Source organism: Klebsiella sp. FDAARGOS_511 (assembly GCF_003812845.1).
In the GTDB taxonomy this organism is placed as follows: Bacteria; Pseudomonadota; Gammaproteobacteria; order Enterobacterales; family Enterobacteriaceae; genus Klebsiella; species Klebsiella grimontii.
Genome location: NZ_CP033824.1, coordinates 906711 through 964381 on the forward strand (window position 1 = coordinate 906711; position 57671 = coordinate 964381).

Annotated in this window: 53 protein-coding genes (1 of these 53 only partly in view); 26 read left to right on the forward strand and 27 right to left on the reverse strand. The window is 56.5% G+C overall.

Features of this window, described 5'->3' with window-relative positions:
* From lolA to lrp, 3 genes are all read right to left on the reverse strand, one after another.
* Positions 1 to 178 carry the 5' end (the start) of an outer membrane lipoprotein chaperone LolA gene (lolA, locus tag EGY08_RS05520; protein ID WP_123828305.1) on the reverse strand. Its footprint begins 434 nt before the window's first position, so only the first 178 of its 612 coding nucleotides appear in the window; it begins with the start codon at positions 176 to 178; its stop codon lies off the left edge, out of view.
* Between the two features lie 121 nt (positions 179 to 299).
* A complete protein-coding gene (gene ftsK / locus EGY08_RS05525) occupies positions 300 to 4427 on the reverse strand; it encodes a DNA translocase FtsK (protein WP_123828306.1) in 4128 nt (1375 codons plus the stop codon).
* A 135-nt stretch (positions 4428 to 4562) separates the two neighbouring features.
* Positions 4563 to 5057, reverse strand: coding sequence for a leucine-responsive transcriptional regulator Lrp (lrp, locus tag EGY08_RS05530; protein ID WP_002439523.1), 495 nt, complete (start codon positions 5055 to 5057; stop codon positions 4563 to 4565).
* Positions 5058 to 5588: 531 nt separating this feature from the next.
* On the opposite strand from lrp, the gene trxB reads away from it, so the two are divergent.
* The 5 genes from trxB to infA all read left to right on the forward strand — a co-directional run bounded on the left by trxB (position 5589) and on the right by infA (position 11401).
* Positions 5589 to 6557: a thioredoxin-disulfide reductase gene (gene trxB / locus EGY08_RS05535; RefSeq protein ID WP_004130907.1), complete on the forward strand. Its 969-nt coding sequence runs from the start codon at positions 5589 to 5591 to the stop codon at positions 6555 to 6557.
* A gap of 114 nt (positions 6558 to 6671) precedes the next feature.
* Positions 6672 to 8438 (forward strand): heme ABC transporter permease/ATP-binding protein CydD, encoded by a 1767-nt coding sequence (cydD, locus tag EGY08_RS05540; protein WP_087830077.1) that lies wholly within the window; start codon positions 6672 to 6674, stop codon positions 8436 to 8438.
* A complete protein-coding gene (gene cydC / locus EGY08_RS05545; protein WP_049112131.1) occupies positions 8439 to 10160 on the forward strand; it encodes a heme ABC transporter ATP-binding protein/permease CydC in 1722 nt (573 codons plus the stop codon).
* A 38-nt stretch (positions 10161 to 10198) separates the two neighbouring features.
* Positions 10199 to 10903, forward strand: coding sequence for a leucyl/phenylalanyl-tRNA--protein transferase (gene aat / locus EGY08_RS05550; protein ID WP_049112133.1), 705 nt, complete (start codon positions 10199 to 10201; stop codon positions 10901 to 10903).
* 279 nt (positions 10904 to 11182) lie between these two features.
* Positions 11183 to 11401 carry a translation initiation factor IF-1 gene (infA, locus tag EGY08_RS05560; RefSeq protein ID WP_002211347.1) on the forward strand — a complete coding sequence of 73 codons (219 nt, stop codon included), beginning with the start codon at positions 11183 to 11185 and terminating at the stop codon, positions 11399 to 11401.
* 138 nt (positions 11402 to 11539) lie between these two features.
* On the opposite strand, the gene clpA is transcribed toward infA, so the two are convergent.
* Both clpA and clpS read right to left on the reverse strand, forming a co-directional pair.
* The gene (clpA, locus tag EGY08_RS05565) at positions 11540 to 13822 is read right to left on the reverse strand and encodes an ATP-dependent Clp protease ATP-binding subunit ClpA (protein ID WP_004130900.1); all 2283 of its coding nucleotides are present in this window, start codon (positions 13820 to 13822) and stop codon (positions 11540 to 11542) included.
* A 30-nt stretch (positions 13823 to 13852) separates the two neighbouring features.
* A complete protein-coding gene (gene clpS / locus EGY08_RS05570; protein ID WP_004130898.1) occupies positions 13853 to 14170 on the reverse strand; it encodes an ATP-dependent Clp protease adapter ClpS in 318 nt (105 codons plus the stop codon).
* Positions 14171 to 14494: 324 nt separating this feature from the next.
* Here clpS and cspD point away from each other — a divergent pair, with 324 nt between their 5' ends.
* Entirely contained in the window at positions 14495 to 14725 is a 231-nt protein-coding gene (gene cspD, locus EGY08_RS05575; RefSeq protein ID WP_004100627.1) for a cold shock-like protein CspD, read from the forward strand.
* Between the two features lie 68 nt (positions 14726 to 14793).
* On the opposite strand, the gene macB is transcribed toward cspD, so the two are convergent.
* The 3 genes from macB to EGY08_RS05590 form a co-directional block, all read right to left on the reverse strand.
* Positions 14794 to 16740 carry a macrolide ABC transporter ATP-binding protein/permease MacB gene (gene macB / locus EGY08_RS05580; protein WP_004130896.1) on the reverse strand — a complete coding sequence of 649 codons (1947 nt, stop codon included), beginning with the start codon at positions 16738 to 16740 and terminating at the stop codon, positions 14794 to 14796.
* Positions 16737 to 17852, reverse strand: a complete 1116-nt coding sequence (gene macA, locus EGY08_RS05585; protein ID WP_004130894.1) for a macrolide transporter subunit MacA — start codon at positions 17850 to 17852, stop codon at positions 16737 to 16739. The genes macB and macA overlap by 4 nt, the downstream gene beginning before the upstream one ends.
* A gap of 174 nt (positions 17853 to 18026) precedes the next feature.
* Positions 18027 to 19685 carry an ATP-dependent endonuclease gene (locus EGY08_RS05590; RefSeq protein WP_004130893.1) on the reverse strand — a complete coding sequence of 553 codons (1659 nt, stop codon included), beginning with the start codon at positions 19683 to 19685 and terminating at the stop codon, positions 18027 to 18029.
* 384 nt (positions 19686 to 20069) lie between these two features.
* Between EGY08_RS05590 and aqpZ the strand changes: the two genes are divergently transcribed.
* From aqpZ to hcr, 4 genes are all read left to right on the forward strand, one after another.
* Positions 20070 to 20765, forward strand: coding sequence for an aquaporin Z (aqpZ, locus tag EGY08_RS05595; RefSeq protein WP_004130892.1), 696 nt, complete (start codon positions 20070 to 20072; stop codon positions 20763 to 20765).
* A 124-nt stretch (positions 20766 to 20889) separates the two neighbouring features.
* A complete protein-coding gene (locus EGY08_RS05600; RefSeq protein ID WP_004130891.1) occupies positions 20890 to 21789 on the forward strand; it encodes a lysine exporter LysO family protein in 900 nt (299 codons plus the stop codon).
* Between the two features lie 145 nt (positions 21790 to 21934).
* Positions 21935 to 23587 (forward strand): hydroxylamine reductase, encoded by a 1653-nt coding sequence (gene hcp / locus EGY08_RS05605; protein WP_087830133.1) that lies wholly within the window; start codon positions 21935 to 21937, stop codon positions 23585 to 23587.
* Between the two features lie 11 nt (positions 23588 to 23598).
* Positions 23599 to 24567: an NADH oxidoreductase gene (hcr, locus tag EGY08_RS05610; protein WP_123828307.1), complete on the forward strand. Its 969-nt coding sequence runs from the start codon at positions 23599 to 23601 to the stop codon at positions 24565 to 24567.
* Positions 24568 to 24606: 39 nt separating this feature from the next.
* Here hcr and EGY08_RS05615 read toward each other — a convergent pair whose 3' ends face one another.
* Positions 24607 to 25041: a DoxX family protein gene (locus EGY08_RS05615; protein ID WP_004130883.1), complete on the reverse strand. Its 435-nt coding sequence runs from the start codon at positions 25039 to 25041 to the stop codon at positions 24607 to 24609.
* 152 nt (positions 25042 to 25193) lie between these two features.
* On the opposite strand from EGY08_RS05615, the gene poxB reads away from it, so the two are divergent.
* The 4 genes from poxB (at position 25194) to EGY08_RS05635 (ending at position 30622) form a co-directional block, all read left to right on the forward strand.
* A complete protein-coding gene (gene poxB / locus EGY08_RS05620; protein WP_004130882.1) occupies positions 25194 to 26912 on the forward strand; it encodes a ubiquinone-dependent pyruvate dehydrogenase in 1719 nt (572 codons plus the stop codon).
* A 154-nt stretch (positions 26913 to 27066) separates the two neighbouring features.
* Complete coding sequence (ltaE, locus tag EGY08_RS05625) at positions 27067 to 28068, forward strand: low-specificity L-threonine aldolase (RefSeq protein WP_049112137.1); 1002 nt, start codon at positions 27067 to 27069, stop codon at positions 28066 to 28068.
* Positions 28069 to 28078: 10 nt separating this feature from the next.
* Entirely contained in the window at positions 28079 to 29512 is a 1434-nt protein-coding gene (locus EGY08_RS05630) for a DUF2867 domain-containing protein (protein ID WP_004130878.1), read from the forward strand.
* A gap of 96 nt (positions 29513 to 29608) precedes the next feature.
* The gene (locus EGY08_RS05635) at positions 29609 to 30622 is read left to right on the forward strand and encodes an NAD-dependent epimerase/dehydratase family protein (protein WP_004130877.1); all 1014 of its coding nucleotides are present in this window, start codon (positions 29609 to 29611) and stop codon (positions 30620 to 30622) included.
* On the opposite strand, the gene EGY08_RS05640 is transcribed toward EGY08_RS05635, so the two are convergent.
* A complete protein-coding gene (locus EGY08_RS05640; protein ID WP_087830070.1) occupies positions 30619 to 31449 on the reverse strand; it encodes an N-acetylmuramoyl-L-alanine amidase in 831 nt (276 codons plus the stop codon). The two genes, EGY08_RS05635 and EGY08_RS05640, sit on opposite strands and share 4 nt — an antisense overlap.
* On the reverse strand, positions 31446 to 31769 hold the full coding sequence (locus tag EGY08_RS05645) for a heavy metal-binding domain-containing protein (RefSeq protein WP_004100606.1): 324 nt from the start codon (positions 31767 to 31769) through the stop codon (positions 31446 to 31448). Before EGY08_RS05645 ends, EGY08_RS05640 begins: the two co-directional genes overlap by 4 nt.
* A gap of 117 nt (positions 31770 to 31886) precedes the next feature.
* On the opposite strand from EGY08_RS05645, the gene EGY08_RS05650 reads away from it, so the two are divergent.
* From EGY08_RS05650 to artJ, 6 genes are all read left to right on the forward strand, one after another.
* Positions 31887 to 32402 (forward strand): lipoprotein, encoded by a 516-nt coding sequence (locus tag EGY08_RS05650; protein WP_004130873.1) that lies wholly within the window; start codon positions 31887 to 31889, stop codon positions 32400 to 32402.
* 227 nt (positions 32403 to 32629) lie between these two features.
* On the forward strand, positions 32630 to 33358 hold the full coding sequence (gene artP, locus EGY08_RS05655) for an arginine ABC transporter ATP-binding protein ArtP (protein ID WP_032742293.1): 729 nt from the start codon (positions 32630 to 32632) through the stop codon (positions 33356 to 33358).
* Positions 33359 to 33377: 19 nt separating this feature from the next.
* A complete protein-coding gene (gene artI / locus EGY08_RS05660) occupies positions 33378 to 34109 on the forward strand; it encodes an arginine ABC transporter substrate-binding protein ArtI (RefSeq protein ID WP_004130868.1) in 732 nt (243 codons plus the stop codon).
* Between the two features lie 6 nt (positions 34110 to 34115).
* Entirely contained in the window at positions 34116 to 34832 is a 717-nt protein-coding gene (artQ, locus tag EGY08_RS05665) for an arginine ABC transporter permease ArtQ (RefSeq protein ID WP_049087317.1), read from the forward strand.
* On the forward strand, positions 34832 to 35500 hold the full coding sequence (gene artM, locus EGY08_RS05670) for an arginine ABC transporter permease ArtM (protein ID WP_004130864.1): 669 nt from the start codon (positions 34832 to 34834) through the stop codon (positions 35498 to 35500). Before artQ ends, artM begins: the two co-directional genes overlap by 1 nt.
* Positions 35501 to 35673: 173 nt before the next feature.
* Positions 35674 to 36405: an arginine ABC transporter substrate-binding protein ArtJ gene (artJ, locus tag EGY08_RS05675; protein WP_004130862.1), complete on the forward strand. Its 732-nt coding sequence runs from the start codon at positions 35674 to 35676 to the stop codon at positions 36403 to 36405.
* A gap of 216 nt (positions 36406 to 36621) precedes the next feature.
* Here artJ and EGY08_RS05680 read toward each other — a convergent pair whose 3' ends face one another.
* The 12 genes from EGY08_RS05680 to EGY08_RS05735 all read right to left on the reverse strand — a co-directional run bounded on the left by EGY08_RS05680 (position 36622) and on the right by EGY08_RS05735 (position 47679).
* On the reverse strand, positions 36622 to 38094 hold the full coding sequence (locus EGY08_RS05680) for a sensor histidine kinase (RefSeq protein ID WP_112165353.1): 1473 nt from the start codon (positions 38092 to 38094) through the stop codon (positions 36622 to 36624).
* Entirely contained in the window at positions 38091 to 38807 is a 717-nt protein-coding gene (locus EGY08_RS05685; protein ID WP_004130858.1) for a response regulator transcription factor, read from the reverse strand. Before EGY08_RS05685 ends, EGY08_RS05680 begins: the two co-directional genes overlap by 4 nt.
* A 78-nt stretch (positions 38808 to 38885) precedes the next feature.
* A complete protein-coding gene (gene rlmC, locus EGY08_RS05690; RefSeq protein WP_112165355.1) occupies positions 38886 to 40016 on the reverse strand; it encodes a 23S rRNA (uracil(747)-C(5))-methyltransferase RlmC in 1131 nt (376 codons plus the stop codon).
* Positions 40017 to 40058: 42 nt separating this feature from the next.
* The gene (locus EGY08_RS05695; protein ID WP_004100588.1) at positions 40059 to 40547 is read right to left on the reverse strand and encodes a YbjO family protein; all 489 of its coding nucleotides are present in this window, start codon (positions 40545 to 40547) and stop codon (positions 40059 to 40061) included.
* A 57-nt stretch (positions 40548 to 40604) separates the two neighbouring features.
* On the reverse strand, positions 40605 to 41450 hold the full coding sequence (potI, locus tag EGY08_RS05700) for a putrescine ABC transporter permease PotI (protein ID WP_004130847.1): 846 nt from the start codon (positions 41448 to 41450) through the stop codon (positions 40605 to 40607).
* On the reverse strand, positions 41447 to 42400 hold the full coding sequence (gene potH / locus EGY08_RS05705) for a putrescine ABC transporter permease PotH (protein ID WP_004130845.1): 954 nt from the start codon (positions 42398 to 42400) through the stop codon (positions 41447 to 41449). Before potH ends, potI begins: the two co-directional genes overlap by 4 nt.
* Positions 42401 to 42410: 10 nt before the next feature.
* Positions 42411 to 43544, reverse strand: coding sequence for a putrescine ABC transporter ATP-binding subunit PotG (gene potG / locus EGY08_RS05710; RefSeq protein WP_004134592.1), 1134 nt, complete (start codon positions 43542 to 43544; stop codon positions 42411 to 42413).
* Between the two features lie 102 nt (positions 43545 to 43646).
* Positions 43647 to 44759, reverse strand: a complete 1113-nt coding sequence (gene potF, locus EGY08_RS05715) for a spermidine/putrescine ABC transporter substrate-binding protein PotF (RefSeq protein WP_004130840.1) — start codon at positions 44757 to 44759, stop codon at positions 43647 to 43649.
* A 348-nt stretch (positions 44760 to 45107) separates the two neighbouring features.
* Positions 45108 to 45587 carry a YbjN domain-containing protein gene (locus EGY08_RS05720; RefSeq protein ID WP_004130838.1) on the reverse strand — a complete coding sequence of 160 codons (480 nt, stop codon included), beginning with the start codon at positions 45585 to 45587 and terminating at the stop codon, positions 45108 to 45110.
* Between the two features lie 89 nt (positions 45588 to 45676).
* Positions 45677 to 46579 carry a 30S ribosomal protein S6--L-glutamate ligase gene (gene rimK, locus EGY08_RS05725; protein ID WP_004130837.1) on the reverse strand — a complete coding sequence of 301 codons (903 nt, stop codon included), beginning with the start codon at positions 46577 to 46579 and terminating at the stop codon, positions 45677 to 45679.
* A 103-nt stretch (positions 46580 to 46682) separates the two neighbouring features.
* Complete coding sequence (gene nfsA, locus EGY08_RS05730; RefSeq protein ID WP_004130836.1) at positions 46683 to 47405, reverse strand: nitroreductase NfsA; 723 nt, start codon at positions 47403 to 47405, stop codon at positions 46683 to 46685.
* Positions 47389 to 47679, reverse strand: coding sequence for a YbjC family protein (locus tag EGY08_RS05735; protein WP_004130834.1), 291 nt, complete (start codon positions 47677 to 47679; stop codon positions 47389 to 47391). Before EGY08_RS05735 ends, nfsA begins: the two co-directional genes overlap by 17 nt.
* 204 nt (positions 47680 to 47883) lie before the next feature.
* Between EGY08_RS05735 and EGY08_RS05740 the strand changes: the two genes are divergently transcribed.
* Positions 47884 to 48147 (forward strand): GrxA family glutaredoxin, encoded by a 264-nt coding sequence (locus EGY08_RS05740; RefSeq protein ID WP_004100567.1) that lies wholly within the window; start codon positions 47884 to 47886, stop codon positions 48145 to 48147.
* Positions 48148 to 48153: 6 nt separating this feature from the next.
* Here EGY08_RS05740 and ybjM read toward each other — a convergent pair whose 3' ends face one another.
* Positions 48154 to 48537 (reverse strand): inner membrane protein YbjM, encoded by a 384-nt coding sequence (ybjM, locus tag EGY08_RS05745; RefSeq protein WP_004130832.1) that lies wholly within the window; start codon positions 48535 to 48537, stop codon positions 48154 to 48156.
* A gap of 267 nt (positions 48538 to 48804) precedes the next feature.
* Here ybjM and EGY08_RS05750 point away from each other — a divergent pair, with 267 nt between their 5' ends.
* On the forward strand, positions 48805 to 50490 hold the full coding sequence (locus tag EGY08_RS05750; RefSeq protein WP_004134610.1) for an aspartate:alanine antiporter: 1686 nt from the start codon (positions 48805 to 48807) through the stop codon (positions 50488 to 50490).
* A 157-nt stretch (positions 50491 to 50647) separates the two neighbouring features.
* Here EGY08_RS05750 and EGY08_RS05755 read toward each other — a convergent pair whose 3' ends face one another.
* Positions 50648 to 51190, reverse strand: coding sequence for a TetR/AcrR family transcriptional regulator (locus tag EGY08_RS05755; RefSeq protein ID WP_004130826.1), 543 nt, complete (start codon positions 51188 to 51190; stop codon positions 50648 to 50650).
* 148 nt (positions 51191 to 51338) lie between these two features.
* Here EGY08_RS05755 and EGY08_RS05760 point away from each other — a divergent pair, with 148 nt between their 5' ends.
* Entirely contained in the window at positions 51339 to 52541 is a 1203-nt protein-coding gene (locus EGY08_RS05760; RefSeq protein WP_032721352.1) for an MFS transporter, read from the forward strand.
* Positions 52541 to 53356 carry a Cof-type HAD-IIB family hydrolase gene (locus EGY08_RS05765; RefSeq protein ID WP_123828308.1) on the forward strand — a complete coding sequence of 272 codons (816 nt, stop codon included), beginning with the start codon at positions 52541 to 52543 and terminating at the stop codon, positions 53354 to 53356. The genes EGY08_RS05760 and EGY08_RS05765 overlap by 1 nt, the downstream gene beginning before the upstream one ends.
* Positions 53357 to 53403: 47 nt before the next feature.
* Here EGY08_RS05765 and EGY08_RS05770 read toward each other — a convergent pair whose 3' ends face one another.
* Positions 53404 to 54639, reverse strand: a complete 1236-nt coding sequence (locus EGY08_RS05770; RefSeq protein ID WP_123828309.1) for an MFS transporter — start codon at positions 54637 to 54639, stop codon at positions 53404 to 53406.
* Positions 54640 to 54957: 318 nt separating this feature from the next.
* On the opposite strand from EGY08_RS05770, the gene ybjG reads away from it, so the two are divergent.
* Both ybjG and deoR read left to right on the forward strand, forming a co-directional pair.
* Positions 54958 to 55551: an undecaprenyl-diphosphate phosphatase gene (ybjG, locus tag EGY08_RS05775; protein WP_004130818.1), complete on the forward strand. Its 594-nt coding sequence runs from the start codon at positions 54958 to 54960 to the stop codon at positions 55549 to 55551.
* 125 nt (positions 55552 to 55676) lie between these two features.
* Entirely contained in the window at positions 55677 to 56435 is a 759-nt protein-coding gene (gene deoR, locus EGY08_RS05780; protein WP_123828310.1) for a DNA-binding transcriptional repressor DeoR, read from the forward strand.
* A 28-nt stretch (positions 56436 to 56463) separates the two neighbouring features.
* Here the strand turns inward: deoR and dacC are convergent, their stop codons facing one another.
* On the reverse strand, positions 56464 to 57666 hold the full coding sequence (gene dacC / locus EGY08_RS05785; RefSeq protein WP_029669928.1) for a serine-type D-Ala-D-Ala carboxypeptidase: 1203 nt from the start codon (positions 57664 to 57666) through the stop codon (positions 56464 to 56466).
* Positions 57667 to 57671: the final 5 nt, after the last annotated feature.

Below are 57671 nucleotides of genomic sequence, written 5' to 3' on the forward strand. Positions count from 1 at the left end.
GGTCTCCCTGCCCGTCCTGCACGGCGTTGCCTCTGCCGTCCGTCACTTTCTGCGTAAAGCTGGAGTGGAAGCTGCTCACTTTATCAAGGCGGCTTTTTAAATCGCTGGCGGCGTCCGCCCATACCTGGCTGACGACAAAACTGGACAGTAATGCACAGGTGATTGCGAGTTTTTTCATTGTTATTCCTTAATGTGCGTCACTCCCGACGCGGGAGCCTGATCTGCTGCTAATGTAGAACGGCCAACGGCGGTAAAACAGCAGAACAGGCTGATTTTCACTTATTTACCCAACTTTGCGGTTACTCAAAAGGCGGCGGAGCCAGCACTTCACGGTTACCGTTATGACCCTGCTCGCTCACGATACCCTGAGCTTCCATTTGCTCAATAATACGCGCGGCGCGGTTATAACCAATACGGAACTGACGCTGCACCCCGGATATGGAGGCCTTGCGTTTCTCCGTCACAAAGTTGACGGCCTGATCGAACAGCGGATCGAGCTCTTCACCACCTTCATAGCCACCACCGCCGCCTTCGCTTTCGCTATCGGAGGTGATGCCATCAACATACTGCGGACGCCCGCGCGCCTTCCAGTCCTGGACGACAGCGTGAACTTCCTCGTCACGTACAAAAGCGCCGTGCACGCGCACCGGGATCGTCGAGTTAGGCGCGGAGTAGAGCATATCGCCCATCCCCAGCAGAGACTCCGCACCGCCCTGGTCAAGGATGGTCCGCGAGTCAATTTTACTCGATACGGTAAAGGCGATACGCGTCGGGATGTTGGCTTTAATCAGGCCGGTGATAACGTCAACCGACGGTCGCTGGGTCGCCAGCACCAGGTGGATACCTGCAGCGCGCGCTTTCTGCGCCAGACGCGCAATCAGCTCTTCCACTTTCTTGCCGACGGTCATCATCAGGTCGGCAAATTCGTCGACCAGCACCACGATATAAGGCTCTTTTTTCAGTACCGGATGCGTCGCATCCATACTGTCGCCGGGCTTCCAGTAAGGATCCGGAATGGGTCGTCCCATCCGCGCGGCTTCGGCAATCTTCTCGTTATAACCTGCGAGATTACGTACGCCTAGCGCGGACATGAGTTTATATCGGCGCTCCATCTCGTTAACGCTCCAGCGCAAAGCGTTGGCCGCATCTTTCATATCCGTCACAACTTCCGTCAACAGATGCGGTATTCCCTCATAGACCGACAGCTCGAGCATTTTCGGGTCAATCATGATGAACTTCACATCTTCCGGCTGCGCTTTGTAAAGCATGCTCAGGATCATGGCGTTGACCCCAACAGACTTACCGGAACCGGTAGTACCCGCCACCAGCAGGTGCGGCATCTTCGCCAGATCGGCGGTGACAGGTTCGCCCGCGATGTCTTTACCGAGGACCACCGTGAGCGGTGAAGGATTATCGCGGAATTTGGCATTATCCAGCACTTCGCGCAGGTAAACGGTCTGGCGCTTTTTGTTAGGCAACTCCAGGCCAACGTAAGGTTTACCCGGAATAACTTCCACCACACGGACCGCCGCCGTGGACAGTGAGCGCGCCAGATCGCGCGACAGGTTGGAAATCCGCGCCGCTTTTACCCCTGGAGCCAGGTTTAGCTCAAAGCGGGTGATGACCGGGCCTGGTGAGTAGTTTACCACGTCGGCTTTAATGCGGAAATCGGCCAGACGAGCTTCAACCAAACGCGCCATTTGCTCAAGGGCGAAGGTATCGATCGGCTCAACTTCAGCCGGTGGCGGCGTGAGCAGGTCAAGCGAGGGCAGCAGCGTCGTCGGCTTCTGTAACGGGCGACTGTCGCCATTGCGCATCAGTAGCGGGTGAATGAGACTTTCCTGCGGCTGCGGGATCGGCTGCTGCGGAGCCTGCTGCTGCGGATAGCTGCCAGGAGCCTGCTGCGGCATCGGCTGATGGTGAACAGGCTGCTGCTGTACGGATTGATAAGCCTGCTGCTGCGTATATTGCGGCGGCTGAGGCATCTGCGGGTGCGGCATCGGCTGCTGTACGGGCTGCGAATGCTGGGCAGGCTGCTGATACTGCGGGGCAGGCTGCTGTACTTCCGGCAACGGCGTGAAGACAGGCTCGCTCGGCGTATCATCAACTAACGTTTTCATTGGTGAGAATTCATAATCCGCCGCAGAGAACGGATGCGATCCCGGCGGCTGCTCGCTGGCGTAGCGCTGCTGCTGGGAAGCGGCAAACTGACGAGCAAGTTCGGCTTCAGCGGCAGAATCCTCGTCTACATCATCCTCTTCCGCAGCGTAGCTATCGCCATAGCGCTGATTTTGCGCAGCCGCGAACTGACGCGCCAGCTCACCCTGCTCAAGCTCTGCTACTTCCTCGTCCGTCAGCGCATCGTCATCATAGTGCTGATGCTCTGCCTGACGCGCACGTTCTTCAGCCAACCGTTGCGAAGGCAGCTTAATGCCATAGGAAGCCAGCTCACGGCGCGTGGGCACACGAACGCGGTTTGGACGCGGCAATTTCGGGCCTATGCCCTCTTTTACCTGCGCTCGCGGACCGCCCGACGCCGGGCTAAACAGCGGTGCGGCGCTGGATGCGGCAGATGCCGCGGCGGCGCTAGCAGAGGCCGCCCCGGTGGCCTGATGGACGCCAGACGCCAGCGCGCTCACCGCGGCAACATCAGCCGCCGGAGCAGGCGGAGCAGGCGGAGCAGGCGGAGGCGAGATCGGTTTTGTCGCAACCGGACTGACCGGCTCCGGAATCGGCTGATACCATGCGGCAAGCTGCTCGCGTTCACGCGCGCGTTTCTCTTCCACTTCTTCGAAGTAGTACATCGGCGGACGCTGAGGCTTCACCTCCTCTTGCGGAGGCTCAGGCTCAATGGAGGCGGCGTAAGGCTCAGGCTGCTGTACCGGGGCCTGTTCCGGCTGGTACGCGTGCTGCGGCGGGTAAGCCGGTTCAGGCTGATAAGCAGGCTGCTCAACAGGAGCCTGCTCCGGCTGATAGGCATGCTGCGGCGGGTAAGCCGGTTCAGGCTGATAAGCGGGCTGCTGAACAGGAACCTGCTCCGGCTGATAGGCATGCTGCGGCGGGTAAGCAGGTTCGGGCTGATAAGCAGGCTGCTGAACAGGAGCCTGCGCCGGCTGATAGGCATGCTGCGGCGGGTAAGCCGGTTCGGGCTGATAAGCGGGCTGCTGAGCAGGCGCCTGCTCCGGCTGATAGGCATGCTGTGGGTGGTAAACCGGTTCAGGCTGATACGCTGGCTGCTGTACCGGGGCCTGTTCCGGCTGGTACACATGCTGCGGCGGGTAAGCCGGTGCTGGCTGATATGCTGGCTGCTGTACCGGGGCCTGTTCCTGATGATAGGCTGGCGGAGCCTCATACCCTGGCCGCGGTTCAGACCATGCCTGCGGCGCAGCGGTATCCTGCGCGGCCAAAGCCACCGGATCGGCAATGCTATGACCGTTTAACAGAGGATCGTAGGGGTCAAAATCGCCGGGACGTGCCGCACTGACGCCGGAGAACAGAACATCATCAGCATTTGCCGGACGCGCTGCGCTGGAGCCAGAAAAAAGCACATCGTCAGCGGCAACAGGCGCACCGCCGGCGCTGTACTGAACCTCGTCTTCGGCGTCATCCATCCGTTTACCCGAGAATAGCGCCGCATCGGTCTTACGCCCCATCGGATTAGAGAACTTCTCAGCCAGACGCTGGCGGCGAGCTAAGGCGCTGCGTAAAATCCGCGCGCGTCGAGAACCCTGCGGCTTCGCAGGTTCATCATCTTCATATTCTTCTTCATCTTCTTCATATTCCCCTTCATCGACCCAGGTGTCGTCACGACGGGTACGGTTACTGGCGAAAGTGAGAATAGAAAGGATCGCGCCGCCGAGTTTTTCAGCAATGCTAACCCAGGACCAGCCGGTAAACAGCGTCAGTCCTGCGGCCCAGATACAGAGCAGCGCAATTGTGCCGCCGCTGCTGTGCAGCAGCGGTTGCAGGGTAGTACTCAGTAAGCTGCCGATCACCCCGCCCGAAGCGAAGTACCAGATATCATCCGCGTTAATCGCCGCCAGACCGCAGGACGTGAGGATCAGCGCCAGCGCGCCAATCAAACGCAGCGAGACGGCGAAATAGTCGATGTACTCGTCGTTTTCCTGATGACGCCAGGCAAACCAACAGCCACCGATAATGATGACCGGAATGGTATAGGCCATTACGCCAAAAATAAAAAATAGCGTATCGGCGAGCCAGGCTCCCGGCGTCCCACCTATATTGTGAATAGGCTCATGCCACGCCGTTTGTGACCAGCTAGGATCCGAGGGATTAAAGCTGAGTAAGGCCGCCATCAACCAGATGGCAAAAAGGGAGCAAAGAATGAGTAACGCCTCAAGGAGTCGGCGCCCGCTACTTAGCTTTGTGAATTTGACTTCTTTGTCTTCGGTGTATTCCTGGCTCAAGAAAGGCTCTCCAGGTATCAGGCTGTTTCCTGCCTTCGGCTAAAACGGACAACAGTGCCGGGTCTCCCCGGCACTGTTGCTGTATGGATTAACAGGAGTGTAATCAAACTACATCGATTTTGCACCTGTTCCGTGTTAGCGCGTCTTGATTACCAGACGATTACTTTGCTTGACTTCTTCCATCACCACATAGGTACGGGTGTCATTTACGCCCGGCAGGCGCAGCAAGGTCTCGCCCAGTAATTTACGATACGCTGACATATCCGGTACGCGGGTTTTCAACAGGTAATCGAAATCCCCGGAAACCAGATGACACTCTTGAATTTCTTCAAGTTTTTGCACAGCGGAGTTAAATTGCTCAAACACATCCGGCGCGCCACGATTCAGAGTAATCTCAACAAATACCAGAAGTGATGCATCCAGATAGTGCGGGTTGAGCAGCGCTGTATAGCCCTGAATAAAACCCTGTCTTTCCAGTCGACGCACGCGCTCAAGGCAAGGCGTCGGAGAAAGTCCCACCCGTTTAGAAAGCTCGACGTTGGAAATACGCCCGTCTTTTTGCAATTCATTCAAAATATTACGATCAATGCGGTCGAGATCTTTGCCAGGGCGCTTCTTGCTATCTACCATTATTATTGTCTCTCTGTATTCCTTCCCTACTCCTGTTCCGACTCTGAGCCTTCACTGCCAGAGTCCATCCTGTTATCACCCGTACGACATTGGGTAACCCAGGGGTACGTGAGAAGCCCGTTGCCTGACGGCAGCCACCGACATCACGCATGGCGTCTGTCCACACCATGCGTAGATTTCGCTAACCCGGATAAAAATGGCATTTGCGTGCATGAAAATTCGCCACACGCGAAACACTGCTTTTCTTCTTCCATGAATGTTTTCGCAAAAGCACAGGGGATTGTCAAAGCAAAACATCGATTTTTAGTACAAGATGCCAGATATTCATTATCCTCCGCGGTTGATTCTCATGTTTTCCTCTTATAATTGTCTCGCTAACAGTAGAATTAGTTATATTCTTCGTTCGTTAAATCGCCAATTAATCGGCATCTTCTATTGCACATATCGTTAACAAAACCGCCACGCTCTTTTTTTACGCCAACAAATTCCCTACAATCCAGCTCATGTATGCCAATAAATTATGAGGATCTCATGGGCACGGCCAAACACAGTAAACTGCTTATTCTTGGTTCTGGACCTGCGGGATACACCGCTGCGGTCTACGCAGCGCGCGCAAATCTGCAGCCGGTACTGATTACCGGAATGGAAAAAGGCGGTCAGCTGACCACCACCACTGAAGTGGAAAACTGGCCAGGCGATCCTAACGATCTGACCGGACCGCTGCTGATGGAACGCATGCACGAACATGCCACCAAGTTTGAAACCGAAATTATTTTCGATCATATCAACAGCGTCGACTTGCAAAACCGTCCGTTCCGCCTGATGGGCGACAGCGGTGAATACACCTGCGATGCCCTGATTATCGCTACCGGCGCATCAGCGCGCTATCTGGGTCTGCCATCGGAAGACGCGTTTAAGGGCCGCGGCGTTTCTGCCTGCGCGACCTGCGACGGTTTCTTCTATCGTAACCAGAAGGTCGCGGTGATCGGCGGCGGCAATACGGCTGTTGAAGAGGCGCTGTACCTGTCTAACATCGCTTCCGAAGTTCATTTGATCCACCGTCGTGATGGCTTCCGCGCGGAAAAAATCCTTATCAAACGCCTGATGGACAAAGTGGAGAGCGGCAATATCGTGCTGCACACCCACCGTACGTTGGAAGAAGTGACCGGCGACCAGATGGGTGTAAGCGGCTTGCGTCTGCGCGATACGCAAAATGCTGACAATGTGGAATCCCTCGAAGTTGCGGGGCTATTCGTGGCAATCGGCCACAGCCCGAATACGGCAATTTTCGCCGGTCAGTTGGAGCTCGAAAACGGCTACATTAAAGTTCAGTCCGGCATCCACGGCAACGCCACCCAGACCAGCATCCCGGGCGTTTTCGCCGCTGGCGACGTGATGGATCATATCTATCGTCAGGCGATTACTTCTGCCGGCACAGGCTGCATGGCTGCGCTGGATGCAGAGCGTTATCTGGATGGTTTAGCCGACGCTTGCAAATAATCTTTACAAGTCAGTAACAAAGGTAAAGAAGGCGACGAAAAGTCGCCTTTATTTTTGCCCCGTTGTAACATTGCCGTGCCCAAAAAACTCATAACTACACCTGCTAAGCGCGCAATGAATAAAACCCGTCAACAAGAGTTAACCCGTTGGTTAAAAGATCAAAGCATTATCTCCCGTCGCTGGTTGATGATTTCCCGAGTATTGGGCGTCGTTAGCGGCCTGTTGATCGTTGCTCAGGCCTGGTTCCTGGCGAGGATCCTTCACCGCATGATTATGGAAAATATCCCCGCGACGGCGCTGCTGCTGCCCTTTACGCTACTGGTGCTGGTCTTCGTACTTCGCGCCTGGGTGGTCTGGCTGCGTGAAAAAGTGGGGTTTCAGGCAGGTCAACATATCCGACTGGAGATCCGCCGTCAGGTTCTGGATCGCTTACAGCAAGCGGGGCCGGCCTGGATACAGGGGAAACCCGCCGGTAGCTGGGCCACGCTGATCCTTGAGCAGATCGACGATATGCATGATTACTATGCTCGCTATTTGCCGCAGATGACGCTGGCGGCCTCTATCCCTTTGCTGATTGTCATCACTATTTTCCCGGTCAACTGGGCTGCAGCGCTTATTCTGCTGGGCACCGCCCCGCTTATTCCGCTGTTTATGGCGCTGGTTGGGATGGGTGCGGCCGATGCCAACCGACGCAACTTTCTCGCTCTGGCGCGGTTGAGCGGCCATTTTCTCGATCGCCTGCGCGGTATGGAAACGCTGCGAATTTTTCATCGCGGTGAAGCAGAGACCGACAACATACGCGAAGCCTCTCAAGATTTCCGCCAGCGGACCATGGAAGTACTGCGCCTGGCGTTTCTCTCCTCCGGGGTACTGGAATTTTTCACCTCGCTCTCTATTGCGCTGGTCGCCGTTTACTTTGGCTTCTCCTATTTGGGGGAGCTCAACTTTGGCCATTACGGCGCCGGGGTGACGTTGATGTCCGGTTTCCTCGCCCTGATTCTGGCCCCCGAGTTTTTCCAGCCGCTGCGCGATTTAGGCACCTTTTATCATGCTAAAGCGCAGGCTATTGGCGCCGCTGATAGCCTGAAGACCTTTATGGAAACGCCGCTGGCGCAGGCAGAGCGTGGGGAAAAGGCATTAAGCGATGACGTAATGGTAAGCCTTGAAGCTCGCGACGTGCTGATTAAATCTCCCGAAGGAAAAGTGCTGGCCGGACCGCTGAGTTTTTCCTTACGCGCTGGGGAACGTGTGGTGCTGGTTGGACAAAGCGGCTCGGGCAAGAGCTCGCTGCTGAATACGTTAACCGGTTTTCTTCCCTATGATGGCTCTCTCAGGGTCAATGGCGTTGAGTTAAAGAGCCTGGACGCCGACCGCTGGCGCCGTCTCCTGAGTTGGGTTGGGCAAAATCCGCAATTGCCCGCGGCGACGCTGCGCGAAAATGTCCTGCTCTCTTGCCCTGATGCTACCGAATCCCAACTGCAGCTTGCGCTGGATAAAGCCTGGGTCAGCGAGTTCCTCACCCTTCTGCCGCAGGGTATTAATACGCCTGTTGGCGATCAGGCCGGTCATCTGTCGGTCGGGCAGGCCCAGCGCGTCGCCGTCGCCCGCGCGCTGCTGGTGCCCTGTCGTCTGCTGCTATTGGACGAACCAGCGGCCAGCCTTGACGCGCATAGCGAACAGCGGGTGATGCAGGCGCTGACCAATGCGTCAACACAGCAAACCACGCTGATGGTTACCCACCAGTTGGAAGGCCTGGCGAACTGGGATGCCGTCTGGGTTATGCAGGATGGTCAAATTGTTGAGCAAGGCAGTTATTCGCAGTTGGCGGCCGCAGGCGGTCCTTTCGCGACCCTACTCGCCCATCGTCAGGAGGAGATTTAAATGCGCGCATTGTGGCCTTACCTGGCGCTCTACAAACGACACAAATGGCTGTTGCTGCTCGGTATCGTGTTGGCGATCGTGACGCTGCTGGCCAGTATTGGCCTATTAACGCTGTCGGGCTGGTTCCTGTCGGCATCCGCCGTGGTTGGCGTAGCGGGCATCTACAGCTTTAACTATATGCTGCCGGCCGCCGGCGTACGCGGCGCGGCGATTATTCGCACCGCAGGCCGCTACTTTGAGCGTCTGGTCAGTCATGACGCCACCTTCCGCGTCCTGCAGCACCTGCGGGTCTTTACCTTTAGCAAGCTGCTGCCGCTCTCCCCCGCCGGACTGGCGCGTTTTCGACAGGGCGAGCTGCTCAACCGGGTGGTTGCCGATGTCGATACCCTGGATCATCTCTATCTACGCGTTATATCGCCGCTAGTAGGGGCGCTGGTGGTGATCCTGGTCGTCACCGTGGGACTGAGCGTGCTGGACGTCACGCTGGCCCTGACCCTCGGCGGTATTATGCTGCTCACCCTGCTGGTGATGCCGCCGCTGTTCTATCGCGCCGGCAAACCCGCTGGTGAAAGCATGACCCGGCTTCGCGGACAGTATCGCCAGCAGTTAACCTCATGGCTGCAGGGACAGGCGGAGCTCATGCTGTTCAACGCCAGCGATCGCTACCGGCGGCAAATGGAAAAAACAGAAGCGCATTGGCTGGATGCGCAGCGTCGCCAGGCGGAACTGACCGCGCTCTCTCAGGCGCTGATGCTGCTGATTGGCGGTATTGCGGTTATCGCTATGCTGTGGCTCGCCTCCGCGGGCGTTGGCGGCGATACTCAGCCAGGGGCGCTGATTGCGCTGTTTGTCTTTTGCGCGCTGGCGGCGTTCGAAGCGCTGGCGCCGGTTACTGGCGCATTTCAGCATCTGGGGCAGGTGATCGCTTCCGCAAAACGCATCACGCAAATCACCGAGCAAGAGCCGGAAGTCTGCTTCGCTCAGGGCAAAGACCAGAAGCTGGATCGCGTCTCGTTGAGCTTAAATCAGGTTACCTTCAGATATCCTCAGCAGCCCTCCCCTGCGCTGGAAAATATTTCATTGCAGGTCAAGGCCGGGGAACATATCGCCATTCTGGGGCGCACAGGCTGCGGTAAATCAACCCTGTTGCAGCTGCTGACCCGGGCATGGGATCCGGCGGAAGGCGAAATATTACTCAACGATCAGCCGCTGGCGCAGCTAAACGAAGCAACGCTGCGTCAGGCGATGAGCGTCGTGCCGCAGCGAGTGCACCTGTTCAGCGCCACATTGCGCGATAACCTGCTGCTGGCTTCCCCGAACGCCAGCGATGCCCGGCTTGCCGAAACGCTTGAGCGCGTCGGTTTAGCGAAATTACTGGACGATAGCGGCCTGAATAGCTGGCTGGGCGAAGGCGGCCGTCAGCTCTCCGGCGGCGAACTGCGCAGACTGGCTATCGCCCGCGCCCTGCTTCACGATTCCCCGCTCATGCTGCTTGATGAGCCTACTGAAGGCCTCGATGCGACGACCGAAAGCCAAATCCTTGATTTACTCGCAGAAGTGATGCGTGAAAAAACCGTATTAATGGTGACCCATCGTCTGCGTGGACTGGCGCGTTTTAATCAGATAATAGTCATGGACAACGGGAAGATTATTGAGCAAGGTAGTCACGCAGAACTGCTGGCTGAACAGGGGCGTTACTACCAGTTTAAGCAGCGTCTGTAGGCTACTATTGAATCATTGCCTGATGCGTTGAGGTAAAAATGCGGCTGGTTCAGCTCTCTCATCATTCCATCGCCTTCCCCTCCCCGGAAGGCGCTTTACGTGAACCTAATGGCCTGTTGGCGCTGGGCGGCGATCTTAGCCCGGCGCGGCTACTGATGGCCTATCAGCGCGGTATTTTTCCGTGGTTTTCACCCGGCGATCCTATTTTATGGTGGTCCCCCGATCCGCGAGCGGTACTGTGGCCAGAGAAATTTCATCTCAGCCGCAGTATGAAGCGTTTCCATCAGCGCTCGCCTTATCGCGTCACGCTGAATCACGCCTTCGGTCAGGTTATCGAGGGCTGCGCCGACCATCGCGATGAGGGAACATGGATAACGGCAGGAATCGTTCAGGCCTACCATCAGCTGCACGAGCTGGGACATGCGCATTCTATTGAAGTGTGGCAGGGAGATGCTTTAGTCGGTGGAATGTATGGCGTTGCGCAGGGCGCGCTGTTTTGCGGAGAGTCGATGTTCAGCCGTGCCGAAAACGCCTCTAAAACCGCGCTGCTGGTCTTTAGCCAGGTATTTTCACAGGATGGCGGAAAATTAATCGATTGTCAGGTGCTGAATAAGCATACGGCGTCGCTGGGCGCAGTGGAAATTCCTCGCCGCGATTACCTCGACTATCTCTCCGTGCTGCGGACTTATCGTCTACCGGAACTATTCTGGGTACCGAGGGTGCTATTTGCAGGAGAAGCGTAAATGTTTTCAGCACATTTTTTGTTGGGATGTTATAATTGCGCGGTAGAGTAGCTTCTGCCCGTTGCCCCGCCGCCGTTTGGGAATAATAAGAGTCAGATAACACCCATTGTTCTGTCACTCCCCCTTTACGTTTGCGCCTGTCACCCGGTTTATCCGCGTGAATCACGGGTAATGCGCCAAAACTACTTCGGCGATTTGACGTAAAACTTTACATACTTGCTGAACTTCGGCATTATCTTGCCGGTTCAAAACTACGGTAGTGATACCCCAGAGGACTAGATGGCCAAAGAAGACAATATTGAAATGCAGGGCACCGTACTTGATACGCTGCCTAACACTATGTTCCGCGTAGAACTGGAAAACGGTCACGTGGTAACTGCGCATATTTCCGGTAAAATGCGTAAAAACTACATCCGCATTCTGACGGGCGACAAAGTGACTGTTGAGCTGACCCCGTACGACCTGAGCAAAGGCCGCATTGTCTTCCGTAGTCGCTGATCGTTTTCGCGCTTAGCGCGCCAGATGCTGAAGGCCGGGATAATTCCCGGTCTTTTCATTTCTACGTCATTTACAACTAAAAGCGCGCAGATAAAAAAACCGGCCCTGAGGCCGGTTTTGTCATTGGGTACCAGAAACTTAATGCGCCGCTTCCGGTTTGTGCTTCTGCGCACTCTGGAAGTCGTAGGTCAGCGCATTTTTCTCTTTGTCCAGTTCCACCGTTACCTGGCCGCCGTCAACCAGTAAGCCAAACAGCAGCTCGTTGGCCAGCGGTTTTTTCAGGTTGTCCTGAATTACCCGTGCCATCGGACGTGCGCCCATGGCCCGGTCATAGCCTTTCTCGGCCAGCCAATCGCGAGCTTCCTGGCTGACTTCCAAAGAGACGCCTTTCTGATCCAGCTGAACCTGCAGCTCGACGATAAATTTATCCACCACCTGATGGATAACCGTCGTAGACAGGTGATCAAACCAGATAATGTTGTCGAGACGGTTACGGAATTCCGGCGTAAAGATCTTTTTGATCTCATCCATCGCATCCGGACTGTTGTCCTGATGAATAAGGCCAATGGATTTACGCTCGGTTTCACGCACCCCGGCGTTGGTGGTCATCACCAGCACCACGTTGCGGAAATCCGCTTTGCGGCCGTTGTTGTCGGTCAGCGTCCCGTTATCCATCACCTGCAGCAGCAGGTTAAAGACGTCCGGATGCGCTTTTTCAATTTCATCAAGCAGCAGCACCGCGTGCGGATGCTTAATAACCGCATCGGTCAGCAGCCCGCCCTGATCGAAACCGACGTAACCCGGAGGCGCACCGATTAAGCGGCTGACGGTATGACGTTCCATATATTCGGACATATCAAAACGCAGCAGCTCAATGCCCAGCGACTTCGCCAGCTGTACGGTAACCTCGGTTTTACCGACCCCGGTAGGCCCGGCGAACAGGAAAGAGCCGACGGGTTTGTGCTCATGGCCAAGCCCGGCGCGCGCCATCTTGATCGCTTCGGTTAAGGCCTCAATCGCCTTATCCTGGCCGAAGACCAGCATTTTCAGGCGATCGCCGAGGTTTTTCAGCGTATCGCGATCGCTGCGGGAAACGCTCTTCTCAGGTATGCGCGCAATCCGCGCTACCACGGACTCAATATCCGCCACGTTAACCGTTTTCTTACGTTTACTCACCGGCATCAAGCGCGCACGCGCCCCGGCTTCATCAATCACGTCAATCGCCTTATCCGGCAGATGACGATCGTTAATGTATTTCACCGCCAGTTCCACCGCCGCACGTACCGCCTTCGCGGTGTAACGGACATCGTGGTGCGCTTCATACTTCGGCTTCAGGCCGTTAATAATCTGCACCGTCTCTTCCACGGAAGGTTCGGTGATATCAATTTTCTGGAAACGACGCGCCAGGGCACGATCTTTTTCAAAGATGTTGCTGAATTCCTGGTAGGTTGTCGAACCGATTACCCGGATCTTACCGCTGGAAAGCAGCGGTTTAATCAGGTTAGCGGCATCGACCTGCCCGCCGGAAGCCGCCCCCGCACCGATAATGGTGTGGATCTCATCGATGAACAGAATACTGTTGGTGTCCTGCTCCAGCTGCTTGAGCAGCGCTTTAAAGCGTTTTTCAAAATCGCCGCGATACTTGGTGCCTGCCAGCAGCGAACCGATATCCAGCGAATAGATAGTGCAATCGGCCATCACTTCCGGCACGTCGCCCTGCACGATACGCCAGGCAAGCCCTTCAGCAATAGCGGTTTTACCGACGCCGGATTCCCCCACCAGCAGCGGGTTGTTCTTGCGACGGCGGCACAGAACCTGAATAGCGCGTTCCAGCTCTTTCTCGCGACCGATCAGCGGATCGATACCGCCTACGCGGGCAAGCTGGTTGAGGTTGGTGGTGAAGTTTTCCATACGATCCTCCCCGCCTGCTTGCTCTTCGCCGCTGCCTGGCTGGCTTCCGCTACTATCGGAAGACTGGCTCGGCTCGTCTTTACGCGTACCGTGAGAGATGAAATTCACTACATCAAGTCGGCTGACTTCGTGTTTACGCAGCAGATAGGCCGCCTGAGACTCCTGCTCGCTGAAAATCGCGACCAGAACGTTGGCGCCAGTCACTTCGCTGCGGCCGGAAGACTGGACGTGGAAAACGGCACGCTGCAGGACGCGCTGGAAGCTCAGCGTCGGCTGAGTATCGCGCTCTTCTTCCGTTGCAGGCAGTACGGGTGTGGTCTGTTCGATGAAGGCTTCAAGCTCCTGACGCAGCGCGACCAGGTCCACTGAACACGCTTCAAGCGCTTCGCGGGCCGAAGGGTTGCTAAGCAGCGCCAGCAACAAGTGCTCGACGGTCATGAACTCATGACGGTGCTCGCGCGCTCTGGCGAAAGCCATGTTTAAACTGAGTTCCAGTTCTTGATTGAGCATAGGCACCTCCCCCAAGTTTATTGCCTGCATTCAGGCTTTTTCTAGCGTACACAACAACGGATGTTCGTTCTCCCTTGCGTACTGGTTCACCATCGATACTTTGGTTTCGGCGACTTCGGCGGTAAAGACCCCGCAAATCGCTTTACCTTGATAGTGAACCGTCAGCATCAGTTGCGTTGCACGTTCAACATCATAAGAAAAGAATTTTTGTAACACGTCAATAACAAACTCCATTGGAGTGTAGTCATCATTGACTAATATCACTTTATACATAGATGGCGGTTTAAGCGCATCCTTAACTTCGTCCTCTACTAGCTGATCGAAGTCCAACCAGTCTCTCTTACTCATCGTCAGTGTTCATCATCGGTTGCTGTTGCCAACAGGCGGTGGCCTGTCGATGACCAGAGGCTATGCACATCACAAATCTACAATAGATCATAGATAATTATCATCTATTACTTCCATCCGCGACGTCTGTCACATTCCCCGGCAATAGCGTTAACTGCTTCAAATTTTGACGCATTTTTCACCGTCCCCCAGCGTCAATCGCTTGACGCATTTCCTGATTTCTCTAAATTGTAGTGGCGAGAGTTGGCGAGCAAATGAACAACTCGTCACTCCACTACCGGTTCATTCCATCTTACTTATAAGATTTACGAAGGATGTCGAAGTATGGAAATGGGTACTGTTAAGTGGTTCAACAATGCCAAAGGGTTCGGTTTTATCTGCCCTGAGGGCGGCGGCGAAGACATTTTCGCCCATTACTCCACCATCCAGATGGATGGTTACAGAACGCTAAAAGCCGGACAAGCGGTTCGGTTTGATGTTCACCAGGGGCCAAAAGGTAACCACGCCAGCGTGATTGTCCCTGTTGAAGCTGAAGAAACAGAAACAGCCGCATAACTCTTTTGCTTCATTGTGTACATCCCGCCAGCAAAATGCCAGTCCTTCTGACTGGCATTTTTTTATCGCTACTCGCGCGCCAGGGCGTCTACCGGGTCCAGACGCGCCGCGTTGCGCGCCGGTAGCCAGCCAAACAGCACCCCAGTCAGCGTGGAGCATAAAAATGCGGTCAATAGCGCCAACGGCGAAAAACCGATCTCCCAGCCGGGTAAAAACAGCTGGAGAACAAAGGCGATCAGCAGCGAAAGCGTGACGCCCAGCGCCCCGCCGACCAGGCAAACCAACACCGCCTCGATCAAAAACTGCTGTAACACATCGCTGGCCCGCGCACCGACCGCCATACGGATACCGATCTCCCGCGTGCGCTCGGTGACTGAGACCAGCATAATGTTCATTACGCCAATTCCGCCGACCACCAGCGCAATCACCGCCACCAGCGTCAGAAACAGCTGTAATGTATGTGTGGTCCGTTCCGCCGTTTTCAAGACGCTGTCCATATTCCAGGTGAAAACATCTTTCTTACCGTGACGCAGTTCCAGTAGACGCAACAGCTGCTGCTCGGCAATCGAGCTGTCATAACCTTCATTCACCCGCACGGTGATGGAATTCAGCCACGACTGCCCCATCACCCGCCCGGCCATCGTGGTATAGGGTAACCAGACGCGCAGGATTTTGCTGCTGCCGAACATCGACTGTTTTTCATCCGCGACGCCGATCACCGTCGCCGGCATGTTGCCGACCAGAATGATCTCACCCACCACTTTCGCTTTGTGCGGAAACAGCTGTCGACGCGCGTTACTGTCGAGCACCACCACCTGCGCGCGGCTATTTAGCTGAAGCTCGTTAAAGGTATTTCCTTCGCTGAAGGTCATGCCGTAGACGTTAAAATACTGTGACCCCACGCCCTCAGCGCTGGCGGCAACGTCAATGTTATCAGCCCGCAGACGCAGGCTTTTTGATACCGCCGGGGTCGCCGAACTGACCCAGGGCTGTTTCTGAATAGCCAACAGGTCATCGTACTTCAGAGACTGCTGATAGCGAGGATCGTCATCGCCGAAATCCTTGCCGGGATAAACATCAATGGTATTGGTACCGATAGCGCGAATATCGGCCAGCACCATCTGCTTCGCGGCATCGCCCACCACCACAATCGACACCACCGAGGCAATACCGATAATAATCCCGAGCATCGTCAGCAGCGTACGCATTTTATTCGCCGCCATCGCGCGCCAGGCCATAACCAGCGCTTCGCGAAAGCCGCTGCTGAACTGACGCCACGCCGATGGCTCAGCCGCCGTACGCTGACGCAGTACGCCGCCGTGGGCGGACCCCAGCGCGGGCGGATTACGCACGATTTCACCATCGTGTATTTCAATGACCCGTTCTGCCTGGGCCGCCACCTGCGGATCATGGGTGACGATAATCACCGTATGCCCCTGCGCTTTTAGCTGGTGAAGGATCCCCATGACCTCTTCGCCGGAGCGGCTGTCCAGCGCGCCGGTTGGCTCATCCGCGAGAATCACTTCCCCGCCGTTCATCAGGGCGCGGGCGATACTCACCCGCTGCTGCTGGCCGCCGGAGAGCTGCGAAGGCTGATATTCAGCTCTGTCGCCCAGTCCCAACCGAATCAGCAGCTCATGGGCCCGGGCCAGACGCGCTTTACGCTCCGCGCCGGCATAAACCGCCGGAACTTCGACGTTCTGCGCCGCGGTCAGATGCGATAGCAGGTGATAGCGCTGGAAAATAAAGCCGAAATGCTCCCGCCGCAGGCGCGCCAGCTCGTCGCCGTTGAGACGAGCCACGTCCGTTCCCGCGACCCGGTAGGTACCGCCGGTCGGTTTGTCCAGACAGCCGAGAATATTCATCAGCGTGGATTTGCCGGAGCCGGACGCCCCGACAATAGCCACCATTTCTCCTGCGGCAATGCTCAACGTAATGCCTTTCAGCACCTCAACGTTGCCCTCACCAGAAGGATAGCTGCGGCGAATATCACGCAGTTCCAGTAACGCCGTCATTTCGCCGCTCCGGCCGCACCTTCGCCGATAATCACTTCATCCCCCTCTTCCAGCCCTTTCACCACTGCCACATCGGTGTCGTTACGCGCGCCGATAACGATTTCACGCTCTTTAACTTCACCGGTACGCAGCAGACGCACGTGGTAGCGGTTATCGCCGATGGCTTCACCCAGCGCGCTCAGCGGGATGGTGATGACGTTTTTCACTTCCGAGAGCTGGATATGCACCTGGGCGGTCATTTCCAGACGCAGGATGCCCTGCGGGTTCGGCACTTCAAAACGGGCGTAGTAGAAAATCGCGTCATTGACCTTTTCGGGTGTCGGCAAGATATCCTTCAATGTCCCTTCATAGCGCGTCAGCGGATCGCCCAGCACGGTAAACCAGGCTTTTTGCCCCGGCTTCAGATGAATCACGTCCGCTTCCGAGACCTGCGCCTTCACCAGCATAGTGCTGAGATCGGCCAAGGTTAAAATATTCGGCGCCTGCTGGGCGGCAATCACCGTCTGCCCCTGCAGGGTAGTGATTTGCGTCACTTCCCCGGACATCGGTGCCAAAATTTTGGTGTAGTCGAGGTTGGTTTTGGCCGTATCCAGGGTAGCCTGATTACGTTTGACCTGCGCTTCAATCGTACCGATTTGCGCCTCTTTGACCGCTAAGTCAGTCGCGGCGGTATCGAGGTCCTGGCGAGAGACTAACTGGCGCTGCGCCAGCTGCTGCTGGCGGGCCAACGTCGCCGCAGACAGTTTACGCTCCGCACGGGCCTGGTTGAGCTGCGCCCGCAGCTCCATCAGCGTCGCTTCAACTTCTTTAATCTGGTTTTCCGCCTGCTCGGGATCGATAACCCCCAGCAGTTGATCTTTTTTGACTTTGTCGCCAATCTCAACGCGCAGCGTTTTTAGCTGTCCGCTAACCTGGGCTCCGACGTCAACTTTTTTTAACGCATCCAGCTTACCGGTCGCCAGCACGCTCTGCTGCAGGTCGCCTTTGCGTACAACCAGCGTCTGATATTGCGGCAGCGGCGCATTCAGAATTCGCCATCCCCAGACGGCGAGGGCCAGTACGACAATCGCCAGCAGCCACCATACTTTCCTGCGCTTTCCATTTAATTTCATAAAAATTCCTGATGTTTTAACCCGCAGAACCCGCAACAATTCTATCTAAATGCGGCAATAGAATAACGCGCATTTTTAGCTGCGCTTAATTTTTGTTTAACCAAAGTTGAAGGTCGCGCGGATCAAGGCGTGCCGGGAGAGTTCCCGGCAGAGAGAGGTAAACGGCGGTCGGCGCTAATCCGCCCGCCCGCGCGCCAGCCATAGCACGCGGGAAAACATTTTTTTCAACAGCGCCGGAATGGCGTCAACCCCGCGACGCCCGGCCTCCATCGCCACTTCAATCGCCAGGTCCGGTTTTGACGAACGGTGGATCGCTTTGGTGATCACCCGCCGCATATTCATGGGAATATTCATCGGCAGCTGGGCCACCCGATGATAAACATCGTCGAAGCCCTGGCGGTACATAAAATGCTCCATATCCATCGCCGGTAGCGCGGTGAGATGGTCGCGCTCAAGCATTTTGTCGTCATTTAACAGCCCGCGAACGGTGGCGGCATATTTCTTCCCGGCCTCATCGCCGTCCACCAGCACGTGCCATTCAATACCCATTCGCCGGGCGAATTTGATAAGCGGTTTTAATCCCGACTGGGCAAACTCAATCACCTTCACCCCTTCTGCATCAAAATGGTGGCCGCACTGGCGGGCCAGCTCGTTGATAACCCAGGTTTCGGTCTCCCCTTCGACCAGCAGCCAGCAGCGGGCAAAGAGCGATGAAGCGCGGTTAAAGCGAATATGAAAAGCGATGCGCCGGCTGTCTTCGGCATTCATCCCGCCGGGACCCAGCCGCCAGGCAGATACCCGTGAAGATTCGCGCACCAGCCGGCAAACGTGCTCGACGGGCGTTAATGACAGCAGTTCGCCAGAGTTCGTCGTCGTCACCCGCTGCAGCGGCAGTAAATTAAGCAAATGCCAGGCTACAGAAAGCATAATCGGATGCAGACGGGTTTCCGGGTCCTCAATCAACAAGAGCGGCCGCGCATCGCGATCGAGTCTCACCGTACCTTTCGCCTGCAACAACGTAGAAAACAGTCCCAATAAAATCACCCGATGGCTGCGCCCGCCGGGCTTGTCGATCATCCTGTTAATGATGTCCAGGTAGCGCCAGCTGCGCTGTTCATCATGTGAATGACGGCGCATCAGGCGATGACGCGACTGTGCGCTGCTCTGCTCGGCAAAATAGTGCTCCAGCAATTGCACCATGGCCGACAGCCCCTGGCGGATCTGCCCATCGGTTAAATTTTGCGGATGATGCACCAGTTCTCGGGAGAGGAAATCAAGCTGGCGCGCGGTAATTTCGATCTGCGGCGAATGCGGAACAGTGCCGTTGTGGATCCGTCGCATAAAGCGGGCGTCGCGCAGCCGCAGAACCGGCATCAGCCGCACCAGGTGACGGGCGAGTTCATCAATATCGTCAAGCTCCAGCGCTTCCCCTTCACCATTAATAAAGCTACGCAGGGTCATTACGCTGTCGTCATCAGCAAGCTCCCCCTCGAGGCGATAGAAAACGCGCTGATAGCCGTCGTCGCAGGGCACCCAGCAGTTGCTGAGAGGGCGATAGCGTCGTACCCGATGGCGGCCGGGTTCATTTTCACGGAAGGTCAAAATGATATGCAGATGATGCTCGCGCCCCTGAATATCGCCGGGCGGAAACCAAAAATCTTCCCGAACAAAATGATAAAGGTCAAACTCCGGCGACAGGAGTAGCGTCAGGGCATCCAGCAGGCTGGATTTACCCCAGGCATTTTCGCCAATCAGCACGTTATTTTGCTCAAGCATCAACGATAAACGGTTAATGCCGCGAAAACCGACTATTTCGACGCGCTCAAGATGCATATGCCCTCCGCTCGGTGGCGACTATCTCCTTCAGTTATCAGCAGTATAGCGAGGTGAGCATCAACATGACACCACAGGCGTATTATGAATCGCTATGGGGTGAAGAGCCGGAATGTGATGCGAGATATTTTACTTAATTGAGAAACGCATTCATCATCAAAAGTCGTTTTTTTAATCATTTTTGTTCTACACTTTTAAAAATTCCCATATAAAAAGGAATCCCAGCGCATTGTTCTATATCAAATTACATCAATTTATTTAACTGGTCCCAGAGTAGCGATCGTCCCTAGAATAGCGTCGCTTTATTCTAGTCGTCATTCTTTGTGGCGAAAATAAAGGCCGGCACGAAAACTCGTGCTCGTTTACGTTTTTATTGAGGTGGTTATGTTTAGAAAATTAGCAGCAGAATGCTTTGGTACATTCTGGCTGGTATTCGGTGGCTGCGGCAGCGCCGTTCTGGCTGCAGCGTTCCCGGAGCTGGGAATTGGTTTTGCCGGCGTCGCGCTGGCCTTCGGTTTAACCGTATTAACCATGGCCTATGCCGTTGGCCATATTTCCGGCGGGCATTTTAACCCGGCGGTGACTTTAGGTTTATGGGCGGGTGGTCGTTTCCCGGCCAAAGAGGTGATTGGTTATATTATCGCCCAGGTCGTCGGCGGTATTATCGCCGCCGCTATTCTGTATGTTGTCGCCAGCGGTAAAGCGGGCTTCGACGCCGCCGCTAGCGGGTTCGCATCGAACGGTTATGGCGAACATTCTCCGGGCGGTTTCTCCATGCTTTCCGCCATTGTGATTGAGATTGTCCTGACCTGTGGCTTCCTGCTGGTTATTCACGGCGCCACGGATAAAAACGCCCCTGCCGGCTTCGCCCCTATCGCCATTGGCCTGGCGCTGACGCTTATTCACCTGATCAGCATTCCGGTCACCAACACGTCGGTAAACCCGGCGCGTAGCACCGCGGTAGCGATTTTCCAGGGCGGCTGGGCGCTGCAGCAGCTGTGGCTATTCTGGGTAATGCCGATTATCGGCGGCATTCTCGGCGGCGTGCTCTACCGCACCCTGCTGGAAAAACGCAGCTAAGCTCCCACTATTCTCTTGAGGCCCGGTATCGCCGGGCCTTTCTTTTTTTCGACTACTTTACTCAGTCCGGCGATTTGGGTAGTGTCAGTGACGCTATTTTCACTCTGCAAGGATCGTGTCGTTCATGTTTTCGGGACTATTAATCATTCTGCTGCCGTTGGTCATAGGCTATCTTATTCCTCTTCATCGGCCATCAGCCCTTAAACTCATTACGCGACTTCTGAGCTGGATCGTCTACGTTATTCTCTTCTTTATGGGAATTAGCCTGGCCTTCCTGGATAATCTGGCCAGCAATCTCCTGGCGATCCTTCATTATGCGGCGGTCAGCGTCGTTATTATTATGCTGTGCAATATTGCCGCCCTGATGTGGCTTGAACAGAAAATGCCCTGGCAAAATCATCATCGTCAGGAAAGATTACCCTCGCGTCTGGCAATGGCGCTGGAATCCCTTCAGCTATGCGGCGTGGTGCTTATTGGCTTCCTGATTGGTCTAAGCGGTCTCTCTTTTTTACAACACGCCACCGAGGCCAGCGAATATACGCTGATTTTCCTTTTGTTCCTCATCGGTATTCAACTGCGTAATAATGGCATGACGCTGCGGCAAATCGTTCTTAATCGTCGCGGCATGATTGTCGCGGTGGTGGTGATGGTCAGTTCATTGCTGGGCGGCGTCATCAATGCCTTTATTCTTGACCTACCGCTAAAAACCGGACTGGCCATGGCCTCCGGTTTTGGCTGGTATTCACTCTCCGGGATCCTGCTGACCGAATCCTATGGCCCGGTGATTGGCAGCGCGGCATTCTTTAACGATCTTGCCCGCGAGCTGCTGGCGATTATGCTTATCCCCGGTCTGGTGCGCCGCAGCCGTTCAACGGCGCTAGGCCTTTGCGGCGCGACTTCAATGGACTTTACGCTGCCGGTACTGCAACGCTCAGGCGGGGTGGAGATTGTGCCGGCGGCCATCGTTCATGGCTTCATTCTCAGTCTGCTGGTGCCCATCTTGATGGCTTTCTTCTCCGCTTAATACCTACCTGGCGGTAGTCTCCTGCCGCCAATTTTGCGCTAAATCAATCTCCCTGTAAGTTGTATCAGAAATACCTTTTCTCTTCTCGCGCTCGGGCATAACCTTAAACATGTATATTAAATATAACTTTAAAAAAGGTGTGACCATGTTTTGTGTGCAATGTGAACAAACCATCCGTACCCCGGCAGGGAACGGCTGCTCTTACGCGCAGGGTATGTGCGGGAAAACGGCCGAAACCTCCGATCTGCAGGATCTGTTGATTGCTTCTTTGCAGGGCCTCTCCGCATGGGCGCTTAAAGCCCGCGAATACGGCATCATCGACCACGACATCGATAGCTTCGCGCCGCGTGCTTTTTTCTCCACGCTGACCAACGTTAACTTCGACTCCCCGCGTATCGTTGGCTACGCCCGCGAGGCCATCACCCTGCGTGAAGCGCTGAAAGCCCAGTGCCTGAACATTGATGCCCACGCGACGGTTAACAACCCGATGGCCGATCTGCAGCTGGCGAGCGACGATCTGGGCGACCTGCAGCGCCAGGCGGCGGAATTCACCCCGAACAAAGACAAAGCGGCCATCGGCGAGAACATTCTCGGCCTGCGCCTGCTGTGCCTGTACGGCCTGAAAGGCGCTGCGGCTTATATGGAGCACGCGCACGTTCTGGGTCAGTACGACAACGCCATCTACGCCCAATACCATAAAATCATGGCGTGGCTCGGTACCTGGCCTGCCGATATGAACGCGCTGCTGGAATGTTCGATGGAAATCGGCCAGATGAACTTTAAGGTGATGAGCATCCTGGACGCCGGCGAGACCACCAAATATGGTCACCCCACCCCGACTCAGGTCAACGTCAAAGCGACCGAAGGCAAATGCATCCTGATTTCCGGCCATGACCTGAAAGATCTGTACAACCTGCTGGAGCAAACCGAAGGTACCGGGGTTAACGTCTACACCCACGGTGAAATGCTGCCGGCGCACGGTTACCCGGAACTGCGTAAATTCAAACATTTGATCGGTAACTACGGCAGCGGCTGGCAAAACCAGCAGGTCGAGTTCGCCCGCTTCCCTGGCCCGATTGTCATGACCTCAAACTGCATCATCGACCCAACCGTCGGCGCCTATGACGATCGTATCTGGACCCGCAGCATCGTCGGCTGGCCGGGCGTGAATCATCTGGAAGGCGAAGATTTCGCCCCGGTTATCGCCCAGGCGCAGCAAATGGCAGGATTCCCATACAGCGAGATCCCGCACCTGATCACCGTTGGCTTCGGTCGTCAGACCCTGCTGGGCGCGGCTGATACGCTGATCGACCTGGTGAGCCGTGAAAAACTGCGTCATATCTTCCTGGTGGGCGGTTGCGACGGGGCGCGCGGCGAACGTAACTACTTCACCGATTTCGCTACCAGCGTACCGGATGACTGCCTGATCCTGACCCTGGCCTGCGGCAAGTACCGTTTCAACAAACTGGATTTCGGCGATATCGAAGGTCTGCCGCGTCTGGTCGATGCAGGTCAGTGTAACGACGCTTACTCCGCCATCATCCTGGCGGTCACGCTGGCGGAAAAATTGGGCTGCGGCGTCAATGACCTGCCGCTATCGCTGGTCCTTTCCTGGTTCGAGCAAAAAGCGATTGTCATCCTGCTGACCCTGCTCTCGCTGGGCGTGAAAAACATCGTCACCGGCCCGACGGCGCCAGGTTTCTTCACGCCGGACTTGCTGGCCGTTCTCAACGAGAAATTCGGTCTGCGTTCGGTGACCACCGTTGAAGAAGACATGAAGCAGCTGCTGAGCGCGTAAGGAGTAAAAGTATGACTTTGCCAACTCATCAGTGCCCATGGCGGATGCAGGTTCATCACATCCATCAGGAAACGCCGGATGTCTGGACAATTTCGTTGCTCTGCCACGACTATTATCCGTACCGTGCCGGGCAGTATGCACTGGTCAGCGTACGTAATTCAGCGGAGACGCTGCGTGCTTACACCATTTCATCGACGCCGGGAGTAAGCGAGTACATCACGCTGACCATCCGTCGGATTGACGATGGCGCAGGCTCACAGTGGCTGACCCGCGACGTGAAGCGCGGCGACTATATCTGGCTGTCCGATGCCATGGGTGAATTTACCTGTGAAGATAAGGCTGAAGATAAGTTCCTGATGCTGGCTGCTGGCTGCGGCGTTACGCCGATCATGTCAATGCGTCGCTGGCTGGCGAAATATCGCCCGCAGGCTGATGTGCAGGTGATTTTTAACGTGCGTTCCCCCCAGGATGTCATTTTTGCTGAGGAATGGCATCAGTATCCGGTGACGCTGGTGGCGGAAAATCACGCCACCCACGGTTTTGTGGCAGGACGTTTAACGACTGAACTGCTGCAAAGCGTGCCGGATCTGGCATCGCGTACCGTGATGACCTGCGGCCCGGCGCCGTATATGGCGTGGGTTGAGCAGGAAGTGAAAGCGCTGGGCGCGACTCGCTTCTTCAAAGAGGAGTTCTTTACGCCGGTAGCCGAGGCCGCTACCAGCGGCCTGAAGTTCACCAAACTGCAGCCGGCGAAAGCGTTCTATGCGCCGGTCGGCGCCACGCTGCTCGAGGCGCTGGAAAGTAACAAAGTGCCGGTTACCGTTGCCTGTCGCGCAGGCGTCTGCGGCTGCTGCAAAACGAAAGTGGTTTCCGGCGAATATACCGTCAGCAGTACCATGACGTTAACCGATGCGGAAATCGCTGAAGGCTACGTGCTGGCCTGCTCCTGCCATCCGCAGGGGGATCTGGTACTGGCTTAACCATCAACTGCCGGATGGCGCAGCGCCATCCGGCTCTCTTTACCGCCAGGCCGAATTTCCGGCGATGGTATAGCGCCCCGCTCCCAAAAAAGCGACCGCCAGCGCACCCACGAAAAAAAAGACCAGGCTCTCAATCGCCCACGCGCCGACCGCATCCAGCGCGAAGGTTTTGCCCGTGCCGACCATAAGCCAGGCGACGACCATCGTAAAAGCCAGCACCAGCGCCGCCGGACGGGTAAGAATTCCCAGGATCAGCAGGCAAGGCGCAACCACCTCGCCCACTAATACCCCATAAGCGATAAAACCCGGCAATCCTTTTGCTACCAGCATATTGCTGATTCCCCCTACGCCATCAAATAGCTTGTGTAATCCGTGAAACAGCATCAGTCCGCCGACGGCAAGTCGTAACAAGAGTTTGCCGAAATCGTCATGAGACAGCAGTTTATTAACAGCATTTAACAGCGATTTAACCATTTGAAATGATTCCTGTTTACCACTTTATGTGAGCACAGATTATGCGGAGTTTTCGCTGAAAAAAACCAGAGGAAAATGAGGGGTGAAAGCGAGCGTAACCGGCAGTTTCATCTAAGCTTGTAAGCGTTATCACAAAAAGGAGATGGAGAACCATGAAACAAACCGTGGCGGCATACATTGCCAAAACTCTTGAACAGGCTGGCGTTAAACGTATTTGGGGCGTAACCGGGGATTCTCTTAACGGCTTAAGCGATAGCCTGAACCGCATGGGGACCATCGACTGGATGCCCACGCGCCACGAAGAAGTGGCCGCCTTTGCCGCCGGAGCGGAGGCCCAGCTTACCGGCGAACTGGCGGTCTGCGCCGGTTCCTGCGGGCCGGGCAACCTACACCTGATTAACGGCCTTTTCGACTGCCACCGCAATCACGTTCCGGTTCTGGCTATCGCCGCCCATATTCCTTCCAGCGAAATCGGCAGCGGCTATTTTCAGGAAACGCACCCGCAGGAGCTGTTCCGCGAATGCAGCCACTATTGCGAACTGGTCTCATCCCCGGAACAAATTCCGCAGGTGCTGGCCATCGCCATGCGCAAAGCCGTAATTAACCGCGGCGTCTCGGTAGTGGTACTCCCCGGCGACGTTGCGCTAAAAGCCGCGCCGGAAAGCGCCAGCAGCCACTGGTATCACGCGCCGCTGCCGCAGGTGACGCCAGCGGAAGAAGAGCTGAAGAAGCTGGCCCAGCTGCTGCGCTATTCCAGCAACATCGCCCTGATGTGCGGTAGCGGCTGCGCCGGGGCGCATAAAGAGCTGGTGGCGTTCGCCGAGAAGCTCAAAGCGCCTATCGTTCATGCGTTGCGCGGCAAAGAGCACGTTGAATACGACAATCCTTATGATGTGGGGATGACCGGGTTGATTGGCTTCTCCTCCGGCTTCCACACCATGATGAACGCCGACACCCTGGTCCTGCTCGGCACCCAGTTCCCCTATCGCGCCTTCTATCCGACGGATGCCAAAATCATTCAGATTGATATCAATCCCGGCAGTATTGGCGCCCACAGTAAAGTGGATATGGCGCTGGTAGGCGATATCAAATCCACCCTCAGCGCGCTGCTGCCGCTTCTCGAAGAGAAAACCGACCGCAAGTTCCTCGATAAAGCGCTGGAACACTATCGCGACGCGCGTAAAGGGCTCGACGATCTGGCTAAGCCCAGCGACAAAACGCTTCATCCGCAGTATCTGGCGCAGCGCATTAGCCACTTTGCCGACGAGGACGCCATTTTTACCTGTGACGTGGGTACGCCGACCGTCTGGGCCGCGCGCTATCTACAGATGAACGGCAAGCGCCGCCTGCTCGGCTCCTTCAACCATGGTTCAATGGCCAACGCCATGCCGCAGGCCATCGGCGCAAAAGCCACGGCACCTGACCGCCAGGTCGTGGCAATGTGCGGCGACGGCGGCTTTAGCATGCTGATGGGGGATTTTCTCTCGCTGGCGCAAATGAAGCTGCCGGTGAAGATCGTTATCTTCAATAATAGCGTACTGGGCTTCGTGGCGATGGAGATGAAGGCCGGGGGCTATCTGACAGACGGCACCGAGCTGCACGCCACCAACTTTGCCCGCATCGCCGAAGCGTGTGGTATCAAGGGCATACGCGTTGAGCGCGCGTCAGAGGTTGATGAAGCGCTGCAAACCGCTTTCGCTACCGATGGCCCGGTACTGGTGGATGTGGTCGTCGCCAGTGAAGAGCTGGCGATGCCGCCGCAAATCAAGCTGGAGCAAGCCAAAGGTTTCAGCCTGTATATGCTGCGCGCGATTATCAGCGGCCGCGGCGACGAGGTTATTGAACTGGCGAAAACCAACTGGCTAAGGTAAAAATATCCTTTTCAATTCATACACAAAATCTTTCGTGGTGCTTCAAGGCGGCAAGCTCGAAAATCCCCGGAAGCATAGATAACTATGTGACCGGGGTTTGAGGGTGCACTCAACGCAGAGGCTGCGCGAAAGATGAAGTGTACAAGGATATGACATGATTGATTTACGCAGTGATACCGTTACCCGCCCGGGCCGCGCCATGCTGGAAGCCATGATGGCCGCCCCGGTTGGGGATGACGTGTATGGCGATGACCCGACCGTTAACGAACTCCAGCGCTTTGCCGCCGAGCTGGCGGGCAAAGAAGCCGCGATCTTCTTGCCCACCGGCACCCAGGCCAACCTGGTCGCCCTGCTCAGCCACTGCCAGCGCGGCGAAGAGTATATCGTCGGCCAGGGCGCGCATAACTATCTCTATGAAGCCGGCGGCGCGGCCGTACTTGGCAGCATCCAACCGCAGCCCATCGACGCCGCAGCGGATGGCTCCCTGCCTCTGGACAAAGTCGCGGCCAAAATCAAACCGAACGATATTCATTTCGCGCCCACCCGCCTGCTGTCGCTGGAAAATACCCATAACGGCAAAGTGCTGCCGCGTGAATATCTGAAAGAAGCCTGGGAATTTACGCGCCAGCGCGGCCTCGGGCTGCACGTGGACGGCGCGCGTATTTTTAACGCTGTCGTGGACTACGGCTGCGAGCTGCGCGATATCACCCGATACTGCGATTCTTTCACCATCTGTCTGTCCAAAGGTCTCGGCGCGCCGGTAGGCTCACTGCTGGTGGGGAGCGAAGAGTATATTCGCCGCGCGATCCGCTGGCGGAAAATGGTCGGCGGCGGAATGCGTCAGGCCGGGATTCTGGCGGCCGCGGGCCTGTATGCCTTGCAGAACAACGTCGCGCGCTTAAAAGAGGATCACGACAACGCCGCGTGGATGGCGGAACAGCTGCGCGCCGTTGGCGCCGAGGTGACACGTCATGATACCAATATGCTGTTTGTTCGCGTTGGTGAAGAGCGCGCCGCCGCGCTGGGCGAGTATCTGCGCGAACGCGGGGTGCTGATCAACGCCTCGCCCATCGTGCGCCTGGTGACGCATATTGACGTTAACCGCCAGCAGCTCGCCGAGGTAGTTAACCACTGGCAGGCATTTTTAAACCGTTAAGGAGTCCGGCGTGTCGCAGCGAATTCTGGTGCTTGGCGCCAGCGGTTATATCGGCCAGCATCTGGTGAAACGACTCAGCGAGCAGGGCTTCACCGTTCTGGCGGCGGCACGCCATATCGACAGGCTTAAAAAGCAGCATCTCCCCGGCGTCGAGTGCTATTCGCTCGATTTAAACCAGCCGGACACGCTACCCGCCCTGCTGGCGCAGGCTGACACTCTTTACTATCTGGTGCATGGGATGGGCGAAGGCGGCGACTTTATCCGCCACGAGCGGCAGGTCGCGCTCAACGTTCGCGACGCGCTGCGCGAAACACCGGTGAACGAAGTCATCTTTCTCAGTTCCTTACAAGTGGCGGAGCAGGAGCAATCCGATCATCTGCGCGCTCGCCAGATCACCGGCGATCTGCTGCGCGAATCGGGCGTCCCGGTGGCGGAAGTTCGCGCCGGCATTATCGTCGGCGCCGGTTCCGCCGCCTTCGAAGTGATGCGCGATATGGTTTACAACCTGCCGGTGCTGACGCCGCCGCGCTGGGTACGTTCGCGTACTACGCCGATTGCGCTGGAAAATTTGCTCTACTATCTGCTGCGGTTGCTTGACCATCCGTCCCGCGAGCATCGGGTATTTGAAGCTGCCGGGCCGGAAACGTTAAGCTATCAGCAGCAGTTTATCCGCTTTATGGCGGTCAGCGGCAAACGACGCCCGCTGATCCCCATCCCTTTCCCGACCCGCTGGATTTCAGTGTGGTTTCTTAACATGATTACCTCGGTGCCGCCAACCACGGCCAAAGCCCTGATTCAGGGGCTAAAGCACGATCTGATCGCCGACGATCGCGCCCTGCGGGCCTTAATTCCTCAACCGCTTATCGCATTTGATGAGGCGGTGCGCCGCACGCTTAAAGAAGAGGAGCAGTTGGTTAACTCCAGCGACTGGGGCTACGATGCGCAGGCCTTCGCCCGCTGGCGGCCAGAGTACGGCTACTACCCGAAACAGGCGGGCTATACCGTTAACACTTCCGCAAGCCTTGCCGCGCTGTGGGAGGTGGTCAACCAAATCGGCGGCAAAGAGGGCTATTTCTTCGGTAATGTTCTGTGGAAAACGCGCGGGGCGATGGACCTGCTGGTCGGTCATCGGCTGGCAAAAGGTCGTCCGGAAAAGGCGTATCTGCAAACCGGCGATGCGGTGGACAGCTGGAAAGTAATTATCGTCGAACCGGAAAAGCAGCTGACGCTGTTATTCGGCATGAAAGCGCCCGGCCTTGGCCGCCTGAGCTTTACCCTGCGCGATAGAGGCGATCATCGCGAGCTGGACGTGCGCGCCTGGTGGCACCCGCACGGTATGCCGGGGCTTTTCTACTGGCTGCTGATGATCCCGGCGCATCTGTTTATTTTTCGCGGTATGGCGCGACGCATCGCGCACCTGGCGGAGCAAATCACCATCAAATAGAGTATAGGTGCAGAATTCTTTCATGATTCTCATTGCATCACAGTCAGAATCACGGAAAAATGCGCACGAAATTCTTTTGTTTAACAGTGGATCGATATGAAGGTACTGGTTACCGGTGCGACCAGCGGATTGGGCCGCAACGCGGTGGAATATCTGCGTAACAGGGGCATTAGCGTCAGAGCGACCGGGCGAAACGAAGCGATGGGTAAGCTTCTGAGCAAAATGGGCGCAGAGTTCGTCCCTGCGGACTTAACCGAGCTGGTCTCTTCACAGGCCAAAGTGATGCTCGCCGGTATCGACACCCTGTGGCACTGTTCCAGCTTTACCTCGCCGTGGGGCACCCAACAGGCCTTCGATTTAGCTAACGTCCGCGCGACTCGCCGTCTCGGCGAGTGGTCGGTTGCCTGGGGCGTGCGCAACTTCGTGCACATCTCTTCACCGTCGCTCTATTTTGATTATCACCATCATCGCGATGTTAAAGAAGATTTTCGCCCGCAGCGTTTCGCCAACGAATTCGCCCGCAGCAAAGCGGCAAGTGAAGATGTGATCCATCTTCTGGCGCAGGCCAACCCGAATACCCGTTTTACTATCCTGCGGCCGCAGAGCCTGTTTGGTCCGCATGATAAAGTGTTTATCCCACGGCTGGCGCAAATGATGCAGCACTACGGCAGCGTTCTGTTGCCGCGCGGCGGCAGCGCGCTGGTGGATATGACCTACTATGAAAACGCGGTACACGCGATGTGGCTCGCCAGCCAGCCCCAGTGCGATCTCCTGCCCTCGGCCCGCGCGTACAACATTACTAACGGCGAACCGCAAACCCTGCACAGCATCGTACAGAAACTCATTGATGAGCTGGGAATAAAGTGCCGCATCCGTTCGGTCCCTTACCCGATGCTGGATATTATTGCCCGCAGCATGGAGCGCTTTGGCAATAAGTCAGCTAAAGAGCCCGCCTTTACCCACTACGGCGTCTCTAAGCTGAACTTTGATTTCACCCTTGATATCTCCCGCGCCCAGCAGGAGCTAGGCTACCGGCCGGTTGTCACGATGGATGAGGGCATTATCCGTACCGCCGCCTGGTTGAAGGACCACGGTAAGCTGCACTATTAACCCCGGCCATACTTTTCCAGCAGCGCTTCGGCTATCGCCAGGGTTTGGGCATCAGCAACCCCGTCCCAGCGCTCGGGGCGGAAGTGCATCTGGAAAGCCATAATGACCCGCTTCTGCTGCGCAGGGGTCATGTCCGGCGTCACCTGATAGCCGTAGCGAGACAGCACGTCCAGCAGCGCTGCGGCGTCGACCGGCTCGTATGACGGGCGCCCCTGCAGATAAAACGCCACGCGCCGGGCATCCGGCCATGCGCCAATTCCCTGTTCGGCCAGCCTGCGCCACGGGAACAGCGGCCCCGGATCGTCTTTACGCTGCGGGGCGATGTCCGCATGGGCGACCACGTTCTGCGGCGCGATATGGTAGCGGGCGATAATGTCTTTCGCCAACGGGATCAGAGCGTCAATTTGCGCCGGATTAAACGGCGTGAAGCTTTTGCCCCCGGCCGTTTTTTGCCAGCCGCGATTCTCCAGCTCAATACCAATCGAGGTATCGTTAATACGCGTGCTGCCGCGCCAGAAGCTGACGCCCGCATGCCAGGCCAGATCCTCTTCCGGCACCAGCTGCCAGATCCGCGGTTTGCCTCCGTGCAGCGGCGGTATCTCCGGGATCAGGTAGTGAGAGCTCACCTGGTTATCCGTCAGCGTCGCCAGCGAAACGTCGAAATCATCGGCGGTGTAGTGGATCACCAATACTTTGATGCGCGGATAAGCCGCCTGCGCCGGGTGGCGCGTATCCAACTGATAGCCGTCGCGATCGATAATGCCCTTTTCCGTCGCGCAGCCCGCCAGCAGCAGCGCCAGCAGGACGCCTGCCCGGCAAATTCTCATCGGCGGGTCTTCACCGCAGTGCCGCTAACGCTGACCATCAGCATGCTGCTATCTTTACCGACGGTTTCGTAGTCAATATCAATGCCGACCACCGCATTGGCGCCCAGCGCCTTCGCCTGCTCGCTCAGTTCTTCAAAGGCGATTTCACGGGCTTTACGCAGCTCCTTTTCATAGGCGCCGGAACGACCGCCGACGATGTCGCGGATACTGGCGAAAAAATCGCGGAATACGTTGGCGCCGAGAATCGCTTCCCCGGTGACGACGCCGCAGTATTCGATGATGGGTTGACCTTCGAGGGTTGGCGTAGTTGAAAATTGCATGTTCAAACTCCTTCTTTAGCGTTCAATGCGTTAGCTCTCAGGGTCAAGCACAATCCCTATCTGATACACTATGCTTGTACAGATATTCTAACGTAGTGAGCTCATAAGGAAATCATCATGCGCTACAAAGTTCTTGCATTAGTCCTCCCCTGCGCGCTGGCGCTCAGCGCCTGTACTACCGTCACGCCTGCCTACAAAGATAACGGCACCCGCAGCGGCCCCTGCATCGAAGGCGGCCCGGATGACGTGGCGCAGAAGTTTTATGACTATCAGGTGCAGCATCGCAACAGCGATTTAACCGCGCTGCGTCCGTACCTGAGTGACGGTCTGGCAAAACTGCTGAATGACGCGCGTCAGGACCCGTCTAACAACGCCCTGCTGCAGTCAAACCTGTTCTCAAGCAGCACAACGCCCGCCGACAGTGCCGATGTCGCCAGCGCCTCGACCATCCCTAATCGCGACGCGCGCAATATTCCCCTGCGCGTGGAGCTGAAACAGGGCACTCAAAGCTGGAAAGACGAAGTGCTGATGATTCAGGAAGGCCAGTGCTGGGCCGTGGATGACGTGCGCTACCTCGGCAACAACGCCCATGCGCCGGCGGGCTCCCTGCGTCAGAGTCTCGAAAAACGCTAATCTGGGCACTAGTCCGCTCAGGCCGAATGAAATAACCCCGGTAAAATGTCGGCATTTCCGCTGGTAATGCCGACATTGACTTCTCCCACCTTCACGAAGCCATATTTTGTGCTAACTTTAAATGTAAACATGGTTTACATTTAACTTTTAACGCATAAATATTGCATAACTATTCTGCCAAAGGTACTATTTGCGGCCTCAATTGCTATATGTATCAGACTGCCCAGATGAGCATTAAATTAAACGGCATTAATTGCTTCTACGGCGCGCACCAGGCGCTGTTCGACATCACGCTGGATTGCCCGCAGGGGGAAACGCTGGTGCTGCTCGGCCCAAGCGGTGCCGGTAAAAGCTCGCTGCTGCGCGTCCTCAATCTGCTGGAGATGCCGCGTTCCGGTACGCTGCATATCGCCGGAAATCATTTCGACTTTACCAGAGCGCCTTCTGACAAAGCCATTCGCGAGCTGCGCCAAAACGTGGGTATGGTTTTCCAACAGTACAATCTGTGGCCGCATCTGACCGTGCAGCAAAATCTGATTGAAGCTCCCTGCCGCGTGCTCGGTTTGAGCAAAGATCAGGCTTTAGCCCGCGCTGAAAAGCTGCTCGAACGTCTGCGCCTGAAACCTTATAGCGATCGCTACCCGCTGCATCTTTCCGGTGGCCAGCAGCAGCGTGTGGCCATTGCCCGCGCCCTGATGATGGAACCGCAGGTTCTGCTGTTCGATGAACCCACGGCAGCGCTCGATCCAGAAATCACCGCCCAGATCGTCAGTATTATCCGCGAACTGGCTGAAACCGGCATTACGCAGGTTATCGTCACCCACGAAGTGGAAGTGGCGCGCAAAACAGCCAGCCGCGTGGTCTATATGGAAAATGGCCATATCGTTGAACAAGGTGATGCAGGCTGCTTTGCGCATCCGCAGACCGACGCGTTTAAAAACTATCTTTCACATTGATGTTTTCGGGGAAATGACGATGAAAAAAGTACTGATTGCCGCTCTTCTTGCGGGCATGAGCCTCTCCGCTACCGCAGCCCAGACCATTCGTTTCGCCACCGAGGCTTCCTACCCTCCGTTTGAATCGATCGATGCCAATAACAAAATTGTCGGCTTTGACGTCGATCTGGCGAATGCCCTGTGTAAAGAAATTGATGCGACCTGCACCTTTACCAACCAGGCCTTCGATAGCCTGATCCCCAGCCTGAAGTTCCGTCGTTTCGATGCGGTCATGGCCGGGATGGACATCACTCCTGAGCGTGAAAAGCAGGTGCTGTTCACCACCCCATACTATGAGAACTCTGCGCTGTTCGTCGGCCAGCAGGGTAAATTCACCAGCATTGATGCCCTGAAGGGTAAAAAAGTCGGCGTGCAGAACGGCACGACTCATCAGAAATTCATCACCGACAAACACCCGGAAATCACTACCGTTCCTTACGACAGCTACCAGAATGCGAAGCTGGACCTGCAGAACGGCCGTATTGACGCGGTATTCGGCGATACCGCCGTAGTGACCGAATGGCTGAAGAGCAATCCGAAGCTGGCCGCGGTGGGCGACAAAGTTACCGATAAAGACTACTTCGGCACCGGTCTCGGCATTGCGCTACGCCAGGGCAATACCGAACTGCAGCAGAAATTTAACGCTGCGCTGGAAAAAGTAAAAAGCGATGGGACTTACCAGTCTATCTATAACAAATGGTTCCAGAAGTAACGCTGAATGAACGAATTTTTTCCATTAGCAAGCGCCGCCGGGATGACCGTCGGCCTTGCCGTTTGCGCCCTGATCATCGGCCTGGTGCTGGCGATGCTGTTTGCCGTCCTCGAGTCGGTGAAGCTGCGCCCGGTCGCCTGGCTCGCAACCGGCATTGTCACCCTTTTACGCGGACTACCGGAAATTCTGGTGGTTCTGTTTATCTATTTTGGTTCCTCACAGCTGCTGCTGACCCTCTCTGACGGCTTTACGATCAATCTCGGCTTTGTGCAGATCCCGGTACAGATGCAGATTGAAAATTTTGACGTCAGCCCGTTCCTCTGCGGAGCTATCGCGCTTTCTCTGCTGTATGCCGCTTACGCATCGCAGACCCTGCGCGGAGCGCTAAAGGCTGTTCCGCAAGGGCAATGGGAATCCGGCCAGGCGCTGGGACTATCGAAAGCCGCTATTTTCTTTCGCTTAGTGATGCCGCAAATGTGGCGTCACGCGCTGCCGGGTCTCGGTAACCAGTGGCTGGTGCTGCTGAAGGATACCGCGCTGGTGAGCCTGATCAGCGTCAACGACCTGATGCTGCAAACCAAAAGCATCGCCACCCGTACCCAGGAGCCGTTTAACTGGTATATCATCGCGGCGGCAATCTATCTGGTCATCACCCTGTTGAGTCAATACATCCTGAAACGTATTGACCAGCGTGCGACGCGCTTCGAACGGAGACCGGGCTGATGCTTGATTACTTACCCGAACTGCTAAAAGGGCTGCATACCAGCCTGACGCTGACGGCGGCCTCTATCGTCGTGGCGCTGATTCTGTCGCTGATCTTTACCATTATCCTGACGCTAAAAACGCCGGTGCTGGTGTGGATCGTGCGCGGCTATATCACGCTGTTTACCGGCACGCCGCTGCTGGTGCAGATCTTCCTGATTTACTACGGCCCGGGACAGTTCCCGTCGCTGCAGGAGTATCCGGTACTTTGGCATCTGATTTCCGAGCCCTGGCTCTGCGCGCTGATCGCTCTTTCTCTCAATAGCGCCGCCTATACCACGCAGCTGTTTCATGGCGCCATTCGCGCCATCCCGGATGGACAGTGGCAATCCTGCGGCGCGCTGGGAATGAGCAAGAAAGATACCCTGGCGATCCTGCTGCCGTACGCCTTTAAACGCGCCCTCTCCTCCTACTCCAACGAAGTGGTGCTGGTGTTCAAGAGTACGTCTCTGGCCTACACCATTACCCTGATGGAAGTGATGGGTCACAGCCAGCTGCTCTATGGGCGTACCTATGATGTGATGGTGTTCGGCGCCGCCGGTATTGTCTACCTGGTGGTCAACGGCCTGCTGACGCTGCTGATGCGCCTGATTGAACATAAAGCGCTGGCGTTTGAGCGACGTAATTAAAATCGCATAAGTAGCCAGACCAAGACGGATAAGTTCACTGAATTATCCGTCTTTTTTTAAATTAATAAAAATAATCATTCATCTTTATTGAATACAAATTCATTTGATGGCATTGTTAGACCCAGCCGCAGACACGGCACAACATCATAAGATTGACCGACGGGAGTTCCACAATGAAAAAGTTAGTTATGGCCGCACTGCTTAGCTCTTTCGCCTTTGGCGCCGCTGCCGCAGAAAAAATCAGCTTTGGCGTTTCCGCAACTTACCCACCGTTTGAATCCATGGACGCCAATAACCAAATCGCCGGTTTCGATATCGACCTGGCGAACGCGCTGTGCAAACAGATGCAAGCCGAGTGTACTTTTACCAACCATGCTTTCGACAGCCTGATCCCGGCGCTCAAATTTAAGAAATATGATGCGGTCATTTCCGGTATGGATATTACCCCTGAGCGCAGCAAGCAGGTGGCGTTTACCGACCCGTACTACGCCAACTCCGCGCTGGTTATCTCGAAGAAAGATGCCTTCCACTCTTTTGACGATCTGAAAGGCAAGCGCATCGGGATGGAAAACGGCACCACGCACCAGAAATACCTCCAGGATAAACATCCTGAGGTGAAAACCGTGGCTTACGATAGCTACCAGAATGCGTTTATCGACCTGAAAAATGGTCGTATTGATGGAGTGTTTGGCGATACCGCCGTGGTCAACGAGTGGCTGAAAACCAACCCGCAGCTGGGCGCGGCGACGCCAAAAGTGACCGACGCGCAGTACTTCGGCACCGGCCTCGGCATTGCGGTACGCCCGGATAACAAAGCGCTGCTGGAAAAACTGAACGCCGCGCTGAAGGCGATTAAAGCCGACGGCACTTACGACAAAATCAGCAAGCAGTGGTTCCCGGAGTAAGCATTTCCCGAAGGCGGCGCTTCACGCGCCTGTCCGGGCTACCGGCCTACAGACAGCCGTGGTCCCGTAGCCCGGTCAAGGCAGCGCGGCCCGGGAAGCAGCCGCACCGAAGCATCACTCCCAGTGCATTCCCCGGGTTGCGGCGTAAACGCCCTACCCGGGCTACCGGTTAGCGGACGGCGGTAAACCGGTATCCCAATCGGCCAATCCGCAACCTTACACCGGCAGGGTAAACTGGAAACAGGCCCCTACCGGCGCATCAAGCAGGCGAATATCGCCGCCGTGGAGCTGCAGCATCCGTCGCACAATCATCAACCCCAATCCTCCTCGTGATGCGCTTTGCGCGCCAGGCTCCAGCACCGAAGGCCTTTCGAACAGCGTTGCCCGCAGCTCACTGCCGATGCCCGGCCCGCTATCGGCCACCTCAACGATAAACTCCGGTCCTGAGCGACGCGCCGCCAGGCGGATAAGCCCGCCTTCCGGCGTATGGCGAATGGCGTTATCGAGCAGATTAGTCAGCACCCGCTCAATCATCGAGAGATCCGCGGTTATCGGCGGTAGCCCGGTGGCCAGCTCCAGCCGTAGACCGATATTGCGCGTCGCGATTGGCAGGTCGAATTTTTGCGCCACATCCTGCACCAGCTCGGCCAGTACGAAGGTTTCCGGCTGCAGCTTAATCCCGCCGTGCTCCAGGCGAGCCAGCTCAAAAAGCTGCTGAGACAGATGGCGGACTTTGTTGCCCTGACGTAGGGCGATATTCAGATACTGCTTATTCTCCTCCATTGTCAGGCGATCGGCCTTCAGGCTTAACGTTTCCAGATATCCCAGCAAAGAGGTAAGCGGCGTGCGTAAATCGTGGGAGATATTGGCGACAAATTCCCGCCGCTGACGATCGCTGTCAGCCAGACGATCCCACTGCCCGGCAATCTGGCGGGCCAGTTCAATAAAGCGATTATGCAGCACAGCCACTTCATTTCCGGGGTTCGCCTCCGGGGTTTGCGCCGCCAGCGCCTTGATCGCATGAATACTGTCCTGGCTGTCGGTTGCCACCAGCGCGGTGAGCTGACGCACCGGGCGCGTTACCCAGAACCAGGCAAGCCAGCCCGCCAGCCCACCGAGAACGGCCACCAGCAGCAGAGTCCACAGCAGCAGGCTCCACAAGGTTTTCTGCCAGGCGCTCGCCGCCAGTTCATTAAAGGTTTCACCCTGCAGGATAATGTAGAGATAGCCGCGCAGCTGGCCGTCCTGGCGCAGCGGCGCGACGCTAAACACCTTTTGCTTATCAAGGCTGCGCGGATCGTCGCCGTACACCGGCCAGGCGCCGCCGGACAGGAACGTTTGCACCGGCGCCAGATCGATGCGCTGACGCTTAATATGCCCCGGCGGCGCGGCGTCGGCCAGCAGCTCGCCGTCGGGCGAAAGCAGATACAGCTCCACGCTGGGATTAAAGGTCATCAGCCGGTCAAAAAGCGGCTTCAGCATCCGGCGATCAACCTGCCCCTGAGCGTCCAGCAGCGGCTCGCGGGCGGCGATCTGCTGCGCCAGCCCGGCGGAGAGACGCTGGACCATGACATTGCCGTACTGCGCGCTGCTGTACAGCTGGATCAGACAAACGGCTATGGCACAGAGCAGCAGCAGTGAGGTAAACACCAGCGCCAGGCGCTGGCTGAGGCTGAGACGACGGATCATGGCTGCGCCTCTTTGCTCTCCACGGCAAATTTATAGCCTTTTCCCCAGACGGTCAGAATGATGTCCGGCTCCGCCGGGTCGCGCTCAATTTTGGTACGCAGGCGGTTGATATGGGTATTGACCGTATGCTCATAGCCGTCGTGCTGATAGCCCCACACCCGATCGAGCAGCTCAAGACGGGAAAAGACCTCCCCCGGATGGCGGGCAAAGTAGTAGAGCAGATCGAACTCACGCGGGGTCAGATCCACCGTCTCGCCGCGCAGCTTAACCTCGCGCGACAAGGGGTCAATGCTTAAACCATGGCTAACGATACGACCGACATCCATCAGCAGATTCTGCCCCATCGCCTCCTGACGACGGAACACCGCTTTAACCCGGGCGGTCAGTTCGAGAATCGAAAACGGTTTGGCCAGGTAATCATCCGCTCCCATCTCCAGCCCCTGTACCCGCTGGGTTTCGCTGGCGCGAGCGCTGATAATAATCACCGGCAGATAGCGGGTTTGCTGACGAATGCGGCGACAAATTTCCAGACCGTCGACGCCCGGTAGCATCAGGTCGAGGATCACCGCATCCCAAAGCTCTTTTTCCAGCAGGCGCAGGGCCTGCGCCCCGTCTGCCACGTGGACTATCTGATAGCCCTCATCCAGCAGATTCAGGCGCAGCAGCGCGGCGATATCTTCATCATCTTCAACCAACAGGATTTTTTTTGCCACCGGCAGCACTCCGCTATTCTTACGTTCTGATTAGCCAAGCTTACCCGATCTTCAGCACCTGAAGAGTTCACATTTTGTTTATACTTCGCGAACCAGCAGGGTCAGCACCTCATAATGGGCGGTGTGGGGGAACATATCGAACAGCTGGACGCGCTCAATACGATAACCGCTCAAGCGAGCAATATCTTTCGCCATCGTCCGGGCGCTGCAGCTGGAATAGATAATAAACTCCGGCGCCATACGGCTTAAATACGCGCATAGCTCGTCGCCGATGCCGCGACGCGGCGGATTCACCAGCACCAGATCCGGGATCTCGCCTTCGTCGGTGGCAAACTGCGTGGAATCAAGCGCCTGGAAATGCAGGTTATGCAGGCCGAGCTCTGCCGCCGACTGCTTCGCGCAGGCAATCGCCTCCGGGGCAATTTCAATCCCGGTCAGGCGCATATTCGGTGTGGCGCAGTGCAGACCAAAGCCGCCGACGCCGCAGAACAGATCCCACATATGGTTGACCGGCAGCTGACGCACCCAGTCGCGAGCGGTGGCATACAGACGGCTGGCTACCACAGGGTTGGTCTGAAAGAAGCTTTGCGGGCGGATCCACAGCGGCACGCCGTTGAAATTTTCCGCCAGCGCCTGCTGGTCGGTAAGGAAAATTTCCCGCTCTCCTTCCATGATGGCCATATGTACCGGCTGAATATTGGCGGTAATGACTTTCAACTGCGGCAGCAGCGCCTGCAGCGCCGGCAGCGCGGCGCGCAGCTGGGCAAGCTTGGTCTCCGAACGCAGGACAAAGCGCAGCATCATACCGCCGTCGAGCCGGCTTTCGGTCAGCAGAATGTACTTCAGCTCTCCGCGCCTGCGGGCAACGTTATAGGGCGTGAGCCCAGCGCGGGCGATAAACGGCTTGAGCGCAGCGAAGACGGGTGCGAAGCTTTGCGGATAAAGCGGGCAGTCGGTCAGGTCTTCCGGGGCGCCATCACGGTGCAGCATCCCGAGCAGCGGGCGCTCCACGCTACCGCTGACCACCATTTTCGCTTTGTTGCGAAACCCGCTTTCCGGCCCGCAAACCGGTGCGCACCATTCAGCGACGGGCGCATCGGCGAGAAGCGCGCGCAGATCGGCCATTTTATCGGCGAGCTGTTGGGATACCGGCAGTTCCAGCCACTGGCAGGAGCGGCAGCGGCCCGCGTCATAAAGTGCGCAATGCATAACAAGACCTTCAAAAAAACAGGGGCGGGGATTGTATCACCGTTACTGTAAACGGAAAAAGCGTCGGCACGGGGCCGGCACAAACAGCATCGCCAGCACCAGCAGATCCGGTAGTTTTTGCAGCACCAGGGAGCGAAAGATTTCGCGCTTCGATTCCCCGGCAATACTAAACAGCTCGGGATAACCGTAGCCCAATGACGCGGCCCACAGGTAGCCAATCACGATAATCTGCGTCAACAAGAACAGCCAACGCGCCCAGTTGCGCCCTTTTACCAGCGAAAACGCACACCAGATTTCAATAAACACCAGCACCAGACTTGAGAGAAACACCAGCGTGAGCGCCCACGTCTGCACGCTGCGATGGACAAAATCCGCGATTCCCTGAACGCCAAGCTGATTGAGGATCATCAGCAAATCCAGGCCGCGGATTAAAATAATGGCGAAGGCCGCCACCTGCACCAGCGCAGGAACGTTAAGACGAGCATGAGACGAACGCGTTTTAGTAAACAATCCCAACGTAAAGTCTTCCATGAAAACGGCGCCTCAAGTGCGGCGCCGATGTTAACTCTATTGCAGATTTTAGGTGGTTCAGCCGCTTCTTGCACGCTGGATATCGCGCACCCGCTGCTTTTCCGCGCGGGCCATCAAATACCAGGCGATAAAACCAACAATCCCGACCACGCCGAGGATTAACGTCGCCAGGGCGTTAATCTCTGGGTTGACCCCCATGCGCACGCTGGAGAAGACCAGCATCGGCAGCGTCGTCGCCCCTGGTCCGGAAACAAAGCTGGCTATGACAAGGTCGTCGAGCGACAGCGTAAAGGCCAGCAGCCAGCCGGAGACCACCGCCGGCATAATCATCGGCAGCGTAATGACGAAAAAGACCTTCAGCGGCGCGGCGCCCAGATCCATCGCCGCCTCCTCAATAGAGTGGTCAAGCTCACGCAGGCGCGATGAAATGACCACCGCGACGTACGCGGTACAGAAGGTGACGTGCGCCAGCCAGATGGTCAGCATGCCGCGATCCGACGGCCAGCCAATGGAATGCCCCAGCGCCACAAACAGCAGCAGCAGCGACAGGCCGGTAATCACATCGGGCATCACCAGCGGCGCGGTGATCATAAAAGCAAAGCCGTTTGAACCGCGGAAGCGGCCAAAACGCACCATCACTACCGCGGCAATAGTACCGAGGATCACCGCCGCCGTCGCGGCGCAGGCGGCAATGGTCAGACTTAAGCCTACCGCGCTCATCATCGCATCGTCATGAAACAGCTCGCGATACCAGCGTGTCGACCACCCGGCCCATACCGTCACCAGCTTTGAGCTGTTGAACGAGTAAATCACTAGCATCAGCATCGGCGCATACAAGAAGGTAAAGCCGAGCAGCAGTATTAAAATTCGCCACGGCGAACGGACTACCGGCAAATTATTCATCCGTGTTCCCCCACCTGTTTTTGCTGATGCTTGTGGAACCACATTATCGGCACGATCAGCAGCAACAGCATCACAATCGCCACCGCCGAGGCGACCGGCCAGTCGCGGTTATTGAAGAACTCCTGCCACAGCACGCGGCCAATCATAATGCTGTCCGGGCCGCCCAGCAGTTCCGGGATAACGAATTCCCCGACCGCCGGAATAAACACCAGCATCGACCCGGCAATAATCCCGCCTTTGGTGAGCGGAACGATGACCTGGAAGAAAGTCTTCAGCGGTCGGGCGCCCAAATCCAACGATGCCTCAACCAGCGAGTAATCGATACGCGTGAGAGCGGTATAGATCGGCAGCACCATAAACGGCAGATAGGCGTAGACAATACCGATATAGACCGCCAGGTTGGTGTGCAGGATCTCCAGCGGCTGGTCGATGACCCCCAGCCACAGCAGGAAGTTATTGAGCACGCCGTTGCTTTTCAGCAGCCCCATCCAGGCATAGACGCGGATCAGGAACGAGGTCCATGACGGCAGGATCACCAGCAGCAGCAGGATATTTCGCGTCGATGGCTTACTGTGCGCCACCGCCCACGCCAGCGGATACCCCAACAGCAGGCAGCAGAACGTCGAGATCGCCGCCACCTGAAGCGACTGCAGATAGGCTTCAAAATAGAGCGGATCGTCGGTGAGCTGCAGGAAATTCCCGAGATTCAGCGTCAACGTGAGCTGACCGTCGGCCCACTCCATCAGGTCGGTGTACGGCGGGATCGCCCGCGCCATCTCCGCCAGGCTGATTTTAAAAACAATCAGGAACGGCAGAAGGAACAGCAGGATCAGCCACACGTAGGGCAGCGCAATAACCAGCTTGCGCCCGTGGGCCATCTGCAGTCGCGCCAGCCATAGCGCAAAACCGCCCGGTTTTTTTACGCCTGACGGGGGTTCTAATGTACTCATCGCCCTCTCCTTACACCGTCAACACGACGCAGCTATCGGCATCCCAGCATAAACGCACCTCATCACCCCAGGTTGGCGCCCCTTTACGGTAACGATGTTCGTTCTGCAGCTGAGCGCTCAGCATCTGCCCGCTTTTCAGGCGCACATGGTAGATAGACAGGTCGCCGAGATAGGCTATATAGATAACCTCGCCCACCGCGAAGTTATAGCCATCCGCGGGCGGGTCCTCGCAGAGCATGATTTTTTCCGGGCGCAGGGCCACCCACACCGGGACGTTATCAACGACGGAGGCATCGGGATCGACCTTCAGCGGATGGGTCAGGCCCGGGGAGTCCAGCACCAGGCCATCTTCCTGCCGCTCTTTCACCAGCCCTTCAAAGACGTTGACCGAGCCGATAAACTCCGCGCTGTAGCGGGTGGTCGGGTGTTCGTAGATTTCCTCCGGCTCGCCGATTTGCACGAACTTACCGCGGTTCATAATGGCGATACGCCCCGCCATGGTCATCGCTTCTTCCTGATCGTGGGTCACCATCACGCAGGTGACGCCGACGCGCTCAAGAATATCGACGACTTCCAGCTGCATCCGATCGCGCAGCTTTTTATCCAGCGCCCCCATCGGCTCATCAAGCAGCAGCAGTTTCGGTCTTTTCGCCAGACTGCGGGCCAGAGCCACGCGCTGACGCTGGCCGCCGGAGAGCTGATGCGGTTTACGTTTTGCAAACTCCTGCATATGCACCAGCGCCAGCATCTCCTGCACCCGGCTGGTGATTTCGGCCTTGGGCAATTTATCCTGCTTGAGGCCAAAGGCGATATTCTGCTCAACCGTCATATGGGGAAACAGCGCGTAGGACTGGAACATCATATTAATCGGCCGCTGATACGGCGGCACCCGCGCCAGATCGACGCCATCCAGGACAATCTGTCCGGCGGTGGGCTGTTCAAAACCTGCCAGCATGCGCAGCAGGGTTGACTTGCCGCAGCCGGATGCGCCCAGCAGAGCGAAAATTTCGCCTTTATAAATAGTGAGATTGACGTCGTCGACGGCGTGCTGACCGTCAAACGATTTGGTTAAATTACGGATTTCCAGTAGCGGGGTCAGCGCTTTAGGGGTTTTCGCCTGCGGGCGAGGAATCACATCATTCACGGGGTGTTCTCCGGCAGAAATCAAATCATGGTGCAGGCGCACCATCGCGGTGCGCCTGTTGCCGACAGCACGAGGCATCGTCGGCCTACAACTCACGGAGAATTACTTACCGCTTTTCACCTTCGTCCATGCGCGAGTACGCACGCGGTCAATTTTCGGATCCTGGACTTTCAGCGTGAACAGCTTGGCGAAGACGTCAGCCGGCGGGTAAATAGCCGGGTTATTGCGGATCTCTTCGCTGACCAGCGGGAGAGAGGCTTTATTGCCGTTAGCGTAATAGACATGATCGCTGATGTGGGCGATAACATCCGGGCGCATCAGATAGTTGAGGAACTGATAAGCCTCATCTTTGTTTTTCGCATCGGCTGGCATCGCGAAGACGTCAAAGAACGCCAGCGCCCCCTCTTTCGGAATAAAGTAGGAAACATTAACGCCATTCTTCGCTTCTTTCGCCCGGTTAGCCGCCTGCCATACGTCGCCCGCCCAGCCGATAGCGACGCAGATATCGCCATTCGCCAGGTCATTGATGTACTGTGAGGAGTGGAAATAGCGAATATTCGGCCGCAGCTTCAGCAGCAGGTCGGTGGCCGGGCCGGTGTAATCGTCGGCTTTGCTGCTGTTAGGATCTTTGCCGAGGTAGTTCAGCACGGTAGCGAAAATCTCTTCCGGAGCATCCAGGAAAGAGACACCGCAGCTTTTCAGTTTCTCCAGGTTTTCCGGCTTCATCACCAGATCCCAGCTGTCCAGCGGCGCATCTTTGCCCAGCACCGCTTTCACTTTATCGATGTTATAGCCAATACCGGTGGTCGCCCACAGGTACGGGACCGCGTATTTATTGTCCGGGTCGTGCTTCGCTACCAGCTTCAGCACTTCCGGATCGAGATTTTTCCAGTTGGGAAGTTTGCTCTTATCCAGCGGCTGGAAAACCCCTGCCGCCAGCTGGCGCTCAAGGAAGCTCGCCGACGGCACCACAAGATCAAAACCGGTGCTGCCCGCCATGAGCTTACCTTCCAGCACTTCGTTGGAGTCAAAGACGTCATACACCACTTTAATGCCGGTCTCTTTTTCAAAATTCGCCACCGTATCCGGCGCAATATAATCAGACCAGTTATAAACATGCAGGGTTTTTTGTTCGGCTGCGAGCGAACCGGCAGAAACGGCCATCAGCGCACCCGTAACCAGACCTGTTAACCATTTTTTACCAAAGGCGGTCATATCTCTTATTCCTTCTCAATGCCCGTTAACAAGCGGGCTGAATATACGCACTTGTTCGCATGCAATAATCATGCATATTTTTTCATTGCCTAAGAAAAGGAGAGAGGACCTCTCCCGGAATGGTTGCCCGCAACTGGAAGCAGCGTCAGAATAACTGTAGCCAGAATAAGAGGCTATAGCCCAGGTAAAAAAACGGCTTTTATCAATTTTTTATGCAATAAGGGTCTATGTGATAAGCCGAAAGCGGCAGAATGGCGGTGAAAAATTCTTTGCAGGAAGGTTAATAGCAGAATAAAAGCACGTAATACGCAGCCGCCATGGCAGTGGCTGCGCTATTTTTCGACAGGCTTAGTGAAGAAAATGGTACTGAATATTCTCAGCCGCCGGCTCTTCTTCCTCGGACTTATACAGCACCTGATTGGCGCTGGCCTCAAGGATAACCATAGAAATCTGTTCTTCGCTCTGGCGGAAAAACCACGCGAACTGGTCGAGGGTCACGCCGACGCCGACGGTCAACGCCTGACACACCACCAGTTTCGGCAGATTATCGTCCTGAATATCGAGGAAAGCTTTGACCGTCAACGAACTGGCGTTAATCGCAGAAAGATCGGCGGAAAGCGGCAACAGCGCGGAGGGTTTCACCTCAGCCAGCGCAGAGAAAAGCACCACGTTATCCACCAGGTCAAGTTTGGCATCAAAAATGCCTTCGAAATTTTGCATATGCGGCAGGTGCAGTGCCTGGCAGGAATCACACTCAAAAAAGCTGATGCCCAATTCGTCGAGCCATTGACGTAATGTATCAAGACCCGGAACGACCAGTGAATCCATATGACCTGTGACCTCTTACTGTGAAAAATGCGACGCCATAGCTTACGCAAAAAAAGCGTCCTGTTCCATGACGGTGTCGTGAAAGGGAATTATCCGCCCATTTTCAGACAAAATCCGGGCGTGGCTTGCCGTTCGATCCAGGCGATCATTTTGCTAGCGATATCGACGCCGGTAGTGGTTTCAATCCCTTCCAGGCCAGGAGAAGCATTGACCTCCATCACCAGAGGACCGCGCGCGGCGCGCAGAATATCAACGCCAGCGACGTCCAGCCCGAGCGTCTGCGCGGCCTTGATGGCCATTTCACGCTCCTGCTCGCTGATAAACGCCACCGACGCTACGCCGCCGCGATGCAGGTTAGAGCGAAAATCTCCCTCCTTCGCCCGCCGCTCAATCGCCGCCACGACCTCATTGCCCACCACGAGGCAGCGCACGTCCCGGCCTTTCGCCTCGGCGATATACTCCTGCACCAGAATATGCGCATTCAGACCGCGAAAAGCATCAATGACGCTCTCTGCCGCCTGCCGCGTTTCGGCCAGTACGACGCCGATGCCCTGAGTGCCCTCCACCAGCTTTACCACCAGCGGCGCGCCGCCAACCATCGCGATCAGGTCGCTGGTATCGTCTGGCGAATGGGCAATCCCGGTGAGCGGCAGGTCGATTCCCTGACGCGCCAGTAGCTGGAGCGAACGCAGCTTGTCGCGGGCGCGGGTGATAGCGACGGACTCATTGAGCGGATAGCTGCCCAGCAGTTCAAACTGACGCAGCGCCGCGGTGCCGTAGTAGGTAATCGCCGTGCCGATGCGCGGGATGACGGCGTCAAAATGCGGGAGCTGGCGGCCTTTGTAGTGAATCGATGAGGCCACCGGACTGACGTTCATATAGCAGGACAGCGGATCGAGGATTTCCACCTGATGTCCGCGTTTTTGCGCGGCTTCACGCAGGCGTCGACATGAATAAAGCGTTCCATCCCGGGATAATATGGCAATTTTCACCCTGCACCTCTGCGAAAAGACCCGCTCCGGCGGGCCTTTGTTAGTCAATGAGCGCTGACCTGCGGAATTTCCTTACGTCAGACCGGGGGCAGTTTACACGCAATCAGCGCGTAGCCCATCCCTGCTTATGCAGATATTCCAGAATAAATGGACGGCTCTCTTTGACGATAGTCCTGCGGATATGGTCGCTCCAGGTATCACGACGCGTGTTGCTGCCGCGCGAGAGATAATACTGCGCTATCTGCTCGTCATATTCCGCAAGGACCGTCTCATCCAGCGGCTGATAGTGATTTTCATGCACCAGCATCGCCGACGGCATGCGCGGTTTCACTTCCGGATTATCGTCCGGCCAGCCAAGGCACAGGCCAAACAGTGGCAGTACGTGCTGCGGGAGCTTAAGCAGTTCGGTCACCGCATCGATATTGTTGCGCAGGCCGCCGATATAGACACCGCCCAGCCCAAGGGATTCCGCCGCCACCAGCGCATTCTGCGCCAGAAGAGCGGTATCGACGCAGCCCAGCAGCAGTTGCTCGGCGAGGCCCAGTTGAGCGTCCGGGCAGATTTGCAGATTGCGGTTAAAATCAGCGCAGAATACCCAAAACTCCGCGGCCTGCGCCACGTGCTGCTGGCCGCCGCTCAGCGGGACCAGCTGTTGACGTATTTCCGGGTCGGTAACGCGAATAATTGAGGAACATTGTAAAAAACTGGAGCTGGAAGCGCCCTGCGCGCTGGCAATAATCGCAGCGCGCTGTTCGTCGCTTATCGGCGCGTCGGTAAAATGGCGAATAGAACGGTGGCTACGCAGCAGCTCAATGGTCGGCGTCATCTCGTTTTTCTCTGTCAGGCAATGAGGAAGGTGGGGTTTTCGTGTGCGTCAACTGCGGGGCAATGACTTGCGCCACGCGCCAGATTAACGCCACGGCGGCCGGGAGCATCAGCAGGATCCCCGCGAAGATCATCAGCAGCGCCGCCGTCGGGCTGGAAAACGGCGCGGGCAGGCTGACGTACTGGTTGAGCGAGAGCCAGGCCAGGGTCAACAGCACCATGCCGATAATCTCAACTACCAGAATGCTTGTGGGTAATGCAGCGGGCGATCGCATAACGCTCCTCCGGTCCAAATCATGCACGCTCCCGGGCAAAAACCAGTCGCGTATCAGGCCAGTATAGCGGTTTCATCAGCAGAGTATTTAACAAACATAGCCTTAAGCCATCGAAGCAAAAGGCAGAACCTTCTTTCCCTCGTCGACATAACGCGGCATGATACCCGCCATTCGCCATCCGGCTGAGGTTTAAGGAGAGAGACTATGTTTACGGTAATTTTTGGTCGTCCAGGCTGCCCCTATTGCGTTCGCGCCAAAGAGCTGGCGGAAAAACTGAGCAATGAGCGCGATGATTTTAACTATCGCTACATTGATATTCACGCAGAAGGTATCAGCAAAGCCGATCTGGAAAAAACCGTGGGTAAACCGGTAGAAACCGTACCGCAGATTTTTGTCGATCAGAAGCACATTGGCGGCTGCACTGACTTTGAAGCCTGGGCGAAAGAGAATCTCGGCCTGTTCGCCTAAGACAGCTCACTCCTCTGACGAGTGTTTGCGTCTGGTATCAAGCCAGGCGCAAATGAACAAAAAGCACAGCGCGCCCAGCGCGCACCAGAATACCGCGCTAAATAACCACGCCAGTTCCTGCCAGAAAGAACGCTGGGTCACAAAGAAAAGCCGCATGACCACCAGACAGACGGGCGCAGCCAGCATCGCGCCGATAAGCGGACGAATGACCCGCTGTCCGGGAGAAAGGCAGCTTGCCGCCGCACCGGGTAGCAAAAAGAACAGCAGCCCGAGCTCAGGGTTACCGGTAGCCCGAAAGGCGCCTTTCATATGTAACAGTAGTGACAAACAAACCACAATAAATAGAAAGAACCCACAGATAATACCGGCCCAAGCACGCTCAGATTTCACGACATCCTCCTGATTTTGCCTCTAACCAACTTCCACTTCGCCCAGTCAGATAAAGATTCTGGCAATCCATGCCAATAAAAGATCCCGTCAATGTAAAAACGATTGTTACTAGCCGCAGCCTCCAGGAAGGATTAAACTGTCGACTATATTTTGCTGGTTATAACGGGATGCCAGAATAGCGTTCGGGACAACGCGAACACTGGACCAACCTTAGACCAAATAACCATTTCCTTCAACAACTTACTAGTAAATGAGAAGTTGGCTTTCGTGAATATAAACGTCGCAGATTTGTTAAACGGGAATTACATCCTGTTATTGTTCGTTGTACTAGCATTAGGACTCTGCCTCGGGAAACTGCGTCTCGGGTCGGTACAACTTGGTAATTCCATTGGCGTTTTAGTCGTTTCCCTATTATTAGGGCAGCAGCATTTCAGTATTAACACTGACGCCCTCAATCTCGGCTTTATGTTGTTTATTTTCTGCGTCGGCGTGGAGGCGGGACCTAACTTTTTTTCTATTTTTTTTCGCGATGGGAAAAATTACCTGATGCTCGCGCTGGTGATGGTCGGCAGCGCGATGCTGATCGCCATGGGGCTGGGTAAGCTATTCGGCTGGGATATCGGCCTGACGGCAGGGATGCTCGCCGGCGCCATGACCTCTACCCCCGTGCTGGTTGGCGCCGGAGATACGCTACGCCACTTCGGTCTGCCCAGCGACCAGTTAGCCCTTTCGCTCGATCATCTGAGTCTTGGCTATGCCCTGACCTATCTGGTTGGCCTGGTCAGCCTGATCGTCGGTGCCCGTTATATGCCGAAGCTGCAGCATCAGGATTTGCAGACCAGCGCCCAGCAAATCGCCCGCGAGCGCGGCCTCGATACCGACTCCCGGCGTAAGGTGTACCTGCCGGTGATCCGCGCCTACCGCGTCGGCCCGGAGCTGGTGGCATGGGCTGATGGCAAAAACCTGCGCGAGCTAGGCATTTACCGCCAGACCGGCTGCTACATTGAACGCATCCGCCGCAACGGCATTCTGGCGAATCCGGACGGCGATGCGGTGCTGCAGATGGGCGACGATATCGCGCTGGTGGGCTATCCAGATGCCCACGCCCGCCTCGACCCAAGCTTCCGTAACGGCAAAGAAGTCTTCGACCGCGATCTGCTCGATATGCGCATCGTCACCGAAGAGATCGTGGTCAAAAACCACAACGCCGTCGGCCGCCGCCTGGCGCAGCTAAAGCTTACCGATCACGGTTGCTTCTTAAACCGCGTTATCCGCAGCCAGATCGAAATGCCGATCGACGACAACGTCGTGCTCAACAAAGGCGATGTGCTGCAGGTTAGCGGCGACGCGCGTCGCGTCAAAACCGTCGCGGATCGGATCGGCTTTATCTCCATCCACAGCCAGGTAACCGATCTGCTCGCCTTCTGCGCCTTCTTTATCGTTGGCCTGATGATCGGCATGATCACCTTCCAGTTCAGCTCGTTCAGCTTCGGCATCGGTAACGCCGCCGGTCTGCTATTTGCCGGCATCATGCTCGGCTTCCTGCGCGCCAACCATCCGACGTTCGGCTATATCCCGCAGGGGGCGCTGAATATGGTGAAAGAGTTCGGCCTGATGGTATTTATGGCCGGCGTGGGGCTCAGCGCCGGCGCCGGCATTAATAACGGCCTCGGCGCCGTCGGCGGTCAGATGCTGGCGGCAGGCCTTATCGTCAGCCTGGTGCCGGTGGTTATCTGTTTCCTGTTCGGCGCGTACGTCCTGCGCATGAACCGCGCGATGCTCTTCGGCGCCATGATGGGCGCCCGCACCTGCGCGCCGGCGATGGAAATCATCAGCGATACCGCGCGCAGCAATATTCCGGCGCTGGGATACGCGGGGACCTACGCCATCGCTAACGTGTTGTTAACCCTGGCGGGTACGCTGATTGTCATCATCTGGCCGGGGCTACAGTAAACTTTTCAGAAAAAAAACGCGTATACGCAGAACTTTTTTTGCTGGCATCAGTCATAAGTAGTGCCACTGCTTTTCTTTGATGTCCCCATTTTGTGGAGCCCATCAACCCCGCCATTTAGGTTCAAGGTTGATGGGTTTTTTGTTTTCTGCTCCCAGCTCACTCCCCCGCCAGTCGGTCGACCATCAGTCGAATCGCTTCTCTTGATAGCGGCGCTCTGTCGGTCACGAAGTGCAGCGTCATCCCCTCGATAAAGGCGTCAAGCCCGCGGGCCGTGGCCGGTTCAAACCACTGCTCAAGGGTCTGCTGGCTGCGCAGCATCCAGTTCTGCATGACCGCTTTTAAATTCGGCTGGCTGCTGCAAAAAGCATACAGCTGATACATCAGCTCCATATTGCGCGCGGTGGTGACCTGGGCGCTAAAAATCAGTTCGGCAATGGCGTCACAAGCCTCCCGGCGATTATGCACATCGGCAAAAAACTGCTGATACTGCGCCGACATCTGGCCGGTAAACAGGCTGAACGCTTCTTCGACCAGCGCCTCAATGCCGCTGAAATAGTAGGTCAGCGAGCCCAGCGGCACGCCCGCGCAGGTGGCGATTTTCCGGTGCGTAACCGCATGAATGCCGTGTATCGCGATCGTGTCCAGCGTCGCCTGCAAAATCCGCTCCCGCCGCTGCGGGTCGTTTGGTCGACGGGCCATACTTTTTCCTCTTTCATTTAATATGCCTCAGGCTGAATCGAATCATAGAGGTCAATAAAAAAGCATTCCTCAGCAAGCAACCTGGATGTACAAATGTACACAACCTTGCTACTGTTGTCTGCATCTCTTCACTCTCGGGCATTTACGGATGACAGCGCAAACCTCACGCAGAGCCCTTCAGCTAAGGCTGTGGGCGCTCTTCATGTTCTTTTTTATCCCCGGATTACTCATGGCCTCATGGGCCACCCGCACGCCGGCGATTCGCGATCTGCTCGCGCTATCGACGGCGGAAATGGGGATTGTATTATTTGGACTCTCAATAGGTTCGATGAGCGGCATCCTCTGCTCAGCGTGGCTGGTCAATCGATTCGGCACCCGTAAAGTGATTCGCGCCACCATGTCGTGCGCGGTGGTCGGTATGCTTGTGCTCAGCGCCGCGCTATGGTTCACATCGGCGGTGCTGTTTGCCATTGGCTTAGCCATCTTCGGCGCCAGCTTTGGCTCAGCGGAAGTGGCGATTAACGTCGAAGGCGCCGCCGTTGAACGCGAAATGAATAAAACCGTCCTGCCAATGATGCATGGTTTCTACAGCTTCGGCACGCTCGTCGGCGCCGGGATTGGCATGGCGGTAACCGGCTTCGGCCTGCCCGCCGCGCCGCACATCCTGCTGGCGGCGCTGGTGGCCGTCGCCCCCATTGCTATCGCCATTCGCGCGATTCCTGAAGGCACCGGCAAAAATGCGGCGGAAGCGGCGCGCCATGAAGGCAAAGGCCAGCCGATCTGGCGCGATGCCCAGCTGCTGCTGATTGGCGTAATCGTCCTGGCCATGGCCTTTGCCGAAGGCTCCGCCAACGACTGGCTGCCGCTGCTGATGGTGGACGGCCACGGCTTCAGCCCGACCTCCGGCTCGCTTATTTACGCAGGCTTCACCCTCGGCATGACCCTCGGCCGCTTTACCGGCGGCTGGTTTATTGACCGCTACAGCCGGGTGACGGTGGTACGCGCCAGCGCGGTGATGGGCGCGCTCGGTATTGGCCTGATTATTTTTGTCGACAACCCGTGGGTCGCCGGTCTCTCCGTACTATTATGGGGCCTCGGCGCGTCGCTGGGCTTCCCGCTGACCATTTCCGCCGCCAGTGACACCGGCCCCGATGCGCCGAAGCGCGTCAGCGTGGTGGCGATTACCGGCTACCTCGCCTTCCTCGTCGGGCCGCCGCTGCTGGGCTTCCTCGGCGAACACTTCGGCCTGCGCAGTGCCATGATGGTGGTGCTGGCACTCGTGCTGGTCGCGGCCATCGTCGCCCGCGCGGTAGCGAAGCCACAATCTGAACCCGTGATGGAGAACAGTTAATGAGCATCAAAATGATTGCGGTAGACATGGATGGCACCTTTCTGAGCGATGCCAAAACCTATAACCGTCAGCGTTTCCTCGCCCAGTATGCGCGGATGCGTGTGCAGGGCATCCGCTTCGTCGTCGCCAGCGGCAACCAGTATTACCAGCTCATCTCCTTCTTCCCTGAGGTGGCGCACGAAATCGCTTTTGTCGCCGAAAACGGCGGCTGGGTGGTCAGCGCCGGCGAGGACGTGTTTAACTGCCGGATGCCGCAGGAACATTTCAATACCGTTATCGACCATCTCCAGACGCTGGCCAACATTGAAATTATCGCCTGCGGTAAGCGCAGCGCTTACACCCTCAACCGCTATAACGATGAGCTGAAAGCGGTCGCGGCGAAGTACTATCATCGCCTCGAAATGGTCGACGATTTTAATCATATTGCTGATGATGAAATTCTGAAATTCGGACTCAACGTGCCGGACCAGCTGATCCCGCAGATTCAGCCGAAGCTGCACGCCGCGCTTGGCGATATGGTGACCGCGGTCGCCACCGGCTACGGCAGCATTGACCTGATTATTCCCGGGGTGCATAAAGCCAACGGACTGCGCATCCTGCAGGAACGCTGGGGCATCGAGAACCATGAAGTGGTGGCGTTTGGCGATAGCGGCAATGATATCGAAATGCTGCAGCACGCCGGATTCGGTTTCGCGATGGCCAACGCCGCCGCGCCGGTGAAGGCCGTCGCCGGCTACCGTGCCCCGCACAATAACGAAGAAGGCGTGCTGCATATTATTGATAAAGTACTGAATCGCGAAGCGCCGTTCGCCTGAGGCAGCGCCTGCTGCGGCGCGTCACGTCGCAGCAGAGCATTTGAAGGTTACTGCGGTTCGAGGGCGTTGCCCACGCGTTTATCCTTCAGGAAGTAGACCGTCATCGCCAGCCAGAGCACCCCGCTCAGCAGGTTGAGCAAGCTGAAGAGCCCGCTGCCGCCAGACTCATAGGCGTGCTTGCTGACTTCGATACCCACGGTAAAGATCAGCATTTGCAGCATCCCCATCGCTGCCGACACCGTCCCCTTACTCATCTCGCTGGCAAACAGCGTCAGACGCACCAGCCCGGCGTTGGCAAGACCAATCCCGAAGGCGTAAACGCTCAGCCCGGCGGTCATCGACAGATACGCGTGCGTCGACGCCACCGTCGCCACGGCGGCGATCAGCAGGCCGATCATAATCGGCCAGCCGCCGAGAATAATCAGCGAGCGCACCGTTTTGCGTGAAGTCTGGCGCGCCAGCACAAGGTTCCCGGCAATCAGCGCGCCAAAAATCGGCACCTGCAGCAGGCCATATTCGTAGCTGGTCGCCTGCTCGCCACTGATGATGATCACCGGCGATTGGGCAATCCACGCCAGCAGCGGCAAGCTGACGAAACCGGTGGCCAGCGCGCCGGCGACAAAGCGCAGGTTTTTTAGCACCTCACGATAATCACGCCCCAGCTCTTTTACCGATAGCTTCTCGCCCATGCGGGTGGCGGTTTCCGGCATCGCCTTTTGTAGCCCGAAAAAGGCAATAGCGGCCAGCACGGCAAACAGGACAAACATCATCTCCCACGGCAGGAGATGAACCCAGGCCGCCCCCACCAACGGCCCAAGCAGCGGCGCAATCAGCGCGACGTTGGCCATCAGGGCGGTGATCTTGATGCACACCGCCTCTTCAAAAGACTCCTGTATCGCCGCATAGCCGACCGCGCCGATAAAGCACAGGCTGATACCCTGCAAAAAGCGCAGCAGCGTGAACTGCTCAATAGTCTGCGCCAGCAGCGTCGCCAGGCAGGTCACGATAAACCACACCACCCCGGTCAGCATCACCGGACGGCGGCCGATGCGGTCCGAAAGCGGCCCCAGCAGCCACTGCAAAAACATACCGCCGGCCAGATAGGCAGTCATTGAGGTCGGCACCCACTCATTGCCCACGCCAAACTCTTCCACCACCGAGAGCATGCCCGGCTGGATCATGTCATTGCCGATATAGGTGGCGAATTCGTATAACACCAGGCATAGCGGAAAGAGCAGCGCCTGACGTCCGAGGCGTTTGCCTGAAAGCGAAGAATTATGCATGAAATCTCTTATTTAAATAAAACCGCGCAAAGTTTAATGAAAGTCTTCGCGGGGAGATAGCGAATTGTGAGCGATAAAGCAAAATATCGCCACGCAGATAGCGCATCACCAGCAACCATTCAAAATCCAGCTGTATGTATTTCGTTTATGTTTCAATTAGATTACAGGCTATATACTCCTTTACTCAGTCTGTTAACGAAGCCACACTCACACTTTCATTCATAACAAACTGATAATTAAGACAATACTGCTTTACCTTATCGCCACCGTTTTTTAAGGTAGGCGGCTTGTTGCTAACGGACCCAAGAGCCTGGATGTATGCTGGAAAATATTAACTACTCGCTGTTTGCATTCCTCAACGCTACCCCCGCGTCGCCGTGGTGGGCGATTGAAATCGCGACGTTTATCGCCAAAGACCTGATAATTATGGTGCCATTATTGGTGTTGGCCTTATGGCTTTGGGGTCCAAACCAGCGGCAGTTAGTCTTTAAGGTCATGATGGCATTAGCCATTAGCCTGACGCTTTCGTGGATATTCGGCGTGTTTTTTCCGCATGACCGTCCGTTTGCCGCCGGTATTGGCTATAACTTCCTGCATCATTCGCCCAATAACTCCTTCCCGAGCAATCACGGCACGATCTGCTTTACCTTTGCGCTGGCCTTTATGTTCTGGCACCGCCTGTGGTCGGGAGCGCTGCTGTTCGCCCTTGCCTGCGCGATTGCCTGGTCCCGGGTCTACCTCGGCGTGCACTGGCCGATGGACATGCTGGGCGGGCTGCTCACCGCGATGATCGCCTGCCTCAGCGCCCAACTGCTGTGGCAAAGCGGCGGAAAAACCCTCTATCAGCATCTGCAGCGGCTGTACCGACTGTTCTTTTCGCTGCCGATTCGTAAAGGCTGGGTGCGCGAATAGACGTTCCTGACCAGCCGGTAAAGTTGCGGCAGCGCCCGATTCCTGCGCGTGACTAAGCCTCTTCCGGCAGGTAAAATCGCCGCTGACGCCCTGTCAATGCAGGGCGCTTTCAGCTTAGAGGGAATATGGAAACTCGTCGTGACGAACGCATCAGTCAGCTTACTCAGGCACTCAAGCGCAGTGATAAACTCCATCTAAAAGAAGCGGCCACCCTGCTTGGCGTGTCTGAGATGACCATTCGTCGCGATCTCAACGGCCACAGCGGCCCGGTCGTTTTGCTGGGCGGCTATATCGTTCTGGAGCCGCGCAGCGCAACGCACTATCTGCTGAGCGATCAGAAAACACGCCTTGTGGATGAAAAACGCCGCGCAGCCCGCCATGCGGCTAAGCTGCTTGAGCCCCACCAAATGGCCTTTTTTGACTGCGGGACCACCACGCCTTGGATCATCGACGCCATCGATAGCGCCCTGCCCTTTACCGGGGTCTGCTATTCGCTCAATACCTTTCTTTCCTTGCAGGAAAAACCCCAGTGCCGCGCGATTTTGTGCGGCGGCGAGTTCCACGCCAGCAACGCCATTTTCAAACCGCTGAGCCTGCAGGATACGCTGAGCCACCTTTGCCCGGACATCGCGTTTTATTCCGCCGCGGGCGTCGATTACGAGCAGGGCGCGACCTGTTTTAACCTGGAAGAGCTGCCGGTCAAACACTGGGCGATGAAAAGCGCGCGCTACCATGTGCTGGTCGTCGATCACAGTAAATTTGGTAAAGTTCGCCCGGCGCGGATGGGGGATTTATCGCAATTTGACGTGATTGCCAGCGACGTGTGTCCGGATGACGATCTGCTCGCGCTGGCGAAGGAAAAACAGATTTCACTGCTTTACTAACCGCGCCCCGCAGGGCGCGGCCTGTATTTTAAGAGAACCAACCGCCGAACCAGCCGTGCAGTTTCATCAGCACGAAATCGATCATCCGGCTAAAGAAACCGCCTTCGTTTACCGCTTCCATCACAATCAGCGGCCGCTGCTCAATGGTTTTATCATTCAGCTTGAAGTCGATGGTGCCGACCACCTGCCCTTTGGTCAGCGGCGCGGTCAGCTGCGTATCATTCAGGGTGTAGCTGGCCTTGAGGTTTTTCAGCTGACCTTTCGGCAGCGTGATGGAACCGGCCTCGCCCGCCCCCAGCTTCGCTTCACTGCTATCGCCAAACCAGACGCGCTGGGTAATAAAGGTGGCATCGGGTTTAATCGGCGTTACGGTTTCATAGAAGCGGAAACCCCAGGTCAGCAGTTTTTCTGATTCGTTAAAACGGATGCGGTCAGTTTTGGTGCCGAGCACGACGGCAATCAGGCGCATGTCGTTTTGCGTCGCGGAAGAAACCAGATTGTAGCCCGCCCCGGCGGTGGTCCCGGTTTTCACGCCGTCTGCGTTGAGGTTCGTGCTCCACAGCAGACGGTTGCGGTTCGGCTGACGGATTTTGTTGAAGGTGAACTCTTTTTCTTTATGGATCGCATACTCTTCCGGCACGTCATGGATCATCGCTTTGGTGAGCAGCGCCATATCGCGGGCGGTACTAAACTGACCCGGCGCATCCAGACCGTGCACGGTCATAAAGGTGGTGTTGGTCAGGCCCATTTTCTGCGCATAGCCGTTCATCAGGCTGACAAACGCGTCCTGGCTGCCCGCCACGTAGTCGGCGATCGCGATGCTGGCGTCGTTGCCGGACTGAATGATAACGCCCTTGTTAAGATCTTCGACCGACACCTGCATCCCTGGCTTAAGGAACATCACCGATGAGCCGCGCAGCGCCGGGTTACCGGTTGCCCACGCGTCACGCCCGATGGTCACCATATCGGTCGACTTAATCTTACCCGCCTTTAACGCCTGGCCGACAACATAGCTGGTCATGATTTTGGTCAGGCTCGCCGGATCGAGTTTTTCATCGGCATTGCCTTCGCTGAGCACTTTGCCGCTGGCATAGTCCATCAGGATCCAGGCTCGCGCGTCAATGGATGGCGCATCGGGGAGTTGTTCTGCAGCCTGCACCGCAGGCGCAACGAGAAATAAAAGCGCGCAGCCTGCCGCGAGGCCGCGAAGGGAAAAAGCATCATGCGTCATAAGAG

Coding starts and splice junctions, on each gene's coding strand:
- lrp (WP_002439523.1), bottom strand. CDS start 5,057: ATGGTAGATAGCAAGAAGCGCCCTGGCAAAGATCTCGACCGCATTGAT.
- trxB (WP_004130907.1), top strand. CDS start 5,589: ATGGGCACGGCCAAACACAGTAAACTGCTTATTCTTGGTTCTGGACCT.
- cydD (WP_087830077.1), top strand. CDS start 6,672: ATGAATAAAACCCGTCAACAAGAGTTAACCCGTTGGTTAAAAGATCAA.
- cydC (WP_049112131.1), top strand. CDS start 8,439: ATGCGCGCATTGTGGCCTTACCTGGCGCTCTACAAACGACACAAATGG.
- aat (WP_049112133.1), top strand. CDS start 10,199: ATGCGGCTGGTTCAGCTCTCTCATCATTCCATCGCCTTCCCCTCCCCG.
- infA (WP_002211347.1), top strand. CDS start 11,183: ATGGCCAAAGAAGACAATATTGAAATGCAGGGCACCGTACTTGATACG.
- clpA (WP_004130900.1), bottom strand. CDS start 13,822: ATGCTCAATCAAGAACTGGAACTCAGTTTAAACATGGCTTTCGCCAGA.
- clpS (WP_004130898.1), bottom strand. CDS start 14,170: ATGAGTAAGAGAGACTGGTTGGACTTCGATCAGCTAGTAGAGGACGAA.
- cspD (WP_004100627.1), top strand. CDS start 14,495: ATGGAAATGGGTACTGTTAAGTGGTTCAACAATGCCAAAGGGTTCGGT.
- macB (WP_004130896.1), bottom strand. CDS start 16,740: ATGACGGCGTTACTGGAACTGCGTGATATTCGCCGCAGCTATCCTTCT.
- macA (WP_004130894.1), bottom strand. CDS start 17,852: ATGAAATTAAATGGAAAGCGCAGGAAAGTATGGTGGCTGCTGGCGATT.
- EGY08_RS05590 (WP_004130893.1), bottom strand. CDS start 19,685: ATGCATCTTGAGCGCGTCGAAATAGTCGGTTTTCGCGGCATTAACCGT.
- aqpZ (WP_004130892.1), top strand. CDS start 20,070: ATGTTTAGAAAATTAGCAGCAGAATGCTTTGGTACATTCTGGCTGGTA.
- EGY08_RS05600 (WP_004130891.1), top strand. CDS start 20,890: ATGTTTTCGGGACTATTAATCATTCTGCTGCCGTTGGTCATAGGCTAT.
- hcp (WP_087830133.1), top strand. CDS start 21,935: ATGTTTTGTGTGCAATGTGAACAAACCATCCGTACCCCGGCAGGGAAC.
- hcr (WP_123828307.1), top strand. CDS start 23,599: ATGACTTTGCCAACTCATCAGTGCCCATGGCGGATGCAGGTTCATCAC.
- EGY08_RS05615 (WP_004130883.1), bottom strand. CDS start 25,041: ATGGTTAAATCGCTGTTAAATGCTGTTAATAAACTGCTGTCTCATGAC.
- poxB (WP_004130882.1), top strand. CDS start 25,194: ATGAAACAAACCGTGGCGGCATACATTGCCAAAACTCTTGAACAGGCT.
- ltaE (WP_049112137.1), top strand. CDS start 27,067: ATGATTGATTTACGCAGTGATACCGTTACCCGCCCGGGCCGCGCCATG.
- EGY08_RS05635 (WP_004130877.1), top strand. CDS start 29,609: ATGAAGGTACTGGTTACCGGTGCGACCAGCGGATTGGGCCGCAACGCG.
- EGY08_RS05640 (WP_087830070.1), bottom strand. CDS start 31,449: ATGAGAATTTGCCGGGCAGGCGTCCTGCTGGCGCTGCTGCTGGCGGGC.
- EGY08_RS05645 (WP_004100606.1), bottom strand. CDS start 31,769: ATGCAATTTTCAACTACGCCAACCCTCGAAGGTCAACCCATCATCGAA.
- EGY08_RS05650 (WP_004130873.1), top strand. CDS start 31,887: ATGCGCTACAAAGTTCTTGCATTAGTCCTCCCCTGCGCGCTGGCGCTC.
- artP (WP_032742293.1), top strand. CDS start 32,630: ATGAGCATTAAATTAAACGGCATTAATTGCTTCTACGGCGCGCACCAG.
- artI (WP_004130868.1), top strand. CDS start 33,378: ATGAAAAAAGTACTGATTGCCGCTCTTCTTGCGGGCATGAGCCTCTCC.
- artQ (WP_049087317.1), top strand. CDS start 34,116: ATGAACGAATTTTTTCCATTAGCAAGCGCCGCCGGGATGACCGTCGGC.
- artM (WP_004130864.1), top strand. CDS start 34,832: ATGCTTGATTACTTACCCGAACTGCTAAAAGGGCTGCATACCAGCCTG.
- artJ (WP_004130862.1), top strand. CDS start 35,674: ATGAAAAAGTTAGTTATGGCCGCACTGCTTAGCTCTTTCGCCTTTGGC.
- EGY08_RS05680 (WP_112165353.1), bottom strand. CDS start 38,094: ATGATCCGTCGTCTCAGCCTCAGCCAGCGCCTGGCGCTGGTGTTTACC.
- rlmC (WP_112165355.1), bottom strand. CDS start 40,016: ATGCATTGCGCACTTTATGACGCGGGCCGCTGCCGCTCCTGCCAGTGG.
- EGY08_RS05695 (WP_004100588.1), bottom strand. CDS start 40,547: ATGGAAGACTTTACGTTGGGATTGTTTACTAAAACGCGTTCGTCTCAT.
- potI (WP_004130847.1), bottom strand. CDS start 41,450: ATGAATAATTTGCCGGTAGTCCGTTCGCCGTGGCGAATTTTAATACTG.
- potH (WP_004130845.1), bottom strand. CDS start 42,400: ATGAGTACATTAGAACCCCCGTCAGGCGTAAAAAAACCGGGCGGTTTT.
- potF (WP_004130840.1), bottom strand. CDS start 44,759: ATGACCGCCTTTGGTAAAAAATGGTTAACAGGTCTGGTTACGGGTGCG.
- EGY08_RS05720 (WP_004130838.1), bottom strand. CDS start 45,587: ATGGATTCACTGGTCGTTCCGGGTCTTGATACATTACGTCAATGGCTC.
- nfsA (WP_004130836.1), bottom strand. CDS start 47,405: ATGACGCCGACCATTGAGCTGCTGCGTAGCCACCGTTCTATTCGCCAT.
- EGY08_RS05735 (WP_004130834.1), bottom strand. CDS start 47,679: ATGCGATCGCCCGCTGCATTACCCACAAGCATTCTGGTAGTTGAGATT.
- EGY08_RS05740 (WP_004100567.1), top strand. CDS start 47,884: ATGTTTACGGTAATTTTTGGTCGTCCAGGCTGCCCCTATTGCGTTCGC.
- EGY08_RS05755 (WP_004130826.1), bottom strand. CDS start 51,190: ATGGCCCGTCGACCAAACGACCCGCAGCGGCGGGAGCGGATTTTGCAG.
- EGY08_RS05760 (WP_032721352.1), top strand. CDS start 51,339: ATGACAGCGCAAACCTCACGCAGAGCCCTTCAGCTAAGGCTGTGGGCG.
- EGY08_RS05765 (WP_123828308.1), top strand. CDS start 52,541: ATGAGCATCAAAATGATTGCGGTAGACATGGATGGCACCTTTCTGAGC.
- EGY08_RS05770 (WP_123828309.1), bottom strand. CDS start 54,639: ATGCATAATTCTTCGCTTTCAGGCAAACGCCTCGGACGTCAGGCGCTG.
- ybjG (WP_004130818.1), top strand. CDS start 54,958: ATGCTGGAAAATATTAACTACTCGCTGTTTGCATTCCTCAACGCTACC.
- deoR (WP_123828310.1), top strand. CDS start 55,677: ATGGAAACTCGTCGTGACGAACGCATCAGTCAGCTTACTCAGGCACTC.
- dacC (WP_029669928.1), bottom strand. CDS start 57,666: ATGACGCATGATGCTTTTTCCCTTCGCGGCCTCGCGGCAGGCTGCGCG.